This window comes from Cupriavidus yeoncheonensis (assembly GCF_905397275.1).
Taxonomy (GTDB): domain Bacteria; phylum Pseudomonadota; class Gammaproteobacteria; order Burkholderiales; family Burkholderiaceae; genus Cupriavidus; species Cupriavidus yeoncheonensis.
Genome location: NZ_CAJPUY010000007.1, coordinates 1 through 57,671 on the forward strand (window position 1 = coordinate 1; position 57,671 = coordinate 57,671).

The window sequence follows — 57,671 nt, forward strand, 5'->3', positions numbered from 1 at the left end:
ACCGTGCTACCGCTCGGTCCTTGAATTCTTGTCCGTAACGAGCCACATCTGTCTCTTATCGCCCCCAAGGTTCAAATTCTATCGGGGCGACATCTATTCTGCCGCGGGGGGCACACACGCCGCCTCTGCCAGCCTACGTTTGAGTTCAATCGGATGATTGCGGCTGCCGTGAGTGCGACCGCCTCGTTTTGCCACAGTCTCCAAAGTAGTCCCCGCCAAATTCTGATGGGGACTACTCTGGATACGTTTGCCTTATGCGTCTACACGGCGATCAGCGGACGGTTACCAATGGCGCCTGATTTGCGCTGAGGCAAGAGGCGGCGGCCGACCTGTACCATTGGCGCCTCGATCAAGCGGTACGTTAGGGACGAAAGAGCAACCGTATCGGCAAGCCACACAGGAGTTGCCCATAGCCCTAGGTCATCCGCTAGCCACTCTAATGATGACAGCACTAGTCGATGAAGCAGGTACAAGGAATAGCTAATCACTCCGATCCACGATAGCCACGCCGGCGTCTTGATCCGCTTCGCATTCACCAGGCTGGCGATGAAGAGGGCAATCGCGCCACCCACGCCGCGAGCATTGGAACGAGCGCCTGCGTGCCATACCCGCCGGGGTCATGCCGGCCATGAAAGGAATCATTCAACACCTGAAGATTTGGGTAATCCCGCGCAACGGTAGGAACCTTATCTCTTATTCGCTGCTGAAGGGCGAGCATGACCGGGCAGCCAATGGTTAAGCAACTGAACAGTGATGCACAGGACAATATCGCGGCACTCGCGGCACTCGCGGCACTCGCGGCGCGGTGGGGATCCGGTCACTCGCCTCTGGCTTCGGGCTTAAGGACGATCACCCAAAAAAATGACCGCCTATCAAGCTAGTTCATGCGGACATAATGCTTCATCAGCAAAGATTCGTACTGCCTCAATATAGCTGGCCACGTAAAGCTATCCTGGAATCTATGAAAGCTTGCTGAGCGCATTCTTTGCAACGCTTCGGCATTATCAAGCAATCCATCGAAAAGCTCTGACAGCGACTCACTATCATCGAAATAAGCGGCAGCTTCAGTAGCAACCCATCTATTAAATTTATTATTATGCGCAATGATAGCATTTCCTGCGCCCATGGCCTCCACCAAAGATGGATTAGTTCCTCCAACGCGATGACCATGAATATAGGCCGTACAGTTATGACGGAGCGACTCCACGACGCCTTTGTCATATATGGCGCCGGTAAATAGAACCTCATCGCTGGCTGCCTCCATAACCGCACGATGATAACCGTTTGTATCGGGATAATAGTTTCCTAGAACCACGAGCTTCTGACCCCGTGGTTTCCGAGAAAATGCATTCACAGCTTCGAGAACAGAGTTCTCCGGTTCGGGTCTCGCGATTAAAGTTAGGTATTTATATCGCTGCAATTTAAAATTGTGAATGTGAACTGTATCAGAGTTGGATATGCTATTCGCTCCATACGGTATGGTGGTGATTTTCTCCGCCGAAGTGCGTGTCTGAAGATGTTTTTTAATCTCCGGGTGGTCGGCGATCAGGTGATTCCCCAAGAGGCAACCTGCTCGTTCATTAAGATAGAACCAGGTTTTCGCCGCGATCCCCCATTTTGCGCGGGACCATTCGATTCCATCCATATTAATGATGTTTGGAATGCCTTTTACGCGAAGCACTGCGCAAAACAGCGCTGTATTGTAGCCAAGTGTAAGGCACAGGTCGTTATGCTTTGATGCATGCGCGATAGTCTTCCCGTCGAATACGATTGTCGATCGCGGACCATTGCCAGACACGGGGATCCGAATACGATGAATTCCCTGCCATGTATCATAGACTGTGTCCCCTTTCCCTTCTTCTTGGCAATAAACAATGACCTTCCAACCTTGCTCCACTAGAAATAGGGCGAGGTGTTCAGCGAATGTCTCAAATCCACCATGTGCTGCCGGCAATCCACGAATACCTAAAATTCGAAGTGTTTTCATTTGTTGGTATTGTTCTTGTTCGTTCCCAAAGTGGATTGGATGGCCTTTAGATAGGAGAACTCTGCACCACTCGTTGGCTCTACGATTGACCCTTCGCCGTATTCGTTCCAGCAGCATGTCAGGATCAGGTCAATGGTATTACGAGGGTTATCTGCCAAAACTCTCCTTGCCGCAGCTAAATGGGTCGAAAACTCTTCTGGTGTGCCAATTGAGTTGTCATGAAGCGGGTCTCTACTTCCTCCCCAAGGCCGTTTATCCCAACCCGAAGTGGTGGGAACTATATAGGGTAGATCCGAGTGAGCAATAAACCATTGCCAGGTTTGACGATACGCTGAATCGAGTTCTTTATAAGAGTGTGTGTGTCGCTTTTCCCCCGCAACTGTACCATCAGGGCCGGAATGATAGTTGTACGCAAAATAGGCAGAATATCCAAGCTTTCTGCCGACGGTGTCAGCGAACCCGGGACCGGCGCCGGCGATAAAGAAGATGGATTCGCCTCCAGTACGAGTGACGTAAGATTGCGCATCGCTCAAGAGCTCATCGGTCGAGCTGCCAATGGCGCGTGCCTTCCGCTCTAGTGCGCTGCCTAGTTGGATGAAGAACGCGGGACGTCCGCTAACCCTAAGATAATCACTACTAGTAAGATAGTGATCGGAGACATATCTCATCATACTTGCAAACTCTTCCTTGCTACGAGGGCCAGAGTCATGATTTGCCCACATCAATGCAAAGTCGGGTTTCGGGCCCGGGATACGCAAATACGCTTCCAATGCATGGTTAAGTAAAGGCTTGTCCTTGCTCCAATACCAGTCAAAGACGACATATGAAATGCCGTACTCACGCATCCAGCGAAGCTGAGTCGCCATAACTTCCGGCTGCCCTTCGTCATACCAACCGAGCAAGGGCATGCGCTCCGGGAAGGGCTTTATCTTCTCCCAAGGCTTTGGGTACGCCAGCCCAAGCGCATCATCTTTCCACCCGGGGAAATAAAACACGCCTACCCGTGGGGCGTTGGAACTATCTTCCGCTCGGGCAGCGCCCATACCGAAAAGCAGAAGGCTTGCCACAAGGAGGTGCACGAATTTAATTGGCCACGTGGATGCCATAGCGAGTTATCTTTGGTCTTAAGGGTGAGGCAGCAAGCGATCTGACGACAGGGCTATATCAAGCTATATATTAAATCGATTCAAAAAATAAAATTCCATCCGCATTCTTTGATTAACTTATTCTCTATGTCAACTACGTTGAAGTTGACGGTAGCGCTGAATCATGGATTGCGCAGAAGCGCCCCAATTGAAGCGCTTGGCCTGCACAATACCATGTTCAATCAACTTACTCACTAGGTGGACATCATCAAGCATTCGCATAATTGCTTCAGTAATAGCCTCTTCAGAATTAGGGTCTATGAGAAGTGCGGCGCCGCCGGTAACCTCGGGAATAGAGGTTGTATTGGACGCAATGACCGGCACACCACTGGCCATGGCTTCGGCGACAGGCATACCAAAGCCTTCGGCGAATGCTGGAAAGATGAAGAGCGAAGCGTGACGAAGGATGACTGGGAGATCGTTGTCGTTTACATTATCCAAAAAATGCACATCATTCAGCAATCCCAGCCTTGTCACCTCGGAATAAATTCCTGCATAGGAAAAATCGCGCTGGCCCAAAATAACGAGAGGAGGGCGAGGTTGAGGTAGCCGAGCGTAAGCCCGAATCAAAGTCTGGTGATTTTTTCGCGGCTCTAGCCGACCCACGGAAAGAATGTAGTCTTTAGAGATAAGATCATAAGTTGAAAGGCACTCGGAATCGGCCAATGCTGGACGGAAGCGTGTATGGTCGACGCCATTATATGTTACGGAAATTTCTTCTTCTGATATACCATATAATCGGCTAATCTCACCGCGTGAATATTCACTTACTGAAAAGAGCATTGCCGCCAGTCGTGTTGAATGGCGGCTCGTCAGTTTTGCTTGAAGAACGAATGAGCGAGGGAAATATTGTGGATGTGTTTCAAACAAAACGTCATGGATTGTGCAAGCGCAGGCTCCCACCGGAATCAACGGTATTCGATACTGAGTGTGTAAGATATTTAGCCGATATCGAATCTGTAGCCATGGGAGCTGAATCATAAATCGCCAAAACCCTGAGCGATTTTGGATTTCGACGAGCTTGACGTTGGCGCACCTGAATTCAGCGTGTTCGGTGCGTAGACGTTCCGTATCCTTGAGAAAGAAATAGAAGTCGATGTCAGGCGCCTGCTTGATTGCTTCCTTGTAAATTCCTAGGACATGACTGCGGCTACCCTGAAAGATTCCATCAAAGGTATGAAAATCGACCCCGACACGAAGGCGTCGGCTCATTTCAGACCTCGATGGGTGATTGTCGCATCTTTAGGATCAAGCAGTTCACCTAAGCAAATTGAAATTTTATTTGTAACCACTTCTGGGGAAAAATATCGCCGCGCGGCAACACGTTTGGCATTGTCATGAGCGGGGGCCGTAAGGCATCGCATAATATTCTCGGCAAATCCCACGGGATCATCAGATACCTGAAAGCAGGCTTTGACGTCTGGTGGTAAACCGGAAACTCCTACCGACGTGCTGACCAGGCTTGCGTTAGAAAACAGCATTTCAACACTCTTCAGATTGACGCCGCTGCCTGCAAGCATCGGATTAACAATCACAGTGGCGGCAGAAATAAGGCGAGTCATGTCGCTGGGATTTGCCACTAGGTGAATGCGACGATCTGCCTTGATTGCCGCGATGACTTCACTGCAGGGGTTCGATCCGGCTATGACCATTTTGATGGTGCGTTGATTTATCCGGGGTAGCACCTTTTCAATCAGCCACTTGACTGAATTGACATTGTTCGGCGTATGCAGATTTCCAAAATACAGAAGATCGATAGATTTTCCCTCCACTGGAGTACGCATGCGCTCGCAGAACTCATCATCTACCAAAGGAGGTAGCCAGTCCATATTCTCGATGCCGCTTGCCTTCCAATAGCGTAAGTCGTCGACGGAAATGTCGAAAATGCGTTTGCACTCCAACAAGAGTGACCGCTCATAGCGCTTCAGGCCGACAAGGTTTGCAAGTAGGCCCAGCCGCTTGGCCAATGTCGTGGCGCGGTCGAATTGAGCGCGCATGTAGGCGTGCTCGACATTGTGCGAGCGATATAGCAAGGGCACGTCCAGGGTCTTTGCTATGAGTTTTGCGACTTCCGCACCATACAATCCATCGAGGAGTACAGCCGTTGGAGCGATATCCGCTGCCCACGCCAGGATTTCTGCGGCTGGCGTGGTGACCCAACGGGAGGCGGCGTGGGATGGAAGTCGAAAAATCCGAACCAACCGTGCCAGGATTTCGCCGAATGTTCTTCGAATCGGAATTACGCGAAGCTGTTTGCAGGTCGCGGCGAGTTGTCGATGTGCCTCGTCGTGGCAGGCCAAATTGCGACCGACGTCATACCAGCAAAGCAAGGACACCTCGATACCTTGATTGTGAAGGGCATTCAGCCTCCGCCAGACATCTACGCGACCGCCACTGTTAGCTGGCCACGGGATGTCGTTAGCAATGACAAGTAGACGTCTGCTCACACCACACTCCGCTGTCGTAAGCCGTCAAACATGCCGGTTGTGGCAGCTTTGGCAAGGCGGAAATTACCTCTCAGGACATATTTCATTTGCTGCTTCAAACTGCCTACTATCACTCCTGGAATTCCAGCACGCGTAAAGAAGCGTCTCGCAAAAAGAAATCTACTGCGATGGAGATGGTGCACTGATAGAGCGGAGCCGCCACCAGGGGCGGTGCCAATGGAGGCACCTTCTTTGTGGACGACAATACAATCACGTGCGTAGCCAAGGGCGAAGTGAGGGCGACCACGTTCAGCCCAGTCGAGCTCTTCGTAGTATAGAAAATACCGCTCATCCAGCAGTCCGACCGTTTCGAGCCAGGCCCGTGTTGCGAACATGGATGCGCCTAACACGTAAGCCATCTCCGCTTCAATCTTGCGAATAAACTGCGGGTTGTCGGGCACTTCCTCCGCGGGCGTGAATGCGCAAAGGTGTCGAGTTTCTGCGGTAATTCTATTCAAAGCGCCTCCACCAAGCGCTTGTACTTGGCCAGCCGGTTCATCATAGAGAACAGTCGCGCCCCATAGTCCAACGGCAGGTCTGTTCTCTGCAGAGGCGAGAAGCGCGTCTAATGCATTAGCATCGACACGCGTATCATTATTCAAGAGCCAAACATGACTAATCTCGGAATTGGAAAGAGCCAATCGCAGACCGACGTTGTTTCCGCCCGCGAATCCCCAATTCTTCTGATTGTCTACAATTACCAGAGGGCTATCGGGATGCGCGTTGTCAATCACGTCTTTCCGACTCAGGCATCCGATGGAGAATGCGGAGGCATTGCCCCATGCCTTCCATGTGACACTGTATCGTTCCCTTCTATCTACAAGTTCGGAAGTAAGGAGAGCGAACGAGTCATCGGTTGACGCGTTGTCACATACGATGAGTTGTCGAAATCCTATCGTGAGAGAGAACAGGCTTTCGATACATTCGAGAGTGTCCTGAGCCCCGTTGTAGTTAAGGAGAACTACGGCAACTTGTGAGGGATTTCGGGTCATAAACCGGCCTTTCCGGGGATGAGCCGGCGATATGTACCAACAAAATTCCGGAGTAGAGGCATAAAGCCGCCACGACGGCTCGCTCTCCAAAGGCGCAGTCCCTTGAATTTCGGAATAAAGCCGAACCGAAGTGCTACAGCCGCAAGCCGACCTAGGGAAACACGCTTACGCGATTGCTGGTAGGGTTGCATCCTGGCAATTTCACGGACATTGCATGGTTCGATGCAAAGTGCGGCAGCCAAAGCAGCTTCGCGGAGCAGCCGTTCTCCAGTCGCAGTCCTGCTAATAACTAAGCTGCGCCCCTCCTGTTCGTCGAACTGCGGGTAGCCATCTTCTCCATACCATGCGTCCCCGCAGACGATGTCCGCGAATTCGCCCGTGCCGTCTGGGCAAACTTTGCATCGGAGCTGTAGATCACGTCCTAGGATGTTTCCCCAGGAAGCGGAGTAGTCCATGGTAAATTCTGAGCCATTGCGAGTGCGCGCAGTAGCCAGTCCCGGCCAGCCATTTCCCCGATACGAGAAGCGTACGGTTTCTTCCGGACTGGTCCCCATGGTTTCAAGAACCTTGAGTGTTGCTCTCATGCTGGGAACGCCCGCGCAGATAAATGACAGCAGTGCTACTACCTGGGGGGCTTTTTCTGGGTACTGGCGAAGATAGGCGTGCATTGCTGCGACATCGCAGGGCTTGCCCACGAAGGCGAATCGCTCGCCGGTGCTGAATAAGCTATCTACCGCTTCCATTGGCGCTGCAGGCGCGTAACGGGAGCCCGCACCTTCCAATACGTCGGCCCGGCTTCGGCTTATGCGGCGAACATTCTGGAAGGGATCATCGTTGGAGACGCCGATGTGGGCTACAAAGTCCGCTTGACCCGATTCAAGCAAGAAAATCAGTAGCGCGGATATGCCGCCGCCGGATGAGCCGCGATAGCGAACTTCAGGGTCGGTCGACCACCCGATGTGAACCGAAGTTATTGGTCCCCATTCCGGGTGGATATCATTTCCCGAGTTCTGTAGATCAAGCGACACACCGGGACATACTTCGCGAACATAGGCGTCTAATTCGCGCGACACCGGATACCTAATCTGCGGCCGCAAGAAGCCGGCACTGTCGAGCTTCATGCTCACGGGACCGTCCAGCCCGGCGGCGCAGGCGCCACATCCACTGCACATGCCCGCTCGGGTGACTATATCAATAGTGCTCGACATCGGTCTTCGCAAACAGCTCTACTAAATAGTTTTCATATTGCTGGAGCTTTTCCTCAGCAATCTTATTTCCTTGCACAACGCTTTCACGTAGCGTGTGTCGATTCTCAAATCCGTAAACGACATGCTGGTAAGCCGTTTCGGTGTCGTCTGCCAGAAGGTCGGCAAGGTAGCTATACTTAAGTGAGTGAAATAACCCATTGAACTTGCGGCTATAAGCCATGGGAACCACGGGTACGCCGCTTGAGAAGGCGCCAATACAAGCATGCATCCGGGCGCCCGTAAAGAAATCCAATTGAGCGATGTAGCTCTTGGCTTGGCTCGGGCTTGAGAATTTCGGTGCGACGATAAGCCCGGGTGGGCGCTGACTCAGTAATAGTGCAGTCGCGTAATCATCTTCGACCGGGTTTTTGTCCGCAAGTACGTGTGAAACAAGATGAACCTCAACCTCTGGCCTTCCGCGGAAGTAGTCGATCAGGCGCTGGACCAAAGCGGGGTAGTCTGCCTTGAGGCCAAATTGATTGTTTCGAGTGTAGCCACCGTTAAATAGTAGCCCTGATACGTTGATCCCAACTCGGATGATGCCGTCGGTTGCGGGACGCGGCGGGGTGAAAGGTAGACGAAAGGCGACATCAATCAACTCGAGGGCGTTGCGAGCCAAACCTTGGCTTTGCAGGTAGCGCATGGAGAGAGCGTCACGCGCAATTACTCGTTCCGCAGAGCCCATTGCCCAGGCCGCAAGCTTTCTTGCCCACCACTTAGAGAAAGGGCCGATTGTCTGCGGGCTCAGGACAAGCTTGCATCCTGCGCGGGTCGCAAGATACTTTGAAAGGACTAGCCACACCAAGCGCTTTGCGCCATAGATGTCTGAGAAGCTATCTCCCTCGCCGATATCGAGCACTACGTCGCACTCACGCAGTTGAGACATAAACTTCGATCGGCGGAGTAGCATGCGCTTGGGCGACATGGGGTCCGCGAGAACGATTCCGCGTGCCAGTACCGACTCGGGGCGCGATTCCGAGTGGCAGAGCGAGATTGCCCGAAGCTGAACTCCGAGCCGCGCCGCTGCGGCTTGAGCTATGGCTAGCTGAGACTCAGCCAGCGCACCGACGCCAAGGTTTTCAGACGTGAAGGTGTGCCAGGCTAGTCCGACAGTCAGTACTCTAGTCTGCGAACGTTGTGACGCACCGTCGATGCCGCGATTCACGTGAACGGGAATCTTGCTATTCCTGCCGGGAGCGATGGCGGCCTCATTAATTCGCATCGTCTTATGCTCGACCATAGACATCAGAAATCCGCACGATATCGTCTTCACCAAGATAGGCTCCAGACTGGACCTCAATCAATTCGAGAGGGATCTTTCCGGGATTTTCGCGAGAATGAATCTCGCCTATCGCGATGTAAGTGGACTCGTTCTCACTCAGAAGATATTCCTTGTCCCCCTTTCTAATCTTCGCAGTACCAGAAACAACAACCCATTGCTCGGCTCGATGATGATGCATTTGGAGCGAAAGCGATAGCTTCCGAAATAACTTGCTGGAGGAACGACTCATGGTAATCTGCTATCTTGGTCAGGATCGACAATAAAGGAGTCGATGCTGATAATTCATTCAAATAGCTCGGTGAGCGCATCCAAGGTTGGTGCCATGGCGTCTTTCAACGCCAGGATGGGCTCGCCGTTCAATGGCCAATCTATATTTAACTGTCGATCATTCCAATTCAGGGAGCGCTCGTCCGCAGGGAACCAGTAGTCGGTCGTCTTGTAAAGAAATTCGGCATATTCTGACGTCACCATGAAGCCATGTGCAAATCCTTCCGGTACCCACAACTGACGCTTATTCACTGCCGACAGCGTTGCGCCAATCCACTTACCGAAGGTGGGTGAACTCTTCCTCAGGTCGACAGCCACGTCAAAAACTTCTCCCGCTACTACCCGCACCAATTTCCCCTGGGGATGCCGGATCTGGTAATGCAGCCCGCGCAGTACATTCCGTGCCGAACGGGAATGGTTGTCCTGGACAAATGTCCGCTTTAAACCGGTCGATTCCTCAAACTGTCTGGCGTTAAAGCTTTCAAAAAAGCAACCTCGCTCATCACCGAACACCTTGGGCTCGATAATCAATACTTCCTGGATCTCAGTGGGTGTGACGACCAAGCTCATTTAATCGCTTCCGAGATAACCTGCTGCAGGTATTTGCCATACCCGTTCTTGGTAAGGGGCGCGGCCAGTACAGCGACCTGTTCGGCGCTAATCCACTTGCTCCGATACGCAATCTCTTCCGGACACGCCACCATCAACCCCTGTCGATTCTGCAGAGTGGCAATAAAGCTGGCCGCCTCCAGCAACGACTCATGCGTCCCCGTATCGAGCCACGCATACCCCCGCCCCATGATCTCCACATCCAACTGGGCCATCTCGAGATAGCGCTTGTTGACATCGGTGATCTCCAACTCGCCACGGGCCGATGGCTTGATATCCGCAGCGATATCGCAAACCTGGTTGTCGTAGAAGTACAGACCGGTCACCGCGTAGTGGGAGCGAGGCTTGGCTGGCTTCTCTTCCAGCGACAGCGCTCGGAAGTTCTCATCAAACTCCACTACGCCATAGCGCTCGGGATCATGCACGTGATAGGCGAAGACTGTCGCCCCTTCCGTTTGCCCGGCCGAGCGAGTTAATTGGCTTACCAAGTCGTGGCCGTGGAAGATGTTGTCGCCAAGGATCAGCGTGGACGGATCATTGCCGATAAATTGGCGACCAATGATGAAGGCCTGGGCTAGGCCATCTGGGGAGGGTTGCACCGCATATTGCAGATTGATCCCCCACTTGCTGCCGTCGCCAAGCATGTCGACAAATCTTGGCGTGTCTTCCGGCGTCGAGATGATCAGGATATCCCGAATCCCTGCCAGCATCAGCGTGGACAGCGGATAGTAGATCATTGGCTTGTCGTAGACCGGCAGCAGTTGCTTCGATACCGATCGAGTGATCGGATATAGCCGTGTGCCGGAGCCTCCGGCCAGGATAATGCCTTTACGCATGGTGTTTTGCTCAGGGGAAGATCTGGTCCAGCAGGTGGTGCACACCGTACTGCCAATCTGGAAGATGGATGCCGAAGGCCTGGCGCAACTTGCCGGTGTCCAGGCGCGAGTTGGCAGGGCGCGGTGCATGCAGAGGGTAGGCCGTGGCGGGAATCGGCTCGATACGCTCCGGGTCTACCTTCAGCTCGATTCCTTTTGCACAGGCATAGCGCAGCACTTCGGTGGCGTAAGCGTGCCAGGTGGTTTCGCCCGCAGCTGCCAAGTGGTAGATACCAGAGGGGAAGGATGCTCGTTCGCCAAAGAGCCAGTGGTGCGCCACGATCTGCGCGGTCACATCGGCAATCAGCGCGGCGGTGGTCGGCGCGCCGAACTGGTCGGCAATGACTCGCAGGCTGTCGCGCTCGCGCGCCAAGCGCAGCATGGTCTTGGCGAAGTTGCCACCATGGGCGCCGGCTACCCAGCAGGTCCTCAGGATTAGTGACTGGGCTCCGGTGGCGGTAATGGCATGTTCGCCGGCAAGCTTGCTCTTGCCGTAGACCGACTGGGGGTAGACCGGATCAGTTTCGACGTAAGCGCCGTCCTTGGTGCCATCGAAGACGTAATCGGTCGAGTAGTGGACGAGCAGACTGCCGAGCGCTTTGGCTTCCTGGGCCAGGATGCCGGCGGCCGTGCCGTTGATGGCGAAGGCCAGTTCCGTTTCAGTTTCTGCCTTGTCCACCGCAGTGTAGGCGGCCGGATTGACGATCACATCCGGGCGGTACTCGCGCACCACGCGGCGGATCTCGTCCGGGCGCGACAAGTTGCAGCCGGTGCGATCCAGCGCAACCACTCGTCCCAGCGGGGCCAGGCTGCGGCGCAGCTCGAAGCCGACTTGGCCGTTGCTGCCGGTTACCAGAAAGGTGGGAATGCCGTTCGCCTTAAGCTGCATACTGCTTCGTCAGCCAGTTTCGATAATCGCCCGACATCACATCCTCGACCCAGGCTTGGTTGTCCAGGTACCATTGCACAGTCTTGCGCAACCCGGTCTCAAAGGTTTCCGCGGGTTTCCAGCCCAGTTCGCGCTCGAGTTTGCGGGCGTCGATGGCATAGCGGCGGTCGTGGCCGGGGCGGTCCTTGACGAAGGTGATCTGGTCACGGTGCGAACTGGCCGCCTTGGGGCGCAGTTCATCGAGCAGGTCGCACAGGGTGTGGACCACGTCGAGGTTTGTCTTTTCGTTCCATCCGCCCACGTTATAGGTCTCGCCGAGGCGGCCGCGTGCCAGCACTTCCCGGATGGCGGCGCAGTGGTCGCTCACGTAGAGCCAGTCGCGCACATTGAGGCCGTCGCCGTAGACTGGCAGCGGCTTGCCAGCTAATGCGTTGTTGATCATCAAGGGGATCAGCTTTTCGGGGAAGTGGTAGGGGCCGTAGTTGTTCGAGCAGTTGGTGGTCAGCACCGGCAGCCCGTAGGTGTGGTAGTAGGCCCGCACTAGGTGGTCGGACGCGGCCTTGGAGGCCGAATACGGGCTGTTTGGCTGGTAACCAGTGGTTTCCGAGAAATGCGGATCGTTGGGCCCCAGGGAGCCGAAAACTTCGTCGGTGGAGACGTGCAGGAAGCGAAAAGCCGCCTTGCCGACGTCATCCAGGCCCCCCCAGTAGGCTCGCGCGGCTTCGAGCAGAGTGAAAGTACCGACGATATTTGTCTGGATGAATTCGCCGGGGCCGTGGATGGAGCGGTCGACGTGGCTCTCGGCTGCAAAGTGCACCACCGCGCGAGGCTTATGGGCGGCAAACAGCTTGTCCAGGGCGGCGCGGTCGCAAATGTCGGTCTGGGAGAAGATATGGCGAGCGTCGCCTTTCAACGAGGCCAGGGTCTTGCGATTGCCTGCGTAGGTCAGCTTGTCGACGTTAATGATGCCGTCGGCCCCATCCTTGCGCAGCCAGTCCAGGACGAAGTTGGCGCCAATGAAGCCGGCACCGCCGGTGACGAGAATATCTCTTGTCATTAGAAAACTGAAGGATCTCAAAAAAAAGGGCGCATGGCCCCTTAATCAAATGCAAGGAAGAGTGGCGTGTGCCGTGATCGGCCTTACTTAGCCTTGCTTGCGCACAGGTTGCGTGCAGATATGCACCAATCGCGCCCGTATTTGTTCAGTATGCATTTCGACCGGTCCATCCCCTGAATGTAGTCCAGAAGATAATCTTCAAATCCATCCCAAACGACCAATTCCGAATGTAGAAGATGTCATGCTCGACCCGCTTCGCCATCTTATCCAGCGTGTCCGTCTCTCCCCGATACCCATTGATCTGCGCCCATCCCGTAATCCCGGGCTTGACGCGATGGCGCAACATATAGAGATCGAGCTGTTCCTTATACATATCGTTGTGTGCCATCGCATGCGGTCGCGGCCCTACAACGCTCATCTCCCCGCGCAGTACGTTAATGAACTGCGGAAGTTCATCTAGGCTCGTACGCCGGAGGAAGGCACCGATGGGTGTCACGCGGCTGTCGCCTTTTCTTGCTTGCGTGACGGTTTCATGCTCCGTATGCACCTTCATGCTGCGGAACTTGTAGACATGGATCACGCGGCCATCCAGACCAAGGCGTTCCTGCTTGAAGAATGCAGGACCAGGCGAGCCTCTCTTGATCAGCAGGGCAATGGCCACCAGGAGCGGGGATAGCAGGGTCAGCACCACGGCAGCGAATGTGCGATCGAATGCTCCCTTGACCAGGCCGCGCACGCCCAGCGAAGGCGGCCGGTTCAGCTCCACCGCCGGCATGCCCATGAAGTCCTGCATCCGGTGATTCAGCAACTCGAACTCCATCAGGCTGGGCATCCACTTGATGTCGATGAAGTCGTTACGCAGCGTGTAGGCAATGCTCTGCATCTGACGTGAAGCACCGATGGGCAGGGTGATCCAGATTTCATCAACGTGGTGCTTGCGGGCGAAGCCGGCGATGTGATCACTGTCTTCAATCCGTGGAATGCTTTCTGGCGTGGCATCTTCGGGGCCAGCGTAGATGCCCGCGACGCGGAAGCCGCTCCAGCGGCTTGCCGTAGCGCGACGGTACATTTCCTGACCGGTGATGCCAAAGCCCACGATCAGCACATGCTTGGCGTTGCGGCCGACGCCGCGTGCCAGCGACAGCAGGCTGTAGGTCACAATCCGCAGGGCTAGCAAGGCGACCACGGTTCCCGCATACCAGTACGCCGCCCAAAGCCGCGAAAGCGAGCCCGCCTGATGCATCAAGAAACTCATCAGGATGCCGATAAGCCAGACAAGCGACCATGCGGCCACTAGCCGGGCGACGAGCGAAAGAAAGCTGCGGCCGCGCCAGGAGGTGTACAGGTCGAACCTCGGCAGCACGATCAGCGCTACCACACAGCTGAAGTAAATGATGAACTGATGGATGGGGGCGGCTACTGCGAAGTCAGGGGAGAAGCGCAACTCGGTGGCAAGAAAGCCGGCCAGCCAGATGGTGCTCACGTCTGCCAGGCGCACTGCAATGGCCAGCGAATCGTGATGCTTCACAAACATGTTGCGATAAATTCCCATGCTTACCCCGGATGGCGTTGTCCCTCCGGCCTGCGCGGATGCGCACGGCTGGATATCCCCGTCGAAACAAAACCCATAGGGCAGGACCGCGCCAGACCCAGTGGCAATGTGCCAAAACCGAGTAGCGTGATATTTTTGATACTTATATTAGTGGCGGCACATTAGCATACATGTAGTGAATCCAGCAAACCGAGACGGGGCTTGTCCTGCACCACTTTTCCCGGGGCGTTGCGGCTTTGCAGCATGTCACCCGTTCGGGGGCTGCGCGGCCTGGGGCGTCTGTGGCAAAACGCAATCGCATCAGGGCGGAGTTGTCGCTTCAGCCGGTTCTGATCCCCCGCTTGGTGGGGATTGCAGCGCCTTCCCATACGGCTTTTAATCCGCCGCTGTGAGGTGTGTTGCGGTGCGCCAAGCCGGCGTCGTGTGCCCTCGCGCCAGTTGGCAAGCTCTGCCTGGCGAAGGTGTCGCTGCAATGGGTGACACCAACATTGTGGCCGAGGGCTGATCCTGCAACCGCCCAAAGCAAGACGCCACGCCTTGTCGAACCTATCCGGCACCCGAGGCCAGTTCACGGGCGGCGAGCGGCCCTTGGGTGTTTGGCACCCCCGCAGTCGCGCTATTGACACAGCGGTGTAACAATTGCGATCCGAATATATGCGGAAATTGCTGACGTGATGATTTTGGTATTTTTTTGGAATTTCTGCGGTAGACTTTCGCCGCAAAGTTTCCCCGCGGGGACACAGGGCGGGGAGAGGGCATTAGAAGATCAAAACGTAGCCGTTGGCACCGATAAATGGTGTCGACAGAAATGCACTTATTGACGATGGGTTGGAGAAAAACAATGCAAGCGAGTCTCTCGAAACGTTTTACGCTGGCGGCAGCAGCTTCCGCGGCCATGCTGCTGGCGGCTTGTGGCGGTGGCGGCGGTGATAGCGGCAGCAGCGGTACCCCTTCGGCCACCATCAGCGGCAAGGCAGTCGACTTCTACCTGTCCGGCGCGACGGTGAGTTTCCTGGACTGCAAGGATTCGGCTGGCAAGGCGCTGACGGTCGTCACGGGCGCCAACGGCGATTTCACCTTCCCGGCAAACTGCACCAAGAGCGCGCTGTCAGTGTCGGGCGGTACTGACATTGGTACCGGCCTGCCATTCAACGGCGTGATGCAGGCACCGGCGGTGGATTACCGCGCCGGCGTGACACCCATGATCAGCCCGCTGACCACGCTGGTGGCACAACTGGGTGCGGACCAGGCTGCCGCGCTGGCCACCAAGCTCGGCCTGAGCGGCAAGGACCTGCTGAACGCGGATCCGCTGACGGATGCCGACGTGCTGAAGGCAGCTGTAGTGGTGCAGCAGTTGGTTGAGCAGATCAGCAAGACGCTGCAAGGCGTGGCAACTGGCGCCGGTGGCAGCCTGAGCGCGGATGCGGCCGCTGCCGCCGCCGCGAAGGCCGTGGCAAGCGTGGTCAGCAGCGGCAGCGGTACGGCCGACCTGTCGAGCGCGTCCACCGTTTCCGCTGCCATCAAGGCTTCCGTGAAGAATGCACAGTCCAGCCTGCCGTCCACCCTGCAGAGCAGTATCGACACCGTTGCCACCAACGTGGCAGCGCTGGCCGCTCCGCTCGTGAGCAAGCAGATCGGCGATGTGAATACGGCGCTGGGCACGATCAAGCTGGGCGGCAATGCAGCGTCCACCGTGGCGGCGCTCAAGGGCAACGGTGCCCTGAATGCGCTGAAGGACAGCAGCCAGTCCACGCTGTCGACCACGCTGGCTTCCAGCACGTCCGCCTCCGTGCTGACCGACGGCAACAATGCTTCCAAGCTAGCCGATCTGGGTAACGCCGTGGCGACTGGTTCGGCGGACGACGTGCAGAGCAAGGCCGGTGCCATTCAGGGCCTCGACAGCGGCAAGCTGAACACCATCGTCAGCAAGGTCACGCTGAATGACTACCTGCAAGCCAGCAACGTCACGATTAATGGCCTGTCCACGACGCTGGGCGATCAGATGTCGGCCACCGGCAACCTGTCGGACGTCAAGGCGGTGCTCAAGGAAATCGGCGCGCCGTTCGGCACGGGCGCTGCCGACATCCGCGTGGGCCTGCACTACAGCTACAAGGGCAACACGGTTGACGTGATCTTCGAGAAGGTGTCCCTGGTCTTCAGCGGTGGCAACCTGGTGTCGGCGACGTTCCCGGCCAATACCAACTTCTCGTTCCGCGTGACCGGCAGCCTGCCCGCTTCCGCCACGCTGTCCAACGTGTCCGCCGACAACCTGTTCTCCAGCGGCAACGGCCAGTTCACGCTGCCGTTTGCGGCGATCCTGAACAAGGTGAAGAACAGTGGCGCGCTGACCGATGCGCAGTTCGCCGCGCTGGCGCCGAAGGCCCCTGGCAGTGTGGACGTTGCCTTTGCCGTGGCTGGTGTTGATGGCTCGGACGTCAAGCTTGGCATTGGCACCGGTACCGCGGCGAAGTACACCAGCAAGGTCTCCGTGCAAACCGCGGGCGGCCAGGTCAGCGGCTATGGCCTGAAGTCGACCATCACGCTTAACTAAGCAGTCGATTCGCTTCTGGCAGACGCTCCGCGGTGCGGGGCGTCACCGGGCGTTCGCGCACTGCCGCTTTGCGGCGTGTGTCGCGGCCGCCCGGTTTTGTTGTTTACGTGGCCGGGCAAATTCGGTCCGCGGCTCATTCGTTTTGCAGGACGCTCGCGTCCTCCGGAGTTCACGATGTTCGAGTTTTGTTCGCGCCGAACCCTGGCCACGGCGGTGGCGGCGTTTGGCCTGACAGCCGCCGGCACGGCGCTGGCTGCATCGGAAGATGTTTTCCTGCGTGCGGAGCCGACCACCGGCGAGTTCACCGGCTTTCGCGCAGAGGGCAGTTTTGACGCGGTGAACAAGGCGCTGGATGTCTTCAACCTGCGCAGCCAGGGCGGGAGCGGTCCGACGCCCGACAACGCCGGCGACTATCGCGGTGGCCGGGTCATGCTTGGCTACAAGTTCTCGTCCTACTGGTCGGGCGCCGCCACGTATTTGCGCCGCAATATCGACTACGGCCAGGACACCAACAGCATCGACACCTGGCAGCTCGCGCTGCACTACGATCCGCTGGCCGAGCCGGGCGCGCGTGATCGCCTGATCTTCCGTTTTTCCCTGTGGGGTGACCGCGCGGGTTCGGTCAGCAAGACATCGCCCACGCAGGTACGCGGCACCACCTTCGGCCAGATCCGGGTCAATGACCCCAACGATTTCCAGGCGCAGGCCGACATGATTTTCTCGGGCCAGCTGAGCGAGCGCAGTACGCTGACCGGCTTTCTCGGGGGCGGCTTCAGCAACGTTTCGGTGGGCGATCTGAGCGCGCAGGTGCGCCGCGGTAACTGCAATTTCAATGTCAATATCGGCTCGGACAACATCGCCAACGGCACGCTCGCCGCGCCTTGTCGCGTCGGTGGGTCCGTGTTGCAGGACGCTTCGTTTTCCGCCAATGCTTCGCAGTTCGGGCTCGACGTCAGCAAGGACCTGAACTACACGGCCGCCTTCCTCACCGCTGGCGCATCCTGGCGCTGGAAGTACGAGCGCTTCTCGAGCCAGCTCGGCTATCAGTTCCAGTACCTGTTCCGCAGCAATATCGACGACCGCTTGTCGAGCTTCGGCGTGTCGCCGATCAAGTCCAACCATACCCTGGGGCTTGAGCTTGCCTACGCCGTGGTGAAGGACGTGGAGCTGTACGTGCGCGGACAGGCGTTCAAGTACAACTTCGTTGGGACCATTCCGTTCTTGTACAACGCCGCAACGGCGGGGCGGATGGACCGCTACTACGGCTACGCGTCGATAGGCGTGCGGTTTTCGGGCTTCTGAGGGCAGGGCGGTTCTCCTGATGTAGTGCTGCCAGACCGCTCGTCTTGCTATCCTCTCCCGGGCTGGGAGAGGACAACCGACGCCGGGCCGCTTCAGCAAGCCTCGCAATCCCCTTGCAACACATCATCGATCCGTGCCTTCAGCATCGCCAGCAGGCAATGCGCCGCGTAACAGTCCTCGGATCGTTCGCTGGAGATTTCGAGCAAGGTGAGCACGCCGTGCAGGCCGGCGCTGACGGATTCAAGCAGTGTGGGACCGTTGGTTTCAACCTTGGTAAGGAATACGGGCATCGCAGACTGTTCCATAAAATCTGCTCAAAGTTGAGCATTGGATTTATCCGCACTTCGTTGACGCGGCTTGCGCCGCCCAACTGAAGCCCCTTGACGCTCAGTTGCGCCGGAGGAGCGCGCGAGCAGAATCTGCTTCACCTGGAGGTGAGGCATATACCGGGTAATTCCCCGATCGTGAATCCTGTCCCGCACGTTCCGCGCAGCATTGGTATCCGCCTGAAGAACGTCCCCGTTGGCACGGTAAAACTTGTCGCCCACGCGCTTGCCTTGCAGCAAGCGCGTGAACGAGTCCATTTGCGACGTGTAGGCGGCGTTGACGACGACGTGCGTCGCCCCACGCTGCGTGCAAACTTCATCGAGCGCTTGAGCCAGTACACCCTTGGCCCATGCGCTCATGCGGCGGTTGTAGTTCCGCCACTGACCCCTCCCCTTGATGGGCGACGTCAGATCTTCCGAACCGACCACTGCGGCCTTGTCCACGATGGTATGGGCGGCCTGGTAGGCAATCGTGCGCAACCGCTGCTTCGTGCGGTGACTGCGCGCCTGCAGTTTCACGCGTCCGAGGTTGCACTTCCTGATGCGCTCGGCCTTGGCGATGCGCCCGGCTTTGCGATGGGCTTTCTCAAGGGCATGCAGCCGGATTCGTGCTTTGCCGGTCTTCGAAACCTGGTCGCTGTAAGCGCTCAGCACGGCGCCGAACGTCTGACCATGATGCTCGCCATCTGAGTCGGTGAAGGCCTCGGTGTAGCCTTTGTCGACACCAATTTCCCCTGTCCCGCAGGGGCGCCCTTCGGCCTTCGCCGTAGCGTAGTGGATTTCGACCGCGTCACCCTTCACGATCACACGCAGGTTGCAACCCGTGAGATCCACGTTCTTGCCGTTGCTGTTCGTTGTGAGTTCGATCGAAGGGCCATACTGCCTGGCGATGTGTATGGTGATGACCAGGTGCCCGTCTCTGACGCGGCTCTCATGCTTGTCCGAGCGGACGATGAACTGATTGTCGCAACGCGAAACGCCGTGCCGAAAGTACTTGCGCATCATCCGGTGCAGGTACTTGTCTTCGAGCCACTGGTCACTCTTGAGCAGGGTATAGAGCCGCTTTCGCTCTGCCTCGTCGGAGGTCCGCTTCGCGATGGCTTGTCGCACCTTCGCGCATGCGGCCGCCTTGTACGTGAGGATGTCATTGACGACATCCTTCGTGGTCTCGGCTCGGATCGTGCCGTCCACCGCGAGCGACGCATACCAGCCGCCAGCCGTCACTTCCTTGCGGATGTCAGCCGCACTCTTGCCGACATTCCCCAGCGCGCCATAGCGACGCCAGAGGTCCGCTCGCACGAACGCCATCGCCCTACACACCGTGCGAAGCGCAGGCACGCACGAGGACGTCGCATAGAGCGTGCGGGTGACGGTTGTCATGCCAGAATTTCCTTCGGTTCCTTGCTACCCGGATAGTCTTCCTTGACCTGCTTGTTGTACTTGCGCATGCCGTCCAGGCGCCATGAAAACGTATGGACGATCGCAAACAGGTCCTCAACCATTTCCTGCTCTGGCGACAGAGATTCCTGATTGACCACGATGATCTCGCAACGTTCCCGCGCGCAAGATGGTCGAGCAGGTCGAACCGAAGCGAACCAGCCTATCCTTGTGGGCGATGAGAACTCGCTCAATCTCACCACGCTGGATGCGCTCAATCGGCGCGAGCAAACGCTTGCGCTTGAAGTTCATACCGCCGCCGACCTCCTGAATCCACACGTCAACAGCAATTGCGCCAGCCCGGCAGTATTCCTCCATCGCCGCCACCTGAGATCGCAAGTCGTCGCGCTGCCCAGCGCTACTGACGCGGCAGTACACGATTGTCGATCGCTTCTCAGGCCCGCCGCCAAGCATCGCCCGAACATCGGATTCGTCAAAGTACCGATGACCGGAAGGCAGGCGCTTAGCCGCCAGGATGCCTTCGCGCTCCCAGCGGCGCACGGTACTGGGAGCCCATCCGATGCGCTTTGCGAATTCGTGGATCCGATAAACCTTACTCATAGCGAGCAATTATAGATACTTACTTCTGAGCAAGAATGGAGTATCAGTTGCTCGCTCCTGAGTGGGTTCGGATGGTCCGCCAAGGAAGCAATAAGAGGTGGCGGGCCGGACAGCGGGGAGGGATACCGGGGACTAGCAGGCGAACTTTCCGGTCGGCTTTGCAGCCGGCCCGCCTCGGCCCGCCATTGATCTGTTGGCGTGCACGTGCGATGCGCTTGGCCCTATGACGCGGCCGATCATTGTTAGTCCTTCCGGGTATCCCGACCCGTTCGCCGATGTCTTCGGCGAAGCGTGCAGTTTCCCCGGATGCCCACGATCCGTCGATGAGACCGATCGCATTCCGCATCACGCGCGGGCAGCGCGCCCGTCGATACAGTTGTCCATTCAAAGTCCGCGCCGGTACGGGTGCTCACGACCCGACAGGTAGGTCGCCATGCTGATGACCAGGCGGTGCGTGGCACTACTGGCGCCAGGCAGCGGCAGCGTGTGCAGCGCGGTGAAGACGACCAATGCGGCGGCCAGCGGGCCAACGCTCCGCGGCAACACTTTGCATCCCGGCCAACTCAGGAAGGCCAGGCTCACGGCCAGTCCCAATACCAGCCCGGCCACGACTTCCGATGGCGAATGCGCATGCAGGACTAGGCGCGACCAGCCTACCAGCAACGCCAGGCCGACCCCGCAAGCCGCGCCGATCCTGGCCATCCACGGGCGCGATTGCGGCGCGCACAGGTATAACAGCACGGGAAGCATCGTGGCCGACATCGCGCTATGGCCGGAAATACCGGTGAAGTCCAGCGCACGGATGCCCACACCCCATCCCAGGAAGGCAAGCTTGGAGACCAGTGTGAGGCCCGCTACAGTGGCCACGCCCGCGAGCCAGCGCAGCGCGGTTCTGGCCTTGCCACGGTGCCATAGCCACAGCGCCACCAGCAACGCGCCAGGCAGCAGATACGTGCTTTCACCAAGGCGCGAGACGAGAGGCCAGAAAGACATGCGGTCTCTCTACAGCCCGTACTTCTTGGTCTTGTCGAACAACGTGGTCTTGGCCACGCCCAGCGCCTCGCTGGCGCGGCTGAGGTTGCCGTCTTGCCGGCGCAGGGCATCGGCGATCAGAGCGCGCTCGAACTGCTCCACCGCCTGGGCCAGGGGCAGCGCCTCCGGTGCGGTGGTGCCGTGGCCCGGGTCGCAGCCAAGCCCGAGCACGTGGCGCTCGGCCAGGTTGCGCAGTTCGCGCACGTTGCCGGGCCAGGGGTAGGCCATCAGCGTGGCCAGTTCGGCCGGCGTGGACGGCACGGCGTCGCGCCCGAAGCGCAGCGCGGCCTGCGCCACGAAATGCTCGAACAGCGGCGGCACGTCTTCGCGCCGGTCCCGCAGCGCGGGCAGTTCCAGTGTGATCACGTTGAGGCGGTAGTACAGGTCGGAGCGGAACTGGCCGGCATCGGACAGCGCACGCAGGTCGGCCTTGGTGGCCGCGACCACGCGCGTATCCACCGGCACCGGCTCGTTGGAGCCCAGGCGCTCCACCACGCGTTCCTGCAGGACCCGCAGCAACTTGATCTGCAGCGGCATCGGCATGCTCTCGATCTCGTCGAGGAACAGCGTGCCGCCTTCGGCATGCTCGACCTTGCCGATGCGGCGGCGCGCGGCGCCCGTGAACGAGCCGGCCTCGTGGCCGAAGATCTCACTTTCGAACAGCTGTTCGGGCAGGCCGCCACAGTTGATGGCGACGAAGTGGCGCGCATGGCGCCGGCTGGCATCGTGCAGGCAGCGCGCCACCAATTCCTTGCCGGTGCCGGTCTCGCCGTGGATCAGCACATTGGCGGCGGTGTCGGCCAGGTCGGCGATCAGCCGGCGCAGGCGTTCGATCGCGGGCGAGCGGCCGATCAGTTTGGCTTCGAGCTTGTCGCGGCCGGCCAGGCGTTCGCGCAACTGCGCCACTTCGAGCGTCAGCCGGCGTTGCTCCAGCGCGCGGCGCGTGGCGTCCACCAGCGCCTCGGGCGAGAACGGCTTCTCCAGGAAGTCATAGGCGCCTTGCTTCATGGCCTGCACCGCGAGCGCCACGTCGCCATGCCCCGTGATCATGATTACGGGCAGTGACGCGTCGCGCGCACGCAGTTGCGCGAGCAGGGCCATGCCGTCGACGCCCGGCAAGCGGATGTCGCTGACCACGATGCCAGGCCAGCCGGCGGCGGTCTCGCGCTGCGCGGCCTCGGCGCTGGCCACGCCGCGCGTGGCGATGCCTTCCAGCCGCAGCGCCTGCTCGCAGCCCAGGCGCACGTCGGCATCGTCCTCGACGATCAGTACGGTCAGTTCAGCCGGCATGGGAGGCTTCCTGGCGGACCAGCGGCAGTACCAGCGTGAAGCACGCGCCACCGTCCGGATGATTGGAGGCGGACAGGCTGCCGCCGTTTTCGTTGAGGATGCCGGCCGACAAGGTCAGGCCCAGGCCCAGGCCTTCGCCGGCTGGCTTGGTCGTGAAGAACGGCTCGAACAGGCGCGAGAAGGCTTCTTCCGACAGCCCCGGGCCGTTGTCGCGCACCGTCAGGTGCGCCATGCCGCCGCTGACATGGGCGTGCAGCGACAGCATGGGCTGCTCGCGCCCCGCCACGGCGTCCAGCGCGTTGCCGACCAGGTTGACCAGCACCTGCTCCAGCCGGTTCGGGTCGCAGGCGACCAGCAGCCCGGGCTCCACCTCGCGCTGCAGGCGGGGGTGCACGGCCTCGATGCGGGTGTCGAGCAGGAACAGCGCGTTGTCCACGGCCTGGGCCAGCTCCGCCTGGCGCAGGCCGCTGCCGGGCTTGCGCGCGAACGACTTGAGCGCGCCGGTGATGCGGCCCATGCGCTCCACCAGGCCGATGATCGTGCCGAGGTTGGCGCGCACCGTGTCATAGTCGCCGCGTTCCAGGAACTTGCCAGTATTGCCGGAAATCGTGCGCAGCGCCGCCAGCGGCTGGTTGAGCTCATGCGCGATGCCGGTCGACATCTGTCCGACCGCGGCCAGCTTGCCGGCCTGCAGCAGGCCGTCCTGGGCCTGGCGCAGCACGGCCTCGGTGCGGATGCGCTCGGCCACCTCGGCCTCCAGGCGTTGGTTGGTCGACGACAGGTCGGCGGTGCGTTCGGCCACCTTGCGCTCCAGCTCGCTGTTGGCGGCCTCGAGCGCGGCGCGCGCGGCCAGCCGCTCGCCGATGATGCGCCGGCGCACGTTCCAGGCCGCGCCCAGCAGCAGGATGAAAGCCGTCAGCACGCCGGCCAGCGCGGCGCTGTTCAATGCTGCCAGGCGTGCCTGCGAAGTGTTGGACAGCAGCGTGAGCTGCCAGTCGGTGCCCGGCAGCGCGCCCTGCTGCGCCAGCATCGGCGGACCCTGGCTCAGCCGCACCAGGCGGTCGCTGCCGTTGCCGAGCACGCGCACTTCGGACAGCGGCAGTTGCGGCAGCGGCGCGCGGTTGTACTGCAGGCTGCGCGTGAAGCGCGCGCGAGCGTCCGCTGACAGCGGACGCAGGGCCGCGAGTTTCCATGACGGGTCGGACGCCAGGATCACCACACCGTTCTCGTCCGCCAGCAGCATCTGGCTGTCGGCACCTTGCCAGCGGTTTTCCAGCGGCTCCAGGCCGATCTTGACCACCGCCACGCCGTCCGGGTTGTCGCGCTCGCCCAGCGGCGCGGACAGGTAATAGCCGGACTCGCCGCGCGTGGTGCCCACGCCGTAGAAGCGGCCGAGCTGGCCTTCCATGGCGGCGCGGAAGTACGGACGGAAACTCAGGTCCTCGCCCAGGTAGCTGTCGGGCCGCTGCCAGTTGCTCGTGGCCAGCACCTTGCCGCGCGCGTCGAGCACGTAGACCACCCGGGTGCCGGCGCGCGTGTTGAGGGCGGACAGGTAGTCACTGGCGCGCGCCGCCGCGGCGCTGTCGTTGGGCTGGCGCAGCAGCGTGCCGATGCGCTCGTCCAGCGTCAGCAGCCCGGGGACGTAGTCGTAGTGCGCGAGTTCGCTTTCCAGCGCCTGCGCGTACAGGCGCAGCTGCACCTGCCCGCGCTCGGCCTGGCGCGCCAGTGCCGTGTCGTAGCTGTAGCGGTAGCCAAGCCAGCCGGCCAGGCCGACCAGCACGGCCAGCGCCAGCAGCGCGAGCAGCGGCGCTGCGCCACGCAGGGCGGCGGGTGGGCGGGAGGCGGGATGGCGGGCAGGGTCGCGGAACGAATCGGGCTGGCCGGTCATGAAGTGCTGGGTAAGGCTGGTGGGATGCGGCCGCCTGGGGCCGGCGGGCGCCTACTTTTACCACACCCTTTACCACGCCCGGGATGCGGAAAAACAAAAAAGCCCGGCTGCCTGATCGGCAGCCGGGCTCCGGCGCGTGCCCTGTCGGAACAGGGCGGCTTACTTGCCCGCCAGCACCTGGGCGGGTGCCAGGGCAGGGGCGCTGTCCGCGACGGGTTCATCCTCGTCGGACGGCACGGGCGCGCCGATGGCGCCTTCGCTTTTGGCGACGACAGCCGTGGCAATTGCGTTGCCAAGCACATTGGTCACGGTGCGACCCATGTCCAGCACGTGGTCGATGCCGAGCACCAGCAGGATGCCGGCTTCCGGCAGGCCGAACATCGGCAGCACGGCGGCGACCACCACCAGCGAGGCGCGCGGCACGCCGGCGATGCCCTTGCTGGTGACCAGCAGCACCAGCAGCATGGTGATCTGCTGGGTCAGCGACAGTTGGATGCCATACACCTGGGCCACGAACAGCGCCGCGAACGAGGTGTACATGATCGAGCCGTCCAGGTTGAACGAGTAGCCCAGCGGCAGCACGAAGTTGGTGATGCGGTCCTTCACGCCGAAATGGGTTAGCTGGTCGATCACCTTCGGGTAGGCAGATTCGCTGCTGGCCGTGGCGAAACCGATCATCAGCGGCGCGCGCATTAGCTTGAGCAGGCGGAACACGTCGCGGCCCAGGAAGAAGTAGCCAGCGCCGATCAGCGCCACCCACAGCAGCGCCAGCGCCAGATACATGCTGCCCAGCAGCTTGGCGTAGACCGCCAGCACGCCCAGGCCCTGCGCGGTGATGACGGCCGAGATGGCACCGAACACGCCCACCGGCGCGAACGCCATCACGTAGTTGGTCACCTTCAGCATGACGTGGCCGAGGCCCTCGATGCCTTGCAGCACCGGCTTGCCCACGCCGTCCTTGACCGTGCCCAGCGCAAAGCCGAAGAACAGCGAGAACACCACGATCTGCAGGATCTCGTTGGTGGCCATGGCCTCGACGAAGCTCTTCGGGAACATGTGCGCGACGAAGTCGCGCAGGTTCAGCGCCCCGGTCTTGAGGGTGGAGGCGGCGTCGGCGGCCGGCAGCGGCAGGTTCATGCCGTGGCCCGGGGTCAGCAGGTTGGCCATCAGCAGGCCGAGCAGCAGCGACGTGATGGACGCGCCGATAAACCAGGCCATCGCCTTCATGCCGATGCGGCCGACGGCGCGGCCGTCGCCCATGCTGGCGATGCCGGCTACGAGCGTGGCGAACACCAGCGGTCCGATGATCATCTTGATCATCCGCAGGAACACGTCGGTGAGGATGGACAGGTGGTCCGCAATGGATTTGGCGGTGGCGGCGTCCGGCGACAGATGGTGCGCGGCGGTGCCGACCAGCACGCCAAGCAGCATCGCAATGAAGATCAGGGTGGGTAGTCGGTTCAGTTTCATCGTGGGTACAGGCCGTGCGCCCGGTTCCTCGCCCGCGGACGGGAAAGGAGCCGGACGGCTGAATTGCGGGATCGGCGGGGCCGGAACGCTGTGCCGCCGGCAAGGGCGGTGCGTCGCGCCGGCGCAGGCCGGGGACGTCAGCGGGGCAACAGGCGCCGCATTCGCGCCTGGGCGGCGCGGGCAGGTTGATGGTCGGGTTCCGTCATATGTCTCCTCCTTGGTTCTTGGCATTGGCCGGCACGTCGCGGAGACGTCCGGGCTGCCTGTTGGCCCTGTCGGCGGCGCCATACATCGCACGAGGCGTGCCAGCACCGCATGCCTTGGAAGGCACGCTAAGCCACTGAAAACAAAGGAGAAAAAATGTGATGCCGGCGCCTGTGTTCGGTCTTCCGGATGATTGGCGCGGCGCTCGTTCGGATTTCCGAACGGCCGCCGCGGCATGCCGTGGGCAGAAGGGGCCGAGTTATGGACCTTGGGTCACTGGCTCGGAGTCGGCCAGGTAGGCATCGAGCGGCACCGGCCGCCCGATGGCGTAGCCCTGGGCGTAGTCCACGCCGATCGCGCGCAGCGCGTTCAGCGTGCGCTCGTCTTCCACCCATTCGGCCACCGTCCGCACGCCCAGCCGGTGGCCGATGTCGTTGATGGAGCTGACGATCTCGCGGTCGACCATGTTGTCGGCCAGGTTGCGGATAAAGCTGCCGTCGATCTTGAGGTAGTCCACCGGAAACTGCTTGAGGTAGGCAAACGACGACAGGCCGGAGCCGAAATCGTCGAGCGCCACCGTGCAGCCGGCGCGCCGCATTTCCGTCACCACGCGGTTGGCGGCGGCCATGTTGTTGATCAGCGCGGTTTCCGTGATCTCGAGCCGGATGCGGTTCGCGGGCAGGGCGGACTGCTCCAGCTCGGTATGCAGGAAAGGCAGCAGGAAAGGCTCGCCCAGCGAGTTGGCCGACAGGTTGACCGACACCGACAGGCCGGGCACCGCGCACAGCCGCGCGCCGTATTCGCGCAGCACGTTGCGGATCACCCAGCGGTCGACGTGCCCCATCAGGTCATAGCGCTCCGCGGCCGGGATGAAGGCGCCGGGCATGATCATCTCGCCGTCCTCGTCGACCATGCGCACCAGGATCTCGATATGGCGTTCCCCGCGGCTGTCGCCGGGCCTTTGCTGCAGCGCGCGGATCTCCTGCGCGAACAGCCGGAAGTGGTTGCCCTCCAGCGCCGAGTGGATGCCCGCGGCCACTTCGAGTTCGCGATGGTGGCGCCGCGCATCGCTTTCGTCGCGGCGATAGACCGACACGCGGCTGCGCCCGGCCGCCTTGGCGGCGTAGCAGGCCACGTCGGCGCGGCTCATCAGCTCGCCGACCGGCGGCACGTCCTGGTCGATGGCGGCAATGCCGATGCTGGCGCCCACGTCGTACACGCGGCCGTCCCACGGGAAGCGCCGGCTGCGGATGGCGTCGATCACGCCCTGGCCGATGGCCTCGGCCTGGTCGACCGTGCAGTCCTTGAGCAGCAGCCCGAACTCGTCGCCGCCGAGCCGCGCGAGCAGGTCGTCGGCGCGCACATGGTTGCGGATCAGGTAGCCCAGCTCGCGCAGCAGGATGTCGCCGGCGCCGTGGCCGGCGGTGTCGTTGACGATCTTGAAGCGGTCCAAGTCGATGAAGCACAGCGCGCCGCGGTGGCCCTGCGTGCGCGCGGCGTCGCAGGCCTCGCGCAGCCGCTTTTCGAACCAGGTGCGGTTGGGCAGCCCGGTGAGCGCGTCGTGCATGGCGGAATGGGCCAGCTCGCGCTGCATCGCGCGTGCCGTGGTGATGTCCTGGAACACCAGCACCGCACCCAGCACATCGCCCGACGCGGTAAGCACCGGGGCGGCGGAATCCTGCACGTCGTGGCGCTCGCCGGTCAGGCTCTGCAGCACCGCGCCCTCCTGCAGGTAGGCCGGCGTGAGCGTCTGCAGGCAGGCCTCGACCGGGCTCGGGATGGGCAGTCCGGTGATTTCGTCGACGATGCGGAACACGCGCTCCAGCGGCAGGCCGCTCGCGCTGGCCATGCTCCAGCCCGTGAGCTGTTCCGCAATCGGGTTCATGAAGGTCACCCGGATGGCGGCGTCGGTGCAGATCACCGCATCGCCGATCGACTGCAGCGTGATGTGCAGGCGCTCCTTTTCCTCGAACAGCGCCTCGGTCAGGCGGCGTTGCTCGGTGATGTCCCAGTTCGTACCCACCAGCGCATGCGCGGTGCCGTCGTCATGGCGCGTGACATTGGCCATGGCGCGCACGTGGCGCACGTCGCCATCGGGCCGCACCACGCGGTATTCGGTGTCGAACGGCTGTTCGCCGCGGATGGCCTTGCGCATCTCGCCGTTCACGCGCGCCACGTCCTCGGGATGGAGCATGGCAATCCACTGCGCGATCCCCGGCGCGCCGTGCGTGGCCTCGGTGCCGTGCAGCGCGTGCATGCGGGCATCCCAGGTGATGCCGGAACTGGTGAAATCCCATTCCCAGATGCCCACGCCGCCGGCTTCCACCGCGAGCTGGGTGCGGCGCGAGAGCTGTTCGAACTGCTCCTGCGCGAGCTTGCGCGAGTGGATATCCTCGATCTGCGCGATGAAATGCAGCGGGTTCCGGCTTTGCTGGTCGCGCACCAGCGACACCGCCAGGAGGGCCCAGCGGTACTCGCCGTCCTGGTGCAGGAAGCGCTTCTCCATGCGGTAGGACTCGATCTCTCCGGCCAGCAGTCGTCGCACCTGGCGCAGGTCGGCGTCCAGGTCGTCGGGGTGGGTGATGTCCTGGAAGCGCTGCTGGTGCAGCACCGCCGGGCTGTAGCCCAGCAGGTCCGTCAGGGCGCGGTTCACGGTCTGCCAGCGGCCGTCCAGCCCGGTCAGCGCCATGCCGATGGCCGAGTGCTCCATGGCCAGGCGGAAGCGCTGGTCGCTGCTGTGCAGGCTGGCGCGGCCGTGGCGGTTCTGCTCGGCCAGGTAGGCGATGCAGACCGGGAACACCATGATCAGCGCCGCCGACAGCGGCACCGACTGCTGCACCTGCGCCGCCACCGCGGCCAGCTCCATGGTCAGAGTGGCCAGCAGCGTCAGCAGCGCCGTGCCGAACGGGTTGGCGAACATGGCCGCGAGCACCAGCGGCAGCGACATGGCGACGAACGGATCGTGGCCCTGCCACAGCGCGAACACACCGATGGCCAGGCACAGCGCGAGCAGGCCGGCCTGCGGCAACAGCATGCGCCGCGCGAAGGTCGCGCGTTCGCGTGCCGCGCTGATGGTCAGCGCCAGCGGCAGCAGGACCACCATGCCAAGCGCGCCCGCCTGCCACCAGGTCCACCAGATGCTGGCAAAGCGCGTGCCGGCGACCCAGGTCAGCGCCGCCGCGCCGGCCGTGGCACCCAGTGCCGGCCCCAGCACGCAGGCCACGCCGAGCGTGAGCGCGAAGTTGCCGAGCGGGCCCAGGCGCTCCGCGCTTGCATGCGCCGAGACAAAGCGCAGCAGCCGTGCCGACCAGGCGACCTCGAACAGGTTCGCGCCGGACAGCAGCACGGCGGTGTCCAGGCCGTCCAGAAACAGGAAGTTGGCGGCCAGGTTGGCGCAGACCATGCTGGCAAGCAGCCACGGCGCCTCGGCGCGCGGACGGTGCAGCAGCAGGCCCAGGCAAAAGGCGTTGGGCAGCCACAGCGTGGCCACGCTGCCGGGCAGGCGCGCCAGCCAGATGCCCAGCGCGGCCAGGGCGAAGTAGCCCATGCCGCAGATCAGCATGGGCAGCCAGCGGCGCAGCGGGGCGCCAATGGAAGGAGCGGCCGTATCGACCGTGTCGGGCGTCATGGACGGTTCTGGCAGGCAGGAACGTGGGTTCAACGTCGCCAGGGCGGACCGTGCCCCAGCGTAGCGTCACTTTATCGGTTCGGGTACGCCGGCACGCCGGAGACAGCAGCCAGGTACCGTGCCTGTTGCCACTGGTGCTGGCGCAACTTTTTTGGTATGGCGCTGCCGCCGCGCGGTCCTGGCCAAGTGTGCCTTTCCCCACAGACACGGCCATGCCGCTCCCTGCACTCTGAAACATCCGCGCCGCATGGGCGACGCGATGTCCGCACGGGGGAAGCAGCATGGCTCGTTATCTGCGAGTGGCGGCATGGTCGCTGGCCGGCGTGGTCGTGGCTGCGGCCGGGGTCGTCTATGGCGCCATGCTGATCGGCGACCAGAAGGCCGGGCGCACGATTGACGTCAGGGTCGCGCCGGTTGCCTATCGCGACGATGCCGGCAGCATTGCGCTTGGCAAGTACCTGTTCGAATCGCGCGGCTGCATGGAATGCCATGGCGCCGCCGCCGGCGGGCGCCAGGTGTTCGATGACCCCGCCGGCCTGCAGGTGCGCGCCCCCGACCTGACGCCCGGCAATGCCGAGATCGCCCGCTACCAGCCGATCGACTGGGTCCGCAGCATCCGCCACGGTATCGGCCCATCGGGCCGGCCGCTGCTGATCATGCCCAGCGAAGACTACAACCGGCTCAGCGACGACGACCTGGCCGCGCTGGTGGCGTACCTGCGCAGCCTGCCCCCGGGCCTTGGCGCGCCCGCCGACATCCGCATGCCGTGGTTCGTGCGCGCCATGTATGGGGCGGGCTTTATCCGCGATGCGGCTTCCAAGATCGACCACAAGCTGCCGCCATCGCCGGCGATGGTGCCGTCGGTGACGGCGCAGTACGGCGGCTACGTGGCCAATGCCTGCCAGGGGTGCCACCGCGCGGACCTGCGCGGCGGCAAGATTCCCGGCGCGCCGCCCGACTGGCCACCCGCGGCGGACCTGCGGCCCGTTTCCGGCGGCGCCATGGCGCGCTATGGCCAGGCCGCCGCCTTCATCGCCATGATGCGCAGCGGCAAGCGGCCCGACGGATCGGCCATCAGCAGCGTGATGCCGTTCGATTCCTTCGGCCGCATGAACGACACCGACCTGACCGCGCTCTACCTGTACCTGGCCGGCCTGCGCAGCTGAGGCGTCAGCCTTGCCGGCGCGCCAGGCGCCGGCCGGCCGCGATGCCGGGCAGTTCGACCCAGCGGTGCAGCAGCATGGCCAGGAACAATGCCAGCACGGCATCGATGGCGAAGCGCGTCAGTTGCATGCCGTACTGGTCCGGCGCCAGTTCGGGCATCAGCCGCTTGACGCCCTCGATCACGGTAGGGTGGACCAGGTAGAGGGCGTACGACAGCTCGCCCAGCCATACCAGCGCACGCGGGACGCGCAGCAGGCCGGTGTGCTCGGCCGCGACCGCGCCCGCCAGCAGCGCGGCGGCGGGAAGCCCGCGGCCCGCCAGGCTGAAATCCGGTCCGACGAGCGGCAGCGATGCCAGGAACCCGCCGATGCCGATGGCCAGCATCGTCCACGCCGCGCCGCGCGTCAGCAGGTGGCGCCAGCGCGCATAGGCCCACGCCAGCAGGCAGCCGAGCAGGAACTCCAGCACCAGCGGATTGCTCGCCATCGCCACCCACGGCGACACGAATGGATTGCCCTGCGCGGGGTCCATGACGGGCGCGCCAAAGCGCCACCACGGCAGCGCCAGCGTGAACACGGCGAACAGCGCCAGCACCACCCACAGCGCGCGCCGGCCAGCGAGCCACAGTCCGAGCGCGAAGGCGCCGTAGAACGCGATCTCGTAGTTGAGCGACCAGCCCACGTACAAGGCGGGATAGCCGTAGTAGGGCGCATGGTCCGCGCTGGTCGGCACGAAGGCGAGCGATGCCGCGAATACTGCGGGCGTCACCGGGTTCAGCAGCAGCGCGTGGATGGCCGACATGGTCCAGTACGGCGGCGCCAGCCGGCAGCAGCGGCGGATCACGAAGCTCAGCGGCGCTTCGGGCCGCGGCCGCGCCAGCACCGCCACCCACGCAATGATGAAGCCGCTGATGACGAAGAACACATCCACGCCGACATGGCCGCGCTTGATGACGTTGGCGGTGATCCACGCGAGCACGGGCGTCTGCTCCGTGCCCAGTGTCAGGCCGGAGTGGTACAGCACGACATACGCTGCAGCCAGCCCGCGCAGGGCCTGGATGCTGTCGAGTGTCGCGATGTCGCGTCCGCGGGATTCTGGAATAGTCGGTGTCACTGTTGCTGCCGTGGCTGGCGATGAGCCCTGATCTCCTGACTGACCGTGCCGGCTTGCACAAAGTTCGTGCATCTCGCTCGCACGGCGTACACCGCCGGCAAGGTGACTGGAATTGCACTATGCTCATTTGTCCGCGGCGGCCGGTCAATGGCATGGCTGCGACGCGTGAACAGGAGCAACGGGCAACGTACCCAAGGAGTGTCCCCGCATGACTACCCTCAACATCAACGGCAAGGCGCAGGAAGTCGACGTGGATCCGTCCACGCCGCTGCTGTGGGCCTTGCGCGACAACCTTGACCTGACCGGGACCAAATTCGGCTGCGGCATGGCCGCGTGCGGCGCCTGCACGGTCCATAGCAACGGCCAGGCCACGCGCAGCTGCGTGACGCCGATCTCGGCGGCGGCCGGTGCGCGCATCACCACCATCGAGGGCGTGAATGCCGACAAGGTCGGCCGCGCGGTGCTCGACGCGTGGATCAAGCATGACGTGGCCCAGTGCGGCTATTGCCAGAACGGGCAGGTGATGAGCGCGGTGGGGCTGCTGCGCACCAAGCCCCGGCCTACCGATGCCGACATCGACCAGGCCATGGCCGGCAACCTGTGCCGCTGCGGCACCTACCAGCGCATCCGGGCCGCGATCAAGGACGCGGCCCGCGCGCTGGCCTGAGCGGAGGTGCCTGAGATGCGTATTCGTGGACTCGAGGCCCTGGCCGGCGCAAAGGCGCAGGGCGGCAATACCGACAGCATCGGCGACACCGGCGTGGCGACGCTGGATCGCCGCAGCTTTCTCAAGCTGACCGGCCTGGCCGGCGGCGGCCTGGCGCTGGGCATGGTGCCCGTCGCGCAGGCACAGGAAGGCGGCGCACCGAAGGCGCCGCCATCGGCGCCGCAGGCGTTCCTGGTGATCGCGCCGGACAACACGGTGACGATCGCGGTGAACCGTCTGGAATTCGGCCAGGGCGTGCACACCGCGCTGCCCATGGCGCTGGCCGAGGAGCTGGACGTGGATTGGCGCAACGTGCGCGCCGCGCTGGCCCCCGCCGGCGATCCGTACAAGGACCCCGGCTTCGGCATGCAGATCACCGGCGGCTCGACGGCCATCAACCATTCGTTCCAGCAGTACCGCGAACTCGGTGCGCGCGCCCGCGCCATGCTGGTCGCCGCGGCGGCGCAGCAATGGCAGGTCGATCCTGCCAGCTGCAAGGTCGAGCAGGGCGTGGTGACCTTGGGCAGCCGGCGTGCCACGTTCGGCGAACTGGCGCCGGCGGCCATGGCGCTGCCGGTGCCGCAGCAGGTGCGCCTGAAGGATCCTTCGCAGTTCCGGCTGGTGGGCAAGCCCACGCCGCGGCTCGATGCGCGCAGCAAGCTCGAGGGCAAGCCCGCGTTCGGCATCGACACGCGCGTGAAGGACATGATGGTGGCCGTGGTGGCGCGTCCGCCGCGCTTTGGCGGCAAGGTCAAGTCGTTCAATGCCGACAAGGCACGCGCGATCAAGGGCGTGAGCGACGTGATGCTGGTGCCCGTGGACCGCGGCGGCACCGGCGTGGCCGTGGTGGCCGACGGTTACTGGCCGGCCAGGCAGGCACGCGAGGCACTGCAGATCGAGTGGGAAGACACCGGCTCGAAGGTGTCGTCGCAGGCGCTATTCGACGAATACGCGAAACTGGCCACGCAGCCCGGCACCGTGGCGCGCGCCGGGGAGGGGGATATCGCCGCGGCCGTGAACGGCGCGCCGCGCAAGATCGAAGCCGAATACCGGTTCCCTTACCTCGCCCACGCGCCGATGGAGCCGCTGAACTGCACGCTGCAGCCCGAGGTGGTCGGCAGCAAGGTTCAGTCGGTCAAGGTGTGGGTCGGGTCACAGTTCCAGACCGTCGACCAGGCCGCCGTTGCGCGCGTGTTCGAACTGAGCCCCGACAAGGTCGCGCTCAACACCATGATGGCGGGCGGCGGCTTTGGCCGCCGCGCGGTGCCCACGTCGGACTACCTGGTGGAAGCCGCCAATGTGCTGCGCGCCTGGGTCGCCGACGGCCACACCGAACCCATCAAGGTGATCTGGAGCCGCGAGGACGACATCCGCGGCGGCTACTACCGTCCGCTGCATGTGCACCGCGCCCGCATCGGCCTGGATGCGCAGGGCAAGGTGGTGGGCTGGCAGCACACCATTGTCGGCCAGTCGATCCTGAAGGGCACGCCGTTCGAGCCGTTCATGGTGAAGAACGGGGTGGACGCGACCATGACCGAGGGCCTGCTCGAAAACGACTACAACCTGCCGATGCAGCTCTCGGTGCACCACCCGCAGGTCGATGTGCCGGTGCTGTGGTGGCGCTCGGTCGGCAATACGCACACCGCATACGTCAAGGAAACGCTGGTCGACGAAATGGCCGCGGCGGCGAAGCAGGACCCGGTGGCCTACCGCCTGGCGCGGCTGGACGAGAGCAAGCACGTGCGCCATCGCGCCGCATTGCAGCTTGCGGTGGAGAAGTCCGGCTACGGCAAGCGCAAGCTGCCCAAGGGTCATGCCTGGGGCGTGGCGGTGCATGAGTCGTTCAGCTCGGTAGTGGCCCATGTGGCCGAGGTCTCGCTGGTCAAGGGCCAGCCGCGCGTGCACCGCGTCACCGCGGGCGTGCATGCCAACCGCGTGGTCAACCCGCTGTCGGCCGAGGCGCAGATCCAGGGCGCGTGCATCTTCGGGCTGGCGATGACGCGGCCCGGGTTTGCCATCGAGATCGAGAACGGCGTGGTGAAGAACAGCAACTTCCCTGACTACCCGCCGCCGCGGATCACCGACGCGCCGGTGGTCGACGTGTTCTTCGTGCCGTCGCAGGATCCGCCCACGGGTCTTGGCGAACCGGGCGTGCCGCCGATTGCCCCGGCGGTCGCCAATGCGCTGTTCGTGCTGACAGGCAAGCGGCAGCGCCAGTTGCCGTTCGTGCTGGCCTGACCCGCCACCCCCGCGCCGGAGGTGCATGCCGCCTCCGGCGCTGCACGGTTGCAGGCCAACACCAGCGGCGCCGGCGGCGCATCACCCGTCTGCGGGCCTGACGGCTGCGTGTTGTAATCGCGCAGCCGGGGGCGGGCCCTATTGCCTTTGCCGCCCGGCCCGCGTAGAACGTGAAAAAAAGCCAGGGCGGCGCCTGCCCGACGAACCGAGGTGTGTCCATGGAGACCCAGGAAAGCGCGCTGACCATGGCGCTGATGACCGAACCCGCACGCGTGAAGATCTGCCGGGCCTTGCTGCAGGCCGGCGAAGAGGGGCTGCCCGCGTCCGACCTCGCGCAACTGGCCGGGCTGCCCATCAAGCGCGCCGGCCACCTGTTCGAGGAAATGCTACAGGCCAACGTGGTCACGCTGGCCATCCGCGACCGCCGGGTCTGCTACGTGCTCAAGGCGAGGCTGGCAGTCACCGAAGCGCTCGGCTACATCGACGCCAGCGGGCTGGCCGACTGAACCCGCTTGCGGCGGACCGGTCCCGCGCTGTGGGCTACCTGCTGACTTCCTTCAGCGCGCGGGCGCGTGTGGCCTGCATATCCTGCATCAGCCGGTAGGCGGCGTAGTACTTGAAGATATTGCGCACATAGGTCGTGGTCTCGATGCCGATCTTCTCGGCCACCACGATTTCCACATTATTGAACCACTTGTCCGGGTCCAGCCCGCGCGCCGCGGCCTCCTTGCGCATCTTCGCGATATTGCCTGGCCCGGCGTTGTAGCTGGCGAAGGCAAAGAGCGGCCGGTTCGATTCCGAGAAGTGCGCATCGGGGAAATACCGCGTCATCAGGTGGTCCATATATTTGGCGCCGGCGTGGATGTTCGACTCGACCTCCCGGATATTGCCCACGTTGAGCTGCTTGCCGGTGGCGGGCATGATCTGCATGATGCCGATCGCGCCGACACGGCTGCGGGCCTGCTGGTTCAGTTGCGATTCCTGGAAACCCTGCGCGGCCAGCATCAGCGGGTCGAAGCTGTAGTCCTTGCCGTATTTGTCGAAGAAGGCAATGGTCTGCTCGAAGCGCTTGTACTCGGCGTCATTAGTGTTGTTGCGGATCTGCTTGATGCTTTTCATCAACTGCTTGAGCCGGTATTCCGCGACGCCGTGCTTCTTCAGGTAGTTGATATAGAAGTCGTTCAGCGCCAGCCGCATCTGCGGGCTGTTCTTGCGGAAGGCCCAGCCGATATAGCCCTCGGCGCGGACTACGAGATCCTCGCGCACATTGATTTTGGGGAGGATCTGCGCCCACATCGCGGCTTTCCAGTCGTCTACCACGATGATTTGCAGCAGGCCGGCATTGACCATCTCCATCGCATCTTCGTCCTCCAGCGCATCGGGCAGCAGCACAAGCCGGATGGGTGCCTTGCCGGTCTGGCGCAGGCTGTCGTTCAGGACCTTCAGGCTGTCGTAGTAGCTGCTGGTGCGCCGCACGTGCACGGTCTTGCCGGAGAGGTCCTGGAGGCCGGTCAGCACCGGCGCCTTGGGTCCCGTGACGATCAGCTCGCGTACGGGCTTGCGATCGCGCGGCGCGGTGAAGTCGACCACCTTGAGCCGGTCTTCGGTTTCGGTAATGTTGCCGGCGGCAATATCGCCCAGACCGGCGGCCAGGTCGGGCAGCAGGCGGTCGCGCGTCGTCGGGAGGATGATGACCGTCAGCGGGCGCTTGCCAAGGCGGCTGGCGTAGGTCTTGTTCAGGTAGCGCTCGAAGTCCCGTACCAGTCCGGCGGTAAGGCCGCATTCGTGGCCCTTGTCGCTGAAGTACAGCGTGCGGCTGTAGGGCACCAGCACGCGGATGACGCGCCGCTGGAGCATGGCGTCGAAATCGCCCTGCCAGGGTTTGTTGCCCAGGTTGAGCCGACGCACGGCGGTGGCACGGGTTCCGGCAGGGGCGGGCGCCGCGGCCGCAGGCGCGGCAGCCAGGGGCGGCTTTTGCTGCGCGGCGGCCATCGGGCCGAAGAAGCAAGCTGCCGCCATCAGGCCTTGCAAGAGGAGGCCTGCCAGCATGGACGGCAAGCGTGGAGCGGGCATTTCGGCAGCGCCGCAGCCGGGATTGCCTGCGGCGCCTGCTCATTGAGTCTAGTGCGGATACGGGACGGTACAAGCCGGGCGTGAACCCTGCTCGCGGCATGCAGCGTCAGCGGTGGCACGCCTGGCCGCCGCCGACGAAGCGGCTGCAGCTTGCTACTGCTTTGGCGTCATGAGCTCCTGGCGGGCGGCGCTGTCCGCGGCCTGGTTCTCGGCCTTGCGTTCCTGCTTGGCTGAGTTGACGTCCTGCTTGTACTCGCCCTTGGCAGCCTTCTTGGAAGTCTTGTACTCATCAGACGCCTGCTTGCGCGCTTCGCGGCGTTGCACCAGCGGATCCTTTGGTGGCTCGATCTGGGTCATGCCGGGCGGGACGCCTTGCGCGGCGGCGGGCGCGGCGGGCGCGGCCGGCGTGGCGGGAGTTGCGGGAGTTGCGGGAGTTGCGGGAGTTGCGGGAGTCTGGGCAAAGGCGGCGGCACAACTCAGACCGGCCAGGACCGCGGCAAGTGCGCCGGCCTTACGGGTCGGACGGACGGGCTTTTTCAGATCCATTTGGAACCTCATCAGGTTGTTGTCGGATGCGACCGGCAGGCAGGCTGTTGCACGGGAGCAGATAGCGGCACCTGTGATCCAGCGGGTCGTCGGCTGCAGGGTTCAATCTAGCGGCGGGATGGGGTTGGCGATGTCGGGGTTGGGCCGAATGAATGGGGGGGGATGTCTGACAGCGGTGTAGAGCCTCGCGGGCTCGGCTGTTTCGGAGTCTGGCCGACGAGTCACTTGTACGAGCGGCGAAAGTAAGCAAAAGGCGCATTTACCGGGTGGGCAATGGCCCGGACCGGAAAGGCGAGAATTCTTTCTGCATTGCGGACGGTGTGCGAGTCAGCTTTTCCCGATGCCATGCCAGGGGACCGTATCGGACGAGGGGCGAGACCGTACAATGCCGTGGCTGGCTGCGTCACGGCCGCCACGGACGCATCATGGGCCGATCAGCCCTTCCCTGGTGGCGCGAACGACGGCTTCGACGCGCGTGGCGACGCCCAGCTTCTCGCGCGCATTGTCGATGTGGAAATCGACGGTGCGCTTCGACAGGCCCAGGATCGTGGCGATCTCGCCCGAGGTCTTGCCGCGCGCCGACCACGAGAGCGCTTCGATTTCCCGCTCGCTCAGGGCAACGTGCAGCGGCGCGTGACGCGGGGTCTTCGCGGCGCGTGCCAGCCGGGCTTCGATGATGCTCTCGAGAATGTCGAAGTCGACGGGCTTGGTCACGTAGTCGTCGGCGCCGAGGCGCCGGCCCTTGAGTTCAGCGTCGCGTTGGGCGAGCGCAGTGAGGAAGACAAGCGGGATCCCGGCAAAGCGGGGCGCGAGGGCGCGCAGGCGGGTCAGCAGTTCGAAGCCGTCCATGACGGGCATGCCGACGTCGCACGGGACAAGATCGGGCGGCGCGCGCAGGACCGACGCGAAGCCGGACCGGCCGTCATGCTCGACCGTGACCTGATAGCCCCGCTCGACCAGTTCTTCGGCAATCAGCGCGGCGGTTTCGGCATCATCTTCAATGCACAGGATATGTCGTGGCGCGTTGTCGGCGGGAGTGGAAGGGGTAGACATGACGGATGGCGTCGGAGGCCGCGGCCGGCTACCTCCAGGTTATTGATCCGGCATAGTCGAACTTGAATCAAGCCGCATAGCGAACAGGCCCATGCTCGAAGTACTTTCGAATCCGCTCAGGCTGACGTTGCACGCTGCGCAAGTGGCGCGCGGTGGCTTTGACCAACTGCAGCTTCGTGCGTGCCGGGGCCAGCGTCGTCACAGCCTGCTTGATGTCTGCGTTGGCCGTCGGGGTTGAGCTCGGGGCTATAGCTGGGCAGGTAGAACACCTCGATCGCATCGACATGATCGGCCAGCCAGGCCTTCACCGGTTTGGCGTGGTGCACCCGCAGGTTGTCCAAGATCAGGAACAGTTTTTTGCTCGCACCTGTGATCAACCGGCGCAGAAAGTCGATCAGGATGCGCGCGTTGAGCGCCCCGTCGAAGATGCGCCAGCGCATCTGTCCTTTGTTGGTCACGGTGGAGATGACCGACAAGCCATGGCGTTTGTTGTTGACTCGGATCACCGGCGTTTGCCCCTTGGGCGCGAAGCCGCGTCCGCGCACGTCGTCGCTGCGAAGACCGCTCTCATCGCCCCAGTGAATCTCGGCACCCTCGGCCTTGGCCCGCGCTGCGATGACCGGGTAGTCCTCGTCCAGCCACTTCTTGACCGCCGCAGGCGATTGTTCGTAGGCCTTCTTCATCGGCTTTTGCGCCGTGAAGCCCCAGCGCGACAAATACAGCCCCATCGTGCGCACTGGCAGCCGCACACCAAAGCGCTGCTCGATGAGTTGCGACACCGCCGCGCGCGTCCACAGCGCGTAGGGCATCTTCAACTGGTCGGGCGTCTTGTCCGTGATGAGTTTGCGCACCGTCGCCTCCTGCGTCGCATCCAGCAGTCGGCCCTCGCCGCTCTTGCGCCCGCTGGGCGCATCGCGCAAGGCCTTCGCACCTGCCAAGAAGCGGCTGGAGCTGGCTGTGCCGGTCAGCATCCTGATCATCATGGTGCTGCTGTACGGCCTGTTCAATTCGCTGCGCGACAGTGTGATGGCGCTGGCGGGCATTCCGTTCGCCATTGCGGGCGGGGTGTTCGCGCTGTTCGCGACCGGACTCGATTTCAGCATCTCCGCGGCCATCGGCTTCGTGTCGCTGTTCGGGGTCTCGGTGATGGACGGCATCCTGATGATCACGTACTACAACCAGTTGCGCCAGCAGGGCGAGAAATCCGAAGCCGCGATGTCCCAGGCCGCGCAGCAGCGCATGCGGCCCATGCTGATGACGGCGCTGTCGGCTTGCATCGGGCTGTTCCCGGCGGCGATTTCGACCGGGATCGGCAGCCAGGTGCAACGGCCGTTGGCGACTGTGGTGGTGGGCGGGATGCTGATCGGGCCGTTGATGCTGCTGGTCATCGTGCCGGCGCTGCGCATGGTGTTCATCGGCAGGAAGGAACGCTGACTGCACATGGAATGGAGGCGCGAAGGCCGGCCGGTTCGCGTTATCCCTGTCCAGCCGCACTGGCGTTGTGTATATTAATCGCCACTTATCGGCGCGCTACAGAGGCCGTGCAGGCCGGCCGCAACGCCCGCCAAGGCCCCCCCGAGGCCGACCAAGGGAAAACCCGTATCAAGTCCCTGTCTTGAAATGGCCATACCCCGTCCCTATAATTAGCACTCGCTGGGGGTGAGTGCTAACAGCTCCCTGCGGTACCCGAAATTCCGCGGCCGCCGAACCTGATCGCGGCTCGCATGTGAATCAAAACTCACTTTTGTATTTAGGAGTCCGTATGAACCTGCGTCCTTTGCACGACCGTGTGATCGTGAAGCGTCTGGACAATGAAACCAAGACCGCGTCCGGTATCGTGATTCCCGACAATGCCGCCGAGAAGCCGGATCAAGGCGAAGTGCTGGCCGTCGGCCCGGGCAAGAAGGATGACAAGGGCAACAACATTGTCCTCGACGTCAAGGTGGGTGACCGCGTGCTGTTCGGCAAGTACGCCGGCCAAGCCGTGAAGGTGGAAGGCCAGGAACTGCTGGTCATGCGCGAAGAAGACATCATGGCCGTGGTGAACAAGTAATCACTTGTTGACGACTACCACCGTACCGAATTAGGAGAATCAGAACATGGCAGCAAAAGACGTAGTATTTGGCGACGCCGCCCGCGCCAAGATGGTCGAAGGCGTGAACATCCTCGCCAACGCGGTCAAGGTTACCCTGGGTCCGAAGGGCCGCAACGTGGTGCTGGAGCGCAGCTTCGGCGGCCCGACCGTGACCAAGGACGGCGTTTCCGTGGCCAAGGAAATCGAGCTGAAGGACAAGCTGCAGAACATGGGCGCCCAGATGGTCAAGGAAGTGGCTTCCAAGACCAGCGACAACGCCGGTGACGGTACCACCACCGCTACCGTTCTGGCCCAGTCGATCGTGCGCGAAGGCATGAAGTTCGTCGCCGCCGGCATGAACCCGATGGACCTGAAGCGCGGTATCGACAAGGCTGTCGCCGCCGCCGTGGAAGAGCTGAAGAAGGTCAGCAAGCCGACCACGACCAGTAAGGAAATCGCCCAGGTTGGCGCGATCTCGGCCAACAGCGACACCTCGATCGGTGAGCGCATTGCCGAAGCCATGGACAAGGTCGGCAAGGAAGGCGTAATCACCGTCGAAGACGGCAAGTCGCTGGCCGACGAGTTGGAAGTCGTGGAAGGCATGCAGTTCGACCGCGGCTACCTGTCGCCGTACTTCATTAACAACCCGGAAAAGCAAGTTGTCCAGCTGGACAGCCCGTTCGTGCTGCTGTTCGACAAGAAGGTTTCGAACATCCGCGACCTGCTGCCGGTGCTGGAGCAAGTGGCCAAGGCTGGCCGCCCGCTGCTGATCATCGCTGAAGACGTCGAAGGCGAAGCCCTGGCGACCCTGGTGGTGAACAACATCCGTGGCATCCTGAAGACCGCCGCCGTCAAGGCCCCGGGCTTCGGCGACCGCCGCAAGGCTATGCTGGAAGACATCGCCATCCTGACCGGCGGCACCGTCATCGCTGAAGAAATCGGCCTGACGCTGGAAAAGGCGACCCTGAACGACCTGGGCCAAGCCAAGCGCATCGAGATCGGCAAGGAAAACACCATCATTATCGACGGCGCCGGCGACGGCGCTGCGATCGAAGGCCGCGTGAAGCAAATCCGCGCCCAGATCGAAGAAGCGACCTCGGACTACGACCGTGAAAAGCTGCAAGAGCGCGTGGCCAAGCTGGCCGGCGGTGTTGCCGTGATCAAGGTTGGCGCTGCCACCGAAGTCGAAATGAAGGAAAAGAAGGCCCGCGTGGAAGACGCCCTGCACGCCACCCGCGCTGCGGTGGAAGAAGGCATCGTCCCCGGCGGCGGTGTGGCCCTGCTGCGTGCCCGCGCTGCGATCTCGGCACTGACCGGCGAAAACGCCGACCAGAACGCCGGTATCAAGATCGTGCTGCGCGCCATGGAAGAGCCGCTGCGCCAGATCGTGCTGAACGCCGGTGAAGAAGCTTCGGTCGTCGTTGCCAAGGTCATCGAAGGCAAGGGCAACTACGGCTACAACGCTGCTTCGGGCGAGTACGGCGACCTGGTTGAAATGGGCGTGCTGGACCCGACCAAGGTCACCCGCACCGCACTGCAGAACGCCGCTTCGGTGGCTTCGCTGATGCTCACCACCGACTGCGCAGTTGCCGAATCGCCGAAGGAAGAGTCGGCTCCGGCAATGCCGGGCGGCATGGGCGGCATGGGCGGCATGGAAGGCATGATGTAATTCATCGCCGACCGACTGCCGTTCGCGGCGGGCTGTCTAAAAAAACCCCCGCAAGCGAAAGCTTGCGGGGGTTTTTGCGTCCGACCGTGGCCGCGCACGCGGCGCGACAAGACGGTCGATTTTCCCTGATCGAACAGGCCCAGCGTGTGCTATGGCGACCCGCGGTTGCGGGGGCGCGACTGGAATACCGGCGAGCCGTTCGAGATCGCGCGCCATCTTCCGCACCATCGTGGCCGGCGTGCTGTTTCCGTACAAGACCACGCGTCATTTCTTCGAGCCGCGGCTCGGGATACGGCGGTGCCGCTGACGCGGCTCAAGGGGGGAGAGGCAGGGTGGCCGGCACCAGGCAACCAGGGCTCGGGCAGGGCCGAGGCCAGCGGATCAGGCCGGGCGGAACGTGTACTGACGGTCCAGCTTGTACTTCACCGTGTACCCAATGGCCAGGCCGATCACTGCGCCGAGGTAGCGCATCTCGCGCGTGTCGAACAGATAGTCGAAACCGAACTCGAAGGCCCAGAACATCAGGGTGGTCGCCAGTCCGGTCGCGGTATATATGATGAAGGTCTGCCCGTCGTGGCTCGCGTTGCGCGGGCTGAACCGGAAGATGAAGCGCTTGTCGAGTACATATTTCAGGAGCAGTCCCACTCCCGTCCCCGCGACCACGGAAAGCAATACCTGGAAAGGTCCCGTGTAATGTCGGATCAGGATGTCCTGGACGCCAATGTTTGCCGCCGTAGCGATCAGCGCGAGCATCGCATAGGTAATAGCCAACCCCATAACCTGTCATCACCCGTAAAGTTGATGCCGAAGTCTGAACCACCCCTGTCCTGACCGTCAATGCGGGCGCTTCACTAGTGCATTTGGCGGATTGTGTGCGCCTTGTTACTGCCTAGAATCAAGCTCAAGTGCCGGTCAGAAGCAAGCATCATTTCGCGAAGTGACATAAGGCAGGTCACGACAGGCGCTACAAATTAAAGCAAAAAACAACGGTTTGACGGACGAATGCGGGTTGGCATCACGGTTGGCGGGCAGGGCACGCGCCAGGATTTCCCCGACATGACGAAGATTCCGGGCAATACGCCGGAAGCGCCTTCGCCGGGAAGCACGGCCGCACTCTGATCACGTCTTGCCAGGTTGCCCGGCCCTTGTTGTCTGCCGGGGAGAAGTCATGGGCAAGCCGAAGATTCCGCTTTGCGTGGACCTGGATGGGACGCTGATCCCAGGGGACCTGCTACTTGAGTCGTGCATCGCCCTGCTCAGGCAGAACCCGCTTTATCTGTTGCTGATACCCTGCTGGCTTTGCCGGGGCAAGGCCTATCTCAAAGCGCAGATCGCTCGCCGCGCACAGCTGAATCATGCCTCGTTGCCGTTCCACCGCGAACTGGTCGCCTGGCTCAGGGAGCAGAAGCAGCGTGGACGCCCGCTCTGGCTTTGCACGGCCGCCAACCACCGCCTGGCGGAGGCCGTGGCGAACCATCTCAAACTGTTCGATGGGGTCCTTGCCAGCAGCGATACCCACAATCTCCGTGGACGGCAGAAGGCGTATTCGCTGGCGCAAAAATTCGGCGCCAAAGGGTTTGACTATTGCGGTAACGATCGTGTGGATCTGGCCGTGTGGTCTGTCAGTCGCGGCGGAGTGGTCGTGAATGCGAGCAAGGGCGTGGAAGCCCGGGCCCGCGCCGTCACGGATATCTACAAAACTTTTGCGCCTGATGGCCATATCGTACGCGCCGTCGCAAAGACGCTGCGTCCGCATCAATGGGTAAAGAACCTGCTGCTGCTGGTGCCGCTGGCGGCGGCGCACAAGCTCGGCGAGCCCGGTGCGCTGGGCTCGGCGCTGCAGGCGTTCGTGGCATTCAGCCTGTGTGCGTCGTCAGTCTATGTGCTCAATGACATGCTGGATGTGGAATCGGACCGCCTGCATCCCAGCAAATCCCGTCGACCCTTTGCCTCAGGACAGCTTTCGCTGTTAGCCGGATTCTTCCTTGCGCCGCTGTTGCTGGCCGGCGCAGTGGCCGCCGCGTGGACGCTTCCATGGGAATTCAAGAGTGTATTGTGCGGATACTATGCCCTGACGCTGGCATATTCCACGGTCCTGAAGCGGCTGGTGGTGGCCGACGTCGTGGTCCTGGCCGCGCTTTACACGATTCGCATCGTGGCGGGCGCCATGGCGGTAGGCGTGGTTCTGTCATTCTGGCTGCTGATGTTCTCGCTGGCGCTCTTCTTCAGCCTGGCGCTCGTGAAGCGTTATGCCGAACTGAAGGTCATGCAGCGCGAAGGCCGGCTGGAGTCGGCAGGGCGGGGCTATCGTCTGGAAGACCTTGCGATCGTAGAGAATCTCGGGACGGCCGCGGGCTACCTGAGCGTCGTGGTGTTGGCACTCTACATCAACAGTCCGGCTGTCGAGATGCTCTATCGCCGGCCCCAGTTCATCTGGGGGCTCTGCATGCTGTTGCTGTATTGGATCAGCCGGGTATGGGTGCTGGCCCACCGGGGCATGATGCACGACGATCCGGTCGTGTTCGCACTGAAGGACAGGGCGAGCCTTGCCATCGTCCTGTGCGGGGCAGTGACCGTGTACCTTGCCACATGACATGGAGCGGCAACCGATGTATTCCTGGGGCAGGTCTGTCCGATCTGATTGCGCGTTGCTGGCGCTGCCATGCCGCACTGAGGAGCTGCCACCCCTGCCGGACTTTGCCGGCAGCTACCTGCCGTTTGGAAATGGCCGCAGCTACGGTGACAGCTGCCTGAACACCGGCGGCGCGCTGCTTTCTACCCACGGGCTCGACCGCTTTATTGCCTTCGATCCAGGCAGCGGCATTCTGTGCTGCGAAAGCGGCGTGCAGTTGGCTGAGATTTCCCGCCTGATGGTGCCTCGCGGCTGGTTCCTGCCAGTGACGCCTGGCACACGTTTCGTGACGATCGGCGGTGCCATTGCCAATGATGTGCATGGCAAGAACCACCATGGGCAAGGCACGTTCGGATGCCATGTGCTGCGATTCATGCTGCGCCGTTCGGACGGTGCGGAATGGCTGTGCTCTCCGGACGAGAACCCCGACTGGTTCTCTGCGACGATCGGCGGGCTCGGACTGACTGGCCTGATCCTCTGGGCCGAGATCCAGCTGCGCCGCATCGAGAACCCGTGGATCGTTTCGGAAGCGGAGCGGTTTTCGCATATTGATGAATTTTTCGAACTGAGCGAATCCGGAACCAGTTACGAATACAAGGTGGCGTGGCTGGATTGCTCCGGGCCAGGTCGTCGGATGGGGAGAGGAATCTTCACGCGGGCCGATCACGCACCCGCGGGGTTCCGTCGCGAGGGCGCTGCGCGAGCGAAGCGTCCGGCGGCGGTCGGCTTCACGCCGCCGTTTTCGCTAGTGAACACCTGGTCGGTGAGGGCGTTCAACAGCCTGTATTTCCACCGCGCCGGGAACGAGGCCGTAAGTGCGAGCGGGCATTGCGAGTCGTACTTCTATCCGCTCGACCATGTGCGGCACTGGAACCGCATATACGGGCCGCGGGGGTTCTATCAGTACCAGTGCGTGGTACCGAGCGACGGCCAAGGGCGCGAGGCCGTTGCCGAACTGCTCAGGCTGATTGCGGGCAGCGGCATGGCCTCCTTTCTTGCGGTGCTGAAGCAGTTCGGCGATCGACCTTCACCAGGGCTCCTTTCATTCCCTCAGCCCGGCACCACGCTCGCATTGGATTTCCCGAATCGCGGCGAGGCCCTGCATCGCCTTTTCGCCAGCCTCGATGCAGTGGTGATGGCTGTGCGCGGCCGTCTTTATCCGGCAAAGGATGCACGCATGCCCGGGAATGTATTCCGTGCAGGCTACCCCCAGTGGCATCGCTTCAGCTCGTATATCGATCCCGCCTTCTCGTCCAGCTTCTGGAGGCGGGTCATGGAGGACGAATGAAAAATATCCTGATAATCGGCGCAACCTCGGCCATGGCTGAGGCGGCCTCGCGCCGCTTTGCCGAGCGCGGGGATAAACTCTTCCTGGTCGGCCGCAATGCGGGTCGTCTGCAAGCAATCGCCGAAGACCTGGGGGTGCGTGGTGGTGCTGGCGTTCATTCCTGCGTCATGGACGTCAACGATACCGCGGCGCACGAAGCCATGCTGGATGAGGCCGAGAGCGCCATGGGAGGCGTGGATGCGGTCCTGATCTGCCATGGCACACTGTCCGATCAGCGTGCGTGCGAGCTCTCGGTATCGCTGACACTGGCGGAGATCCAGACCAATGCACTGTCCGTCGTGGCCCTGCTGACGCTCATTGCCAACCGGATGGAGCGCCGGTGCGTAGGCACCATCGCGGTCGTATCTTCGGTGGCCGGTGAGAGGGGCCGGCAGAGCAATTATGTGTACGGCAGCGCCAAGGCCCTGGTGACGGCCTTCATGTCGGGATTGCGGCAGCGCATGGCCAAATGCGGGGTGGCGGTGGTGACGATCAAGCCGGGGCTGGTCGATACGCCGATGACCAAGCGGCTTCGCAAGGGGGCGCTGTGGATCCAGCCGGATACGGCTGGCAAGGCAATCGTGCGCGCCATGGATGCGGGAGTGGCGGAAGCCTATGTGCCGGGGTTCTGGCGGGGCATTATGCTTGTGATCCGGTGGCTGCCGGATCTGGTGTTTAAACGGTTGGCGTTCTGAAATGCGCGTCCTGTTCGCGAACAAGGCACGTGGTGCGCTGGCGCAGCTTCCCCCACCTCTGCATCTGCTCCTTTTGCTGACGCCACTAGCGGTTCTGCAAGTTGCAAATCTGGCTGCGGGAGAAGGGTTTGCCTATACGCTGGATGATCCCTACATTCATCTCACGCTTGCACGAAATATCCATGGTGGCCACTACGGTATCAATGCCGGCGAATGGTCGTCACCGTCCTCTAGCATTCTCTGGCCGTTCCTGCTTGCCCCGTTCGCGCCGTTGCCGGGATATCAGTATGTTCCGCTGGTCCTGAATTTGCTGTTCACTGCTGCGGCATTGACTGTGCTCTATGCTTTTATCAGGCAGCAATTCAATCGTCCGACCGCGGCAGCATTCGGTGCCTTGTGCATGGCCATTGGCACAAATCTGTATGGCCTTGCGTTCACGGGCCTGGAGCATTCGCTGCAGGTATTGCTGGTTATCATCATCACCACGCGCTACTGCCGCACAAACCTGGACAACGTCTTTTGGGTCGCGCTGGTGCTTCTGCCTCTCGTCCGGTATGAAGGATTTGCGATCAGCCTGCCGCTGTGTGCCTATGCGTGGCATGCCGGATACCGGAGAGCTTCACTTGGCGCATGTGCCGCGATGATCGGCACATGCGGAGGCTTTTCAGTATTCCTGCTGATGCATGGGTTGCCGCTACTGCCGTCTTCAGTGCTCGCCAAAACTGACCTGAAGGGTTTGGCGACGATTGTGCAAAACGTAGTTGACAATGCCGTGAGCGAGCCTGCTCTATTCCTGCTGGTGGTGGGGCTAGCCGCCTATTTTTTTCACCAGCGCCGCTGGCACCAGTACTTTGTTTTGTTTGCTAGCGCGGTGTTCTTTTACGCATTCGGAAAGTGTGGTGGGTTCGGGCGCTACGAAGTATTCTTCGTGATGTTCGTGCTGCTGCAAGCCGTGTACTGGTGGATGCGGGCCTTGCACGGCACTTCTCGCGCCCAGGATGCGCGGTGGGTGCTGCGACCGATGGTCTGGTCGCTGGTGTGCTTTCTGCCCCTTCTGATAGCGACGATGTGGACGCCAACGGGATCTTCCAATATTTACCGCCAGCAGGTGCAAATGGGCGAGATCGCACGGCGCCTGGCCGCACCGGTTGCCGTCAATGACCTTGGCGTTGTTTCTCTCCGCGCGCAAGCCTATGTACTCGATTTGTGGGGACTGGGATCGATCGAGGCGCTTTCGCTGAGGAAGGGGGATCCCAGTTTTCAATGGCTGGACGAGTTCATGAGCAGCAAGAATGTGGATGTGGCCTTCGTCTATGACAGCTGGATTACGCCGCATCCACCCAGGTGGATCCGGGTAGGCGAACTTGTCTTGCCGGGGCGGCGAATCACGCCTGCTTCCGATGTTGTTTCCCTATACGCCACCAATGAGGCTGCAGCGTCCCGTTTGCGCGAGGTGCTGCTTCAATTCAGCGCCAGTTCGCCTCTGGCGGGTTCGATGACGCGCATATTCTGAGAGGCATGCAAGCGCTTGAGCCTTCGGTTCCGGGTTCTGTTGTCGCATTGCGGCCTTCTCGCACAAGGGCCGCTCGCCGGAGTATCAGAAGAAGCAGGCCAACCAGGGCGATCGGCCCCGTCTGTATCGACGTTGCGGCGGCCAGCGGCGCCATCGGCAGCGGCAGGAGCCACGCTGCCAGCAGGACTTCCCGTTCGCCGCGGAGCCAGCCACGTCGAATGCCGTCGACGGCAAGCCAGGCAATGGGGAAGGCGAGGCCGGCGAGGTCGTAGTCGTAGGCGTACGGGCTGACCAGGAATGTGGCTGTCATCAGGGCAGATGCGCGCAACGCCAGTTCGCGGGAACGGCGCCACACGATCCAGACGGCGAGGGCGGCTGCGCATGCGACGATGCCCTGTGCAAGCCAGGCGGCTGGCACTGGAGCATTCACCAGCCTAAGCATGGCAAAGATGGTTGGCATCTTGATCCAAGGCAGCGCACCGGTCTCGAGGGCATTCTGCACGAACGGCAGGCTGCCAAGGAATGCCGAGAGGGTGGCGGTACCAAGGACGGCGGTGCCGGCTGTTATCAGGAGCAGGGCGGTCGCGCCGGCCACGAAGAAAGTGGCCCAGGCACCGGATGCCGCGAGGGCCACTGGGAACAGCACCGCCAGATGCGGCTTGATAGCAAGCAATCCAATGAGGATCCCGGACACGATAGGCCGGCGTTCCAGGCAAAGTAGAGCCGCGGCTGCGAGTGCGGCAGTCAGGAAGGCATTTTGCCCGTGGACGACATTCATCCATGCGCCGGAGAATGCGGCAAGGCACCACATCGCCTCGCGGCCCTGCGCGATGCGCCGGAACACGACCACGTAGGCGGCGAGCGTTGGCAGCAAGAAGGCGAAATAGGCCACAAGGTATGGCAGCAAAGCGAGGGGTAGGATCAACAGATAGAATGTCGGCGGATAAAACCAGGCAAAAACGACCTCGATTCCCGGTACTGCCGCCGTTTCGGCCTGGAATATCAGCGCTACGTTGTATGCGTCCTGGGGATGCCCATCCAGGCCCATGCGGGAGGCTGCCCAGAACGTGATGAAGTCGTACCCCAACGGCTTGCCTTGCGCGGTCAGAAGTCCTTTCGCCAGGAAGCACCACGCCACGACCCCCAGGAGGACTAAGGTCAGCATGATGCGAGAATACGCGATCAGGCGTTCGCGATTCAGCCAATGTTCGGGACGACTCATGCGATGTTCCCCCTGTTGTCCTGACATTCCGGTCTGTGCCGTGATCAGGCATTGCAGATAAGTGGAGTGCAAGCGCGCAGTTCTACGCCGGAGCACAAGGCGTAATCGCCCACGGAATGGGCGATTTGCTTCTATTTTTTTGTGCAGATTGAAGTATAGGATCACTATGCAATGTCGGCGCAATAGTCATTGCTCTACCCGCAGGCAGCGCGGTTGTATTGCTTCCGGGCGGGCGCCGAAATACCGTTGCATCCTGTTGTCGGTGGGCCGAGTCAGAAGAGGGGACTGGAATGAAGGCGGGACACTGGTTGACTTCGAAGCGTTTGGTTTTCTACCCGGCGGCGATGCTACTGGCGCAGATTCTAGGGGTCTGTATTTTGCTGTATCTTCACCGCTATGCGCCCGGCGATGAAGGCATGGCCTTTTCCAGTGACTTTCGCGTATTCTGGAGCGCCTCGCATCTGGCACTGGAGGGGCGTGGCGTCGATGCCTACGACATCAACAAGCTGTTTCCGGTCCTGCAGGGTGTGGACCCAGCTCTGGTGCAGATAAGGGCTTGGTTCTACTGGTTCTATCCGCCGACATTCCTTCTCGTAATCCTGCCGCTGGCCATTCTCCCGTACCTGCTTTCCTATGCGATTTTCACGCTGGGCACGCTGTTCTGCTACGCAGCAATGCTCGCGAGTTTTGCCAAGCCGCATCGCATTGGCCTTCTGATACTGGCGTTTCCACCCACGGTGGTTGCGGCATACAACGGTCAGAATTCATTTTTGACGGCAACCTTGGCCGGTTGTGGATTGATGTTGCTGGAGCGACGTCCGGTGGTGGCGGGCGTATGCATCGGCTTGCTGGCGCTCAAGCCACACCTGGCTATCCTGTTCCCGATCGCGTTGCTTTTCGCACATGCATGGAAAGCGATGCTTGCCGCTGCGGTCACCGCACTCTGCCTTGCAGTCACGAGCCTGCTGGCGTTTGGCACCGATACCGCCTTCGCCTTCATGAACAGTATTGGCATAGCGCGCCAACTGGCGACGGAGGGTGCGCTGCCCCTGGAAAAGATGCCCACCATCTTCAGTGCCGCTCGCCTAATGGGGGCAAGCACATCGCTAGCAAATGGAATCCACTTTTCGGTGGCCCTGTTCGGCATGCTCGCGGTGGTTGTAGTGTGGCGAAAGCCGCAGCCCATGTACCTGCGAGCATCGGTACTGGTGCTGTCGAGTTTATTGGTCAGCCCACATATGTTCGACTATGACCTTACCTGGCTGGCCCTGCCGATTGCATGGATGGGCGTCCACGGACTGGAGCGCGGCTGGCGTCGCGGCGAGCGCGAACTGCTTGTGGCCGCCTGGATTTCGCCACTGGCTTGCGACGCAGTCGCCCGCGGTCTGTCGCTTCAGACGGGGCCGCTGGTCATCCTGGCTATGCTAGGTGTGCTTTTGTACCGGGCGCGGCAGGCGACTCATGCACAGGGCATGGCGATTGAAGTCAGCTCAACCACCTGAGCGTACGGGACTCTTGCGTTCAACAATGGGTCCGCCGTGCAACAATAAGGACGTTGCTTTTTTCTCCGGCGCGCGGATCAGTGGCCGACTTGTAAATGATGGATGCAATAGTCGAACTGATCGAGTGGTGTGCGTCAAACGGATTGCATCTTGTTCATGAGCTTTGCGGGGCAGTGGCAGCGCCAAAAGTCGCTCGGGGTTAGCAGTGCCCGTAAACTCATTCTCTAGAGCTGCTTAGCGTGCAACATGGCTTTTCCTTTGCGGCAATTGCTGTATGCCGCGTTCCCTTGGCACGGCTCAAGAAAATAGGTGCGATGATTTTCGATAGGGCGGGCCGAACGCCCGGTCTGGCCTCTCACCAGAGGTATGAATCAGTTCTGTAACGCACGTCGGGTTTACCTGTGAGCGACACTGGCGTCCCCATACGACATACGCTTCCCGCAAGTGCATTCGCTTGCACTATTGAGGCGGTTCCCTGGACTTCCGCCTGTTGCGGGCCGGATTTGAGACCTCACCGATTCGCGTTTCTGATCCCGCGCGCCGTCTGCTGTTTCCGTTGGATGTTCTTTGCCTACCTAATTGTTCCACCAAAGGACCGATACCAATTGCCACAGGGATGGCCAAGAATGCATGTACGAAGGTAGGGGTTGGAAGTCTCCGGCATTGTCTTCACCGATACGCGTTCGCGTCGGCAGCTGCCGTGGTGACAGGCCATGGTAATGGTCCTGCGGACCCACTCACGCGTTCCGCCCCAGCCAGTACACACATCTGTCATCCGAGGGCAATGCAATATGTCCAGGTACAACAAAAGGAAGGCAAAAGGGGTCATTCTTCCGATCGTCGGCCTGATCCTGGCCGTCTTGCTCGGCATGGCCGGTCTGGTCATCGATCTGGGGGGGCTGTTCGTCGCAAGGACGGAACTGCAGTCGGCGGTGGACAGTTGTGCGCTAGCGGCCGCGCAAGAACTGGACGGGGTGAGTGATTCCACGGTACGGGCCGCCAATGCAGGACTTACGGCGGGCAATGCCAACCAGGTCCAGTTCCAGAAGGTAGCGGTCGCAATCGCCGCCAGCGACATCACGTTCAGTGATGCGCTCAATGGGTCGTTCAGTTCGACGTTCAGTGCCACTGGCGCCAAGTATGCGAAGTGCACTCGCGCTGTAAATGGCATCGCCGCATATTTCATCCAGATGGTTGGCGGACCTTCCAGCAATGGCGTCGCGGCAGTGGCGGTTGCCACGCGGACACACGCGCAGAGGTCCTGTGCCATTCCACTTGGCCTGATTCAGAAGAATACGACGCCGCCCGACTATGGCTTCACCGTCGGCGAGTGGGTCAAGATGCGCTACGACAATTCGGTCGCCGGATCGGGCGAGATGGGATGGTTCAACCTGGACAAGTCCACCAACGCAAATGAGACGGCGGCCGAAATGCTGCATGGCTATTGTGGTGCCTCGCTGGGCGATACGTTGTTTACTCCCGGTAATCAGGCAACGGTCACGGATGTCTGGAACAGCCGTTTCGGCATCTACAAGAGCAACGGTGACATGACCGTGATGACGCCGGATTACAGTGGGTATGCCTATACGCCCACCAATTGGCCGGCGCAGGCTAGCGCTTACGACGGTGCAAAGCCCACCACCTGCAGCCCCGCTTGTCCGACGGCGGCCAACTTCCTGACCAAGAGAGCGAGCTATGCCAACTATGCCGACACTGGTACCCAAGTCAGCGTTGGAGAAGCGATCACAAACCAGAATTTGACAGGCGGATTCAATGTGCTGGCCAAGGCTGGCCAGGGCCAGGATCTTGCCACATTGGGATCCAGCCGTCGGATGGTGAATGTCCCGGTTCTTAGCGCAGGAGGGGTCGTTACGGACTACGCCTGCATGCTGATGCTGCATCCGGTGGCGACGAATACTAAGGATGCCTATCTCGAATACCGAGGCAATGCAGGGGCAGCGAATTCGCCATGCCTGGGCACCGGGCTGGCGGGAGGAACCGCCGGCCCGCTCGTGCCCGTTCTTGTTGAATAGGGGCAGGGTATGAAAAAACGACAACAAGGGGTGGCGGCAGTTGAGCTGGCACTTACCCTTCCGCTATTGCTGGCGGTCTTCTTTGCGATCACGGAGTTTGGTCGCGCCATTTACACCTATAACACCCTCGCGAAAGCGACACGCGATGCCACAAGGTATCTGAGCACGCAGACCGCAGGTAATGCGAATGCATGGGCCACGGCAAGGAACCTAGTCGTGTACGGGACGCCATCACAGGGGAGCACGCCCCTTGTGCCAGGATTAACGACAGGTATGGTTGCCATCTGCGACGCCTCGGTGAACAGCTGCAAGGCATCAAACAAGAATCAGGGTAGCAACCCCCTGATCAATACCGTTACCGTGACCGTCAGCGGGTACGGCTTCACCCCGGTGCTGGACCTGCTCGCGTTCACCCGCTTCTATGCCGGTGGAACCTCAACACTGACTTCCATCACGTTCGGGAAAATTTCCACCACGATGAGGCAGTCCTATGAATAAGCGCCAGGATGGAGCGACGGTGGTGGAATTCGCCATCGTGGCGGTACTGTTCTTTTCGATACTGCTCGGTATCCTGGAGTTCGGACGGGTTCTCTATACCTGGAACGCTTCAGCCGAGGCTACCCGTTGGGGCGCAAGACAGGCGGTCGTCTGCAGCCAGGGATCGGGGTCGGTGCTATCAAAGATGCAGGCCATCATGCCCTCGCTCACGACATCCAACGTCTCGGTCAACTGGTACGATGCCAACGGCGCGGTGAGTACCACTTGTGACAGTTCGAGCTGCGGCGGCGTCGCAGTCAGTGTCACGGGTCTGACCATTTCGCCGGTTTCACCGGTTGCATGGATGGGATTCTCCAGTCTGGCAGTCCCGGGATTTTCCACATACCTGCCGCGCGAAATCATGGGGCAGGATCCGAACAGTGCCTCGGTGTGCGGTTGACGCCGGCACGCGGATTCAGCTCCGCGGACATCGTCGCCCCAAATGGCGTGGCGTCCTGGATGCTGCCTTGACGGCATCGTTGCCGCTATCTGTTGACTTCACAACTTCACGACAATGGGGCCCTTCCTTCGCGGGAACGATGGATACTTGGCATTGTCGTGAATATTGAAAAAATCAAAAGATGTCCGCGGTATAGCACCAATCAAAAGTTGGGTTTTCCGGCGCTCCCGTACGGCGGCTAATATAGCCGCGCGGATTGCAGATCACGCGCGAATTCTCGAGGCGGTAATCAAAGCTGGTATGCGTATGGCCGTGGATCCACAGGTCCGCCTGCGCCACCAGGTCAGGCCGTCGCGACAGGAAGCCACTTGATACCAGATCGTGCGAATAGCGCGGATCCAGGCTGCCAAGGTCGGGGCCGTGGTGGGTAACTACCACGGTCTTGCCCTCGAACGGACGGGCTAGCTGCTCCGCAAGCCAGGCAGAAGCCACCTCATGGCGGGCAAGCGCGTCTGCCGGCACGAAGTGCCGCAGGTGCCCGTCATCGCCACTGAGCTCGATCAGCCGGTGGTCCAGCATCACCGCGGAACAGGCCTGCATCGACGCCTCGCGCCGGTCGGCGCCGAACAGGCAGTAGTCGGTCCACCAGGTCGCGCCCAGGACGCGTACGCCTCCGTTGGCTCCCCTGAACTCCGCCACCGTGCCGTTGAGCAAATGCATGCGGGGATAGGCGGCGGCCGCATCCGCCATCAGCTGGTCGACGGCTTCGATATTGCCTTCGTAGTACTCATGGTTGCCGGGCACGTAGATCACCGGCTGGTCGAAGGTGCGCGCCGCCCAGTCGATGCCATCGCGGCCATTGGCGATATCGCCGGCCAGTATCACGATATCGGCCTCACAGGCCGGCACGTATTGCGGCATGAAATGCTCGATATGCAGGTCGCTCAGGATACGTAGTTTCATGGGGACTCCGGGCGAATTCATTCGGACTGCGCGCCGTGGCAAGGCGACGGTGCTTGAATTCTTAAGAATGCCGGCAATCAGGTCAAGTCCCCTGGATCGGTGCGATGCCGCAGAGAGCCTGCGCAGCAGGCGAAAAAGCCCGGAGCCAGGTCCGGGCAAAGACCGTCTTGCCGGCGTTGCACCGGGAGACAGCCGGGGGAACCGTTTGCGGCTACCCGATGACGCTATCCGGCTTGCCCTGTCATGGTCGGCATCAGTACTCGATAGATCTGGATGAATGCCGGGCCCAGCAGTACCAGAAGCAATGAAGGGAAAATGTTGAAGATCAGCGGAAACAGCAGCTTGAGCGCAATCTTGGCGGCCTTTTCTTCCGCTCGCAGACGGCGCTTGGTGCGCAGCATGTCCGACAGCACACGCAGCGAGTCGCACAGGCTGGTGCCGAAGCGATCGGCCTGGATCAGCATCGATGCAAACTTGTCGACGTCTTCCACGCCAGTGCGCAGTGAGAGATTGGTCAGTGCCTTCTCCTTGGAGAAGCCGGAGCGCAATTCCAGTAGCATCAACTGAAGTTCATCGGCAAGGACCGGGCAGCGCAGGGCCAGTTCGTCGGCCACGCGCATCAGCGCCGCGTCGAGGCCTAGGCCGGCTTCCACGCATACCGTCAGGAGATCGATGACGTCCGGGAACTCTTCGAATACCGCGCGCTGGCGTTCGGCTACTTTGCGTGACAGTACGGCGTTCGGCAGGTAATAGCCGATGGCGGCAAGCACCGTCAGCAAGCCAAGCATGCTGTGTTGCTCTTGCATTGCGTGATGGCTACTGGCCGCAACCAAACCGATCATCGGCAGGGCGATAGCAAGCACCGTCTTGGCGATAAAGTACAGCGGTGGGGCGCTTGCGCCGCGCCAGCCGGCATTCATGAAGCGCACTCGCAACTGCGACCCTTCCCATCCCTCCTTGGGCAGGGACAGGCGCGAGACAGGCTGTGCCCATTGCACCAGCTTGCGTACCCAGGCGTGCGCTTCGCCGGCGTCAACGCCTGGACCAACTGGCTGTCCCGCCTGGCCCGCCAACAGTTCGGCCCTGCCGCGCATTCTGTTGGGTGAGAACGCATAGAGCACGCCAAAAACGGTGCCGAATGCCGCGATGAAGATCAGCGCAAGCACGACAAGCTGCCCCGCCAGAAACCCCTGGATGATGCCTTGCATGATGGACTCCCGTCAGTCTGGCTGCCCAAGCCCTGTGTGTCGAAGCACTCTGCGATTCAAGTTCTGCCTGTGCGGCGGTGGTGTCATACCCGGATTCGGATGATCCTGCGCATCCACAGTACGCCGAACATCATCGACACCAGCGCGCCCCCGACCATCTTCAGGCCGACCGGGTCCTCCCAAAGCACCTTCATGAAGCCCGGGTTGATCATCAGGATGAGTCCTGCGGTGACAAAGGGAAGCAGGCCCAGGATCCACGCAGACAGGCGCCCCTCCGCGGACAGCACCCGGATCTTGGCGAACAGCTTCAGGCGATCCCGCACCATATTGCCGATGGTGTCGAGGATTTCCGCCAGGTTGCCGCCGCTTTCGCGCTGGATCAGAACCGCGATCACGAAGTAGCGCAGGTCGCCGACCGGTACCCGTACGGCCAGGTTGGTCATAGCTTCATCCAGCGCCACGCCGTAGTTGATTTCCTCGAAGGTCGTGCGGAACTCGGGGCCGATCGGCGCCTTCATTTCCTGGCCGACCATGCCGAGCGCGCCGCTGAACGCATGCCCGGCGCGTAGTGCGCGGGCGATCATGTCGACGGCATCGGGCAGCTGGGCTTCCAACTGCAGGATCCGCTTGGCGCGCTGGCGGGACACATGAAGGATCGGCAGGACCGCGGCCACCGCGGCGGCGACCAGCATCACCGGCATGGGCACCGGCGATACGGGGATCAGTGCGACTGTGCACAGTGCCACCGTCGCGCAGTACCCCAGCAACTGGGCCACCGACCACGAGCTGCCTGACTGCTCCAGCCAGCGGTCGAGCGTGCCGACACGGGGCATGCTCATCAGCCATTGCTGCATGCGCGGCGAGTCGGCGAGCAGCCGCTTCTTCAGGATGGACAACTGCTCGGCGCCGACCTGGCCCCCGGCGGA

44 protein-coding genes and 4 pseudogenes (1 of these 48 running past the window's edge) are annotated in these 57,671 nt (G+C 61.9%); 17 read left to right on the forward strand and 31 right to left on the reverse strand.

The window, feature by feature from the left end; all coding sequences use genetic code 11:
- Positions 1 to 877: 877 nt before the first annotated feature.
- From KHO22_RS10870 to KHO22_RS10930, 13 genes and pseudogenes are all read right to left on the reverse strand, one after another.
- Positions 878 to 1,987, reverse strand: coding sequence for a DUF1972 domain-containing protein (locus KHO22_RS10870; protein WP_211947158.1), 1,110 nt, complete (start codon positions 1,985 to 1,987; stop codon positions 878 to 880).
- Complete coding sequence (locus tag KHO22_RS10875) at positions 1,984 to 3,093, reverse strand: glycoside hydrolase family 99-like domain-containing protein (RefSeq protein WP_211947159.1); 1,110 nt, start codon at positions 3,091 to 3,093, stop codon at positions 1,984 to 1,986. The genes KHO22_RS10870 and KHO22_RS10875 overlap by 4 nt, the downstream gene beginning before the upstream one ends.
- A gap of 129 nt (positions 3,094 to 3,222) precedes the next feature.
- Positions 3,223 to 4,344 (reverse strand): glycosyltransferase family 4 protein, encoded by a 1,122-nt coding sequence (locus KHO22_RS10880; RefSeq protein ID WP_211947160.1) that lies wholly within the window; start codon positions 4,342 to 4,344, stop codon positions 3,223 to 3,225.
- Positions 4,341 to 5,579, reverse strand: coding sequence for a glycosyltransferase (locus tag KHO22_RS10885; protein ID WP_211947161.1), 1,239 nt, complete (start codon positions 5,577 to 5,579; stop codon positions 4,341 to 4,343). The genes KHO22_RS10880 and KHO22_RS10885 overlap by 4 nt, the downstream gene beginning before the upstream one ends.
- Entirely contained in the window at positions 5,576 to 6,352 is a 777-nt protein-coding gene (locus KHO22_RS10890) for a glycosyltransferase family protein (protein ID WP_211947162.1), read from the reverse strand. The genes KHO22_RS10885 and KHO22_RS10890 overlap by 4 nt, the downstream gene beginning before the upstream one ends.
- Positions 6,353 to 6,606: 254 nt before the next feature.
- On the reverse strand, positions 6,607 to 7,731 hold the full coding sequence (locus tag KHO22_RS10895; protein WP_230426848.1) for a Coenzyme F420 hydrogenase/dehydrogenase, beta subunit C-terminal domain: 1,125 nt from the start codon (positions 7,729 to 7,731) through the stop codon (positions 6,607 to 6,609).
- Positions 7,732 to 7,801: 70 nt separating this feature from the next.
- On the reverse strand, positions 7,802 to 9,103 hold the full coding sequence (locus KHO22_RS10900; protein WP_211947164.1) for a polysaccharide pyruvyl transferase family protein: 1,302 nt from the start codon (positions 9,101 to 9,103) through the stop codon (positions 7,802 to 7,804).
- A pseudogene (locus KHO22_RS10905) lies at positions 9,084 to 9,329 on the reverse strand (cupin domain-containing protein); the annotation flags it as partial. The gene KHO22_RS10900 and the pseudogene KHO22_RS10905, both read right to left, overlap by 20 nt.
- A 92-nt stretch (positions 9,330 to 9,421) precedes the next feature.
- The gene (gene rfbC / locus KHO22_RS10910) at positions 9,422 to 9,976 is read right to left on the reverse strand and encodes a dTDP-4-dehydrorhamnose 3,5-epimerase (protein ID WP_211947165.1); all 555 of its coding nucleotides are present in this window, start codon (positions 9,974 to 9,976) and stop codon (positions 9,422 to 9,424) included.
- A complete protein-coding gene (rfbA, locus tag KHO22_RS10915; RefSeq protein ID WP_211947166.1) occupies positions 9,973 to 10,851 on the reverse strand; it encodes a glucose-1-phosphate thymidylyltransferase RfbA in 879 nt (292 codons plus the stop codon). The genes rfbC and rfbA overlap by 4 nt, the downstream gene beginning before the upstream one ends.
- 10 nt (positions 10,852 to 10,861) lie before the next feature.
- A complete protein-coding gene (gene rfbD, locus KHO22_RS10920; RefSeq protein WP_211947167.1) occupies positions 10,862 to 11,779 on the reverse strand; it encodes a dTDP-4-dehydrorhamnose reductase in 918 nt (305 codons plus the stop codon).
- Positions 11,769 to 12,836, reverse strand: a complete 1,068-nt coding sequence (gene rfbB, locus KHO22_RS10925) for a dTDP-glucose 4,6-dehydratase (RefSeq protein WP_211947168.1) — start codon at positions 12,834 to 12,836, stop codon at positions 11,769 to 11,771. Before rfbB ends, rfbD begins: the two co-directional genes overlap by 11 nt.
- Positions 12,837 to 12,981: 145 nt before the next feature.
- Positions 12,982 to 14,370: an undecaprenyl-phosphate glucose phosphotransferase gene (locus KHO22_RS10930; protein ID WP_211947399.1), complete on the reverse strand. Its 1,389-nt coding sequence runs from the start codon at positions 14,368 to 14,370 to the stop codon at positions 12,982 to 12,984.
- Positions 14,371 to 15,229: 859 nt separating this feature from the next.
- On the opposite strand from KHO22_RS10930, the gene KHO22_RS10935 reads away from it, so the two are divergent.
- Together KHO22_RS10935 and KHO22_RS10940 are read left to right on the forward strand one after the other, a co-directional pair.
- A complete protein-coding gene (locus KHO22_RS10935; protein WP_211947169.1) occupies positions 15,230 to 16,939 on the forward strand; it encodes a hypothetical protein in 1,710 nt (569 codons plus the stop codon).
- Between the two features lie 174 nt (positions 16,940 to 17,113).
- Positions 17,114 to 18,241, forward strand: coding sequence for a hypothetical protein (locus KHO22_RS10940; RefSeq protein WP_211947170.1), 1,128 nt, complete (start codon positions 17,114 to 17,116; stop codon positions 18,239 to 18,241).
- A gap of 92 nt (positions 18,242 to 18,333) precedes the next feature.
- Here the strand turns inward: KHO22_RS10940 and KHO22_RS10945 are convergent, their stop codons facing one another.
- From KHO22_RS10945 to KHO22_RS10980, 8 genes and pseudogenes are all read right to left on the reverse strand, one after another.
- Positions 18,334 to 18,546, reverse strand: a complete 213-nt coding sequence (locus tag KHO22_RS10945) for a DUF1484 family protein (protein WP_211947171.1) — start codon at positions 18,544 to 18,546, stop codon at positions 18,334 to 18,336.
- A 9-nt stretch (positions 18,547 to 18,555) separates the two neighbouring features.
- The gene (locus KHO22_RS10950) at positions 18,556 to 19,947 is read right to left on the reverse strand and encodes a transposase (protein WP_211947172.1); all 1,392 of its coding nucleotides are present in this window, start codon (positions 19,945 to 19,947) and stop codon (positions 18,556 to 18,558) included.
- A pseudogene (locus KHO22_RS10955) lies at positions 19,944 to 20,565 on the reverse strand (IS607 family transposase). The gene KHO22_RS10950 and the pseudogene KHO22_RS10955 overlap by 4 nt, the downstream one beginning before the upstream one ends.
- A 384-nt stretch (positions 20,566 to 20,949) precedes the next feature.
- Positions 20,950 to 21,558, reverse strand: a complete 609-nt coding sequence (locus KHO22_RS10960) for a phosphatase PAP2 family protein (RefSeq protein WP_211947173.1) — start codon at positions 21,556 to 21,558, stop codon at positions 20,950 to 20,952.
- A 9-nt stretch (positions 21,559 to 21,567) separates the two neighbouring features.
- Entirely contained in the window at positions 21,568 to 22,887 is a 1,320-nt protein-coding gene (locus KHO22_RS10965; RefSeq protein WP_211947174.1) for a sigma-54-dependent transcriptional regulator, read from the reverse strand.
- Entirely contained in the window at positions 22,877 to 24,775 is a 1,899-nt protein-coding gene (locus KHO22_RS10970; RefSeq protein WP_230426835.1) for a sensor histidine kinase, read from the reverse strand. The genes KHO22_RS10965 and KHO22_RS10970 overlap by 11 nt, the downstream gene beginning before the upstream one ends.
- A 159-nt stretch (positions 24,776 to 24,934) precedes the next feature.
- Positions 24,935 to 26,245 (reverse strand): dicarboxylate/amino acid:cation symporter, encoded by a 1,311-nt coding sequence (locus KHO22_RS10975; protein ID WP_211947175.1) that lies wholly within the window; start codon positions 26,243 to 26,245, stop codon positions 24,935 to 24,937.
- 463 nt (positions 26,246 to 26,708) lie between these two features.
- The gene (locus KHO22_RS10980) at positions 26,709 to 30,077 is read right to left on the reverse strand and encodes a diguanylate cyclase (RefSeq protein WP_211947176.1); all 3,369 of its coding nucleotides are present in this window, start codon (positions 30,075 to 30,077) and stop codon (positions 26,709 to 26,711) included.
- A 281-nt stretch (positions 30,078 to 30,358) separates the two neighbouring features.
- Between KHO22_RS10980 and KHO22_RS10985 the strand changes: the two genes are divergently transcribed.
- The gene (locus tag KHO22_RS10985) at positions 30,359 to 31,243 is read left to right on the forward strand and encodes a c-type cytochrome (RefSeq protein WP_211947177.1); all 885 of its coding nucleotides are present in this window, start codon (positions 30,359 to 30,361) and stop codon (positions 31,241 to 31,243) included.
- Between the two features lie 4 nt (positions 31,244 to 31,247).
- Here KHO22_RS10985 and KHO22_RS10990 read toward each other — a convergent pair whose 3' ends face one another.
- Positions 31,248 to 32,354 carry an acyltransferase family protein gene (locus KHO22_RS10990; protein ID WP_230426836.1) on the reverse strand — a complete coding sequence of 369 codons (1,107 nt, stop codon included), beginning with the start codon at positions 32,352 to 32,354 and terminating at the stop codon, positions 31,248 to 31,250.
- A gap of 208 nt (positions 32,355 to 32,562) precedes the next feature.
- On the opposite strand from KHO22_RS10990, the gene KHO22_RS10995 reads away from it, so the two are divergent.
- From KHO22_RS10995 to KHO22_RS11005, 3 genes are all read left to right on the forward strand, one after another.
- The gene (locus tag KHO22_RS10995) at positions 32,563 to 33,021 is read left to right on the forward strand and encodes a (2Fe-2S)-binding protein (protein ID WP_211947179.1); all 459 of its coding nucleotides are present in this window, start codon (positions 32,563 to 32,565) and stop codon (positions 33,019 to 33,021) included.
- A 15-nt stretch (positions 33,022 to 33,036) separates the two neighbouring features.
- Complete coding sequence (locus KHO22_RS11000; protein WP_211947180.1) at positions 33,037 to 35,298, forward strand: xanthine dehydrogenase family protein molybdopterin-binding subunit; 2,262 nt, start codon at positions 33,037 to 33,039, stop codon at positions 35,296 to 35,298.
- A 218-nt stretch (positions 35,299 to 35,516) separates the two neighbouring features.
- Entirely contained in the window at positions 35,517 to 35,804 is a 288-nt protein-coding gene (locus tag KHO22_RS11005) for a helix-turn-helix domain-containing protein (RefSeq protein WP_211947181.1), read from the forward strand.
- Between the two features lie 34 nt (positions 35,805 to 35,838).
- Here KHO22_RS11005 and KHO22_RS11010 read toward each other — a convergent pair whose 3' ends face one another.
- From KHO22_RS11010 to KHO22_RS11025, 4 genes and pseudogenes are all read right to left on the reverse strand, one after another.
- Positions 35,839 to 37,371 (reverse strand): MltF family protein, encoded by a 1,533-nt coding sequence (locus tag KHO22_RS11010; RefSeq protein ID WP_211947182.1) that lies wholly within the window; start codon positions 37,369 to 37,371, stop codon positions 35,839 to 35,841.
- Between the two features lie 153 nt (positions 37,372 to 37,524).
- Entirely contained in the window at positions 37,525 to 37,728 is a 204-nt protein-coding gene (locus KHO22_RS32835; RefSeq protein WP_420839588.1) for a hypothetical protein, read from the reverse strand.
- Between the two features lie 612 nt (positions 37,729 to 38,340).
- A complete protein-coding gene (locus KHO22_RS11020; RefSeq protein WP_211947184.1) occupies positions 38,341 to 38,970 on the reverse strand; it encodes a response regulator transcription factor in 630 nt (209 codons plus the stop codon).
- A gap of 67 nt (positions 38,971 to 39,037) precedes the next feature.
- Positions 39,038 to 39,908: pseudogene (locus KHO22_RS11025) on the reverse strand (IS630 family transposase); the annotation flags it as partial.
- Here KHO22_RS11025 and KHO22_RS11030 point away from each other — a divergent pair.
- The 3 genes and pseudogenes from KHO22_RS11030 to groL all read left to right on the forward strand — a co-directional run.
- Positions 39,904 to 40,404, forward strand: a pseudogene (locus KHO22_RS11030) (efflux RND transporter permease subunit); the annotation flags it as partial. The pseudogenes KHO22_RS11025 and KHO22_RS11030 overlap by 5 nt on opposite strands.
- Positions 40,405 to 40,732: 328 nt before the next feature.
- Entirely contained in the window at positions 40,733 to 41,023 is a 291-nt protein-coding gene (gene groES, locus KHO22_RS11035; protein WP_018312524.1) for a co-chaperone GroES, read from the forward strand.
- A 46-nt stretch (positions 41,024 to 41,069) separates the two neighbouring features.
- Positions 41,070 to 42,713 (forward strand): chaperonin GroEL, encoded by a 1,644-nt coding sequence (gene groL, locus KHO22_RS11040; protein WP_211947185.1) that lies wholly within the window; start codon positions 41,070 to 41,072, stop codon positions 42,711 to 42,713.
- A 381-nt stretch (positions 42,714 to 43,094) separates the two neighbouring features.
- Here the strand turns inward: groL and KHO22_RS11045 are convergent, their stop codons facing one another.
- On the reverse strand, positions 43,095 to 43,490 hold the full coding sequence (locus tag KHO22_RS11045) for a GtrA family protein (protein ID WP_211947186.1): 396 nt from the start codon (positions 43,488 to 43,490) through the stop codon (positions 43,095 to 43,097).
- Between the two features lie 391 nt (positions 43,491 to 43,881).
- On the opposite strand from KHO22_RS11045, the gene KHO22_RS11050 reads away from it, so the two are divergent.
- The 4 genes from KHO22_RS11050 to KHO22_RS11065 are packed head-to-tail and all read left to right on the forward strand — an operon-like array spanning position 43,882 to position 48,880.
- A complete protein-coding gene (locus KHO22_RS11050; protein ID WP_211947187.1) occupies positions 43,882 to 45,306 on the forward strand; it encodes a UbiA family prenyltransferase in 1,425 nt (474 codons plus the stop codon).
- A 16-nt stretch (positions 45,307 to 45,322) separates the two neighbouring features.
- On the forward strand, positions 45,323 to 46,633 hold the full coding sequence (locus tag KHO22_RS11055; RefSeq protein ID WP_230426838.1) for an FAD-binding oxidoreductase: 1,311 nt from the start codon (positions 45,323 to 45,325) through the stop codon (positions 46,631 to 46,633).
- Positions 46,630 to 47,367, forward strand: coding sequence for an SDR family oxidoreductase (locus KHO22_RS11060; RefSeq protein WP_211947189.1), 738 nt, complete (start codon positions 46,630 to 46,632; stop codon positions 47,365 to 47,367). The genes KHO22_RS11055 and KHO22_RS11060 overlap by 4 nt, the downstream gene beginning before the upstream one ends.
- Position 47,368: 1 nt before the next feature.
- Positions 47,369 to 48,880, forward strand: coding sequence for a hypothetical protein (locus KHO22_RS11065; RefSeq protein ID WP_211947190.1), 1,512 nt, complete (start codon positions 47,369 to 47,371; stop codon positions 48,878 to 48,880).
- Here the strand turns inward: KHO22_RS11065 and KHO22_RS11070 are convergent.
- The gene (locus KHO22_RS11070; RefSeq protein WP_211947191.1) at positions 48,834 to 50,102 is read right to left on the reverse strand and encodes a glycosyltransferase family 87 protein; all 1,269 of its coding nucleotides are present in this window, start codon (positions 50,100 to 50,102) and stop codon (positions 48,834 to 48,836) included. The two genes, KHO22_RS11065 and KHO22_RS11070, sit on opposite strands and share 47 nt — an antisense overlap.
- A 290-nt stretch (positions 50,103 to 50,392) precedes the next feature.
- Here KHO22_RS11070 and KHO22_RS11075 point away from each other — a divergent pair, with 290 nt between their 5' ends.
- From KHO22_RS11075 to KHO22_RS11090, 4 genes are all read left to right on the forward strand, one after another.
- A complete protein-coding gene (locus KHO22_RS11075; RefSeq protein ID WP_211947192.1) occupies positions 50,393 to 51,604 on the forward strand; it encodes a glycosyltransferase family 87 protein in 1,212 nt (403 codons plus the stop codon).
- 791 nt (positions 51,605 to 52,395) lie between these two features.
- The gene (locus tag KHO22_RS11080; RefSeq protein ID WP_211947193.1) at positions 52,396 to 53,637 is read left to right on the forward strand and encodes a pilus assembly protein TadG-related protein; all 1,242 of its coding nucleotides are present in this window, start codon (positions 52,396 to 52,398) and stop codon (positions 53,635 to 53,637) included.
- A gap of 9 nt (positions 53,638 to 53,646) precedes the next feature.
- Complete coding sequence (locus tag KHO22_RS11085; protein ID WP_211947194.1) at positions 53,647 to 54,135, forward strand: TadE/TadG family type IV pilus assembly protein; 489 nt, start codon at positions 53,647 to 53,649, stop codon at positions 54,133 to 54,135.
- Positions 54,128 to 54,574, forward strand: coding sequence for a TadE/TadG family type IV pilus assembly protein (locus tag KHO22_RS11090; RefSeq protein WP_211947195.1), 447 nt, complete (start codon positions 54,128 to 54,130; stop codon positions 54,572 to 54,574). Before KHO22_RS11085 ends, KHO22_RS11090 begins: the two co-directional genes overlap by 8 nt.
- A 174-nt stretch (positions 54,575 to 54,748) precedes the next feature.
- Here KHO22_RS11090 and KHO22_RS11095 read toward each other — a convergent pair whose 3' ends face one another.
- From KHO22_RS11095 to KHO22_RS11105, 3 genes are all read right to left on the reverse strand, one after another.
- Complete coding sequence (locus KHO22_RS11095; RefSeq protein WP_211947196.1) at positions 54,749 to 55,537, reverse strand: metallophosphoesterase; 789 nt, start codon at positions 55,535 to 55,537, stop codon at positions 54,749 to 54,751.
- Positions 55,538 to 55,761: 224 nt separating this feature from the next.
- A complete protein-coding gene (locus KHO22_RS11100; protein WP_211947197.1) occupies positions 55,762 to 56,745 on the reverse strand; it encodes a type II secretion system F family protein in 984 nt (327 codons plus the stop codon).
- Positions 56,746 to 56,828: 83 nt separating this feature from the next.
- On the reverse strand, positions 56,829 to 57,671 hold the 3' portion of the coding sequence (locus KHO22_RS11105; protein ID WP_211947198.1) for a type II secretion system F family protein. 135 nt of this gene lie beyond the right edge of the window; 843 of the gene's 978 nt are visible here — the last part of the coding sequence; its start codon lies off the right edge, out of view — the gene reads right to left on this strand; the stop codon is at positions 56,829 to 56,831.

Coding starts and splice junctions, on each gene's coding strand:
- KHO22_RS11045 (WP_211947186.1), bottom strand. CDS start 43,490: ATGGGGTTGGCTATTACCTATGCGATGCTCGCGCTGATCGCTACGGCG.
- KHO22_RS10875 (WP_211947159.1), bottom strand. CDS start 3,093: ATGGCATCCACGTGGCCAATTAAATTCGTGCACCTCCTTGTGGCAAGC.
- KHO22_RS10895 (WP_230426848.1), bottom strand. CDS start 7,731: ATGAAGCTCGACAGTGCCGGCTTCTTGCGGCCGCAGATTAGGTATCCG.
- KHO22_RS10985 (WP_211947177.1), top strand. CDS start 30,359: ATGGCTCGTTATCTGCGAGTGGCGGCATGGTCGCTGGCCGGCGTGGTC.
- KHO22_RS11005 (WP_211947181.1), top strand. CDS start 35,517: ATGGAGACCCAGGAAAGCGCGCTGACCATGGCGCTGATGACCGAACCC.
- KHO22_RS11020 (WP_211947184.1), bottom strand. CDS start 38,970: ATGTCTACCCCTTCCACTCCCGCCGACAACGCGCCACGACATATCCTG.
- KHO22_RS10945 (WP_211947171.1), bottom strand. CDS start 18,546: ATGGAACAGTCTGCGATGCCCGTATTCCTTACCAAGGTTGAAACCAAC.
- KHO22_RS10935 (WP_211947169.1), top strand. CDS start 15,230: ATGCAAGCGAGTCTCTCGAAACGTTTTACGCTGGCGGCAGCAGCTTCC.
- KHO22_RS11010 (WP_211947182.1), bottom strand. CDS start 37,371: ATGCCCGCTCCACGCTTGCCGTCCATGCTGGCAGGCCTCCTCTTGCAA.
- KHO22_RS10930 (WP_211947399.1), bottom strand. CDS start 14,370: ATGTTTGTGAAGCATCACGATTCGCTGGCCATTGCAGTGCGCCTGGCA.
- KHO22_RS32835 (WP_420839588.1), bottom strand. CDS start 37,728: ATGACCCAGATCGAGCCACCAAAGGATCCGCTGGTGCAACGCCGCGAA.
- KHO22_RS10870 (WP_211947158.1), bottom strand. CDS start 1,987: ATGAAAACACTTCGAATTTTAGGTATTCGTGGATTGCCGGCAGCACAT.
- KHO22_RS10980 (WP_211947176.1), bottom strand. CDS start 30,077: ATGACGCCCGACACGGTCGATACGGCCGCTCCTTCCATTGGCGCCCCG.
- rfbD (WP_211947167.1), bottom strand. CDS start 11,779: ATGCAGCTTAAGGCGAACGGCATTCCCACCTTTCTGGTAACCGGCAGC.
- KHO22_RS11090 (WP_211947195.1), top strand. CDS start 54,128: ATGAATAAGCGCCAGGATGGAGCGACGGTGGTGGAATTCGCCATCGTG.
- KHO22_RS11075 (WP_211947192.1), top strand. CDS start 50,393: ATGAAGGCGGGACACTGGTTGACTTCGAAGCGTTTGGTTTTCTACCCG.
- KHO22_RS10940 (WP_211947170.1), top strand. CDS start 17,114: ATGTTCGAGTTTTGTTCGCGCCGAACCCTGGCCACGGCGGTGGCGGCG.
- KHO22_RS11055 (WP_230426838.1), top strand. CDS start 45,323: ATGTATTCCTGGGGCAGGTCTGTCCGATCTGATTGCGCGTTGCTGGCG.
- KHO22_RS10960 (WP_211947173.1), bottom strand. CDS start 21,558: ATGTCTTTCTGGCCTCTCGTCTCGCGCCTTGGTGAAAGCACGTATCTG.
- KHO22_RS11070 (WP_211947191.1), bottom strand. CDS start 50,102: ATGAGTCGTCCCGAACATTGGCTGAATCGCGAACGCCTGATCGCGTAT.
- KHO22_RS10950 (WP_211947172.1), bottom strand. CDS start 19,947: ATGACAACCGTCACCCGCACGCTCTATGCGACGTCCTCGTGCGTGCCT.
- KHO22_RS11050 (WP_211947187.1), top strand. CDS start 43,882: ATGGGCAAGCCGAAGATTCCGCTTTGCGTGGACCTGGATGGGACGCTG.
- KHO22_RS10900 (WP_211947164.1), bottom strand. CDS start 9,103: ATGTCTATGGTCGAGCATAAGACGATGCGAATTAATGAGGCCGCCATC.
- KHO22_RS11080 (WP_211947193.1), top strand. CDS start 52,396: ATGTCCAGGTACAACAAAAGGAAGGCAAAAGGGGTCATTCTTCCGATC.
- KHO22_RS10880 (WP_211947160.1), bottom strand. CDS start 4,344: ATGAGCCGACGCCTTCGTGTCGGGGTCGATTTTCATACCTTTGATGGA.
- rfbC (WP_211947165.1), bottom strand. CDS start 9,976: ATGAGCTTGGTCGTCACACCCACTGAGATCCAGGAAGTATTGATTATC.
- groL (WP_211947185.1), top strand. CDS start 41,070: ATGGCAGCAAAAGACGTAGTATTTGGCGACGCCGCCCGCGCCAAGATG.
- KHO22_RS11100 (WP_211947197.1), bottom strand. CDS start 56,745: ATGCAAGGCATCATCCAGGGGTTTCTGGCGGGGCAGCTTGTCGTGCTT.
- KHO22_RS10965 (WP_211947174.1), bottom strand. CDS start 22,887: ATGCCGGCTGAACTGACCGTACTGATCGTCGAGGACGATGCCGACGTG.
- groES (WP_018312524.1), top strand. CDS start 40,733: ATGAACCTGCGTCCTTTGCACGACCGTGTGATCGTGAAGCGTCTGGAC.
- KHO22_RS11000 (WP_211947180.1), top strand. CDS start 33,037: ATGCGTATTCGTGGACTCGAGGCCCTGGCCGGCGCAAAGGCGCAGGGC.
- KHO22_RS11085 (WP_211947194.1), top strand. CDS start 53,647: ATGAAAAAACGACAACAAGGGGTGGCGGCAGTTGAGCTGGCACTTACC.
- rfbA (WP_211947166.1), bottom strand. CDS start 10,851: ATGCGTAAAGGCATTATCCTGGCCGGAGGCTCCGGCACACGGCTATAT.
- KHO22_RS10995 (WP_211947179.1), top strand. CDS start 32,563: ATGACTACCCTCAACATCAACGGCAAGGCGCAGGAAGTCGACGTGGAT.
- KHO22_RS11065 (WP_211947190.1), top strand. CDS start 47,369: ATGCGCGTCCTGTTCGCGAACAAGGCACGTGGTGCGCTGGCGCAGCTT.
- rfbB (WP_211947168.1), bottom strand. CDS start 12,836: ATGACAAGAGATATTCTCGTCACCGGCGGTGCCGGCTTCATTGGCGCC.
- KHO22_RS10975 (WP_211947175.1), bottom strand. CDS start 26,245: ATGAAACTGAACCGACTACCCACCCTGATCTTCATTGCGATGCTGCTT.
- KHO22_RS11095 (WP_211947196.1), bottom strand. CDS start 55,537: ATGAAACTACGTATCCTGAGCGACCTGCATATCGAGCATTTCATGCCG.
- KHO22_RS10970 (WP_230426835.1), bottom strand. CDS start 24,775: ATGACCGGCCAGCCCGATTCGTTCCGCGACCCTGCCCGCCATCCCGCC.
- KHO22_RS11060 (WP_211947189.1), top strand. CDS start 46,630: ATGAAAAATATCCTGATAATCGGCGCAACCTCGGCCATGGCTGAGGCG.